The 54,860-nt window shown below is 64.5% G+C and carries 61 protein-coding genes and 1 tRNA gene (2 of these 62 running past the window's edge); 33 read left to right on the forward strand and 29 right to left on the reverse strand.

Annotation, left to right across the window (positions count from 1 at the left end; translation table 11 throughout):
- Nucleotides 1-174: the start of a VOC family protein gene (locus tag WP12_RS07205; protein WP_046193019.1), read on the reverse strand. Its footprint begins 462 nt before the window's first position; the window shows 174 of its 636 coding nt (coding positions 1-174); the start codon lies at nt 172-174; its stop codon lies beyond the left edge, outside the window.
- Between the two features lie 117 nt (nt 175-291).
- Between WP12_RS07205 and WP12_RS07210 the strand changes: the two genes are divergently transcribed.
- The 9 genes from WP12_RS07210 to WP12_RS07250 all read left to right on the forward strand — a co-directional run bounded on the left by WP12_RS07210 (nt 292) and on the right by WP12_RS07250 (nt 9,390).
- A complete protein-coding gene (locus WP12_RS07210; RefSeq protein ID WP_235399026.1) occupies nt 292-1,230 on the forward strand; it encodes a LysR family transcriptional regulator in 939 nt (312 codons plus the stop codon).
- 97 nt (nt 1,231-1,327) lie between these two features.
- Nucleotides 1,328-2,959, forward strand: coding sequence for a GMC family oxidoreductase (locus WP12_RS07215; RefSeq protein WP_046193021.1), 1,632 nt, complete (start codon nt 1,328-1,330; stop codon nt 2,957-2,959).
- Nucleotides 2,960-2,975: 16 nt separating this feature from the next.
- Entirely contained in the window at nt 2,976-4,451 is a 1,476-nt protein-coding gene (locus WP12_RS07220; RefSeq protein WP_046193022.1) for an aldehyde dehydrogenase, read from the forward strand.
- Nucleotides 4,451-5,320, forward strand: coding sequence for an FAS1-like dehydratase domain-containing protein (locus tag WP12_RS07225; protein ID WP_052730262.1), 870 nt, complete (start codon nt 4,451-4,453; stop codon nt 5,318-5,320). Before WP12_RS07220 ends, WP12_RS07225 begins: the two co-directional genes overlap by 1 nt.
- A gap of 2 nt (nt 5,321-5,322) precedes the next feature.
- Nucleotides 5,323-6,129 (forward strand): HpcH/HpaI aldolase/citrate lyase family protein, encoded by an 807-nt coding sequence (locus WP12_RS07230; RefSeq protein WP_046193098.1) that lies wholly within the window; start codon nt 5,323-5,325, stop codon nt 6,127-6,129.
- Entirely contained in the window at nt 6,126-6,614 is a 489-nt protein-coding gene (locus WP12_RS07235; RefSeq protein WP_046193023.1) for a MaoC family dehydratase, read from the forward strand. Before WP12_RS07230 ends, WP12_RS07235 begins: the two co-directional genes overlap by 4 nt.
- Nucleotides 6,611-7,900 carry a CoA transferase gene (locus WP12_RS07240; protein WP_084691015.1) on the forward strand — a complete coding sequence of 430 codons (1,290 nt, stop codon included), beginning with the start codon at nt 6,611-6,613 and terminating at the stop codon, nt 7,898-7,900. The genes WP12_RS07235 and WP12_RS07240 overlap by 4 nt, the downstream gene beginning before the upstream one ends.
- Nucleotides 7,897-8,748, forward strand: coding sequence for a fumarylacetoacetate hydrolase family protein (locus WP12_RS07245; protein ID WP_046193024.1), 852 nt, complete (start codon nt 7,897-7,899; stop codon nt 8,746-8,748). Before WP12_RS07240 ends, WP12_RS07245 begins: the two co-directional genes overlap by 4 nt.
- Nucleotides 8,749-8,802: 54 nt before the next feature.
- Nucleotides 8,803-9,390, forward strand: coding sequence for an NADPH-dependent FMN reductase (locus WP12_RS07250; protein WP_046193025.1), 588 nt, complete (start codon nt 8,803-8,805; stop codon nt 9,388-9,390).
- A 427-nt stretch (nt 9,391-9,817) separates the two neighbouring features.
- Here the strand turns inward: WP12_RS07250 and WP12_RS07255 are convergent.
- Nucleotides 9,818-9,907, reverse strand: a tRNA-Ser gene (locus WP12_RS07255).
- Nucleotides 9,908-10,051: 144 nt separating this feature from the next.
- On the opposite strand from WP12_RS07255, the gene hspQ reads away from it, so the two are divergent.
- The 8 genes from hspQ (at nt 10,052) to WP12_RS07295 (ending at nt 15,971) form a co-directional block, all read left to right on the forward strand.
- Entirely contained in the window at nt 10,052-10,423 is a 372-nt protein-coding gene (gene hspQ, locus WP12_RS07260) for a heat shock protein HspQ (RefSeq protein WP_046193100.1), read from the forward strand.
- A gap of 248 nt (nt 10,424-10,671) precedes the next feature.
- Nucleotides 10,672-11,034: a 50S ribosomal protein L21 gene (gene rplU, locus WP12_RS07265; protein WP_046193026.1), complete on the forward strand. Its 363-nt coding sequence runs from the start codon at nt 10,672-10,674 to the stop codon at nt 11,032-11,034.
- A gap of 26 nt (nt 11,035-11,060) precedes the next feature.
- Complete coding sequence (gene rpmA / locus WP12_RS07270; RefSeq protein WP_046193027.1) at nt 11,061-11,330, forward strand: 50S ribosomal protein L27; 270 nt, start codon at nt 11,061-11,063, stop codon at nt 11,328-11,330.
- Between the two features lie 178 nt (nt 11,331-11,508).
- A complete protein-coding gene (locus tag WP12_RS07275; RefSeq protein ID WP_046193028.1) occupies nt 11,509-12,081 on the forward strand; it encodes a GNAT family N-acetyltransferase in 573 nt (190 codons plus the stop codon).
- Between the two features lie 194 nt (nt 12,082-12,275).
- Entirely contained in the window at nt 12,276-12,845 is a 570-nt protein-coding gene (locus WP12_RS07280; RefSeq protein ID WP_046193029.1) for a TetR family transcriptional regulator, read from the forward strand.
- Nucleotides 12,846-12,892: 47 nt separating this feature from the next.
- A complete protein-coding gene (obgE, locus tag WP12_RS07285; RefSeq protein WP_046193030.1) occupies nt 12,893-13,939 on the forward strand; it encodes a GTPase ObgE in 1,047 nt (348 codons plus the stop codon).
- 5 nt (nt 13,940-13,944) lie between these two features.
- Complete coding sequence (proB, locus tag WP12_RS07290) at nt 13,945-15,069, forward strand: glutamate 5-kinase (RefSeq protein ID WP_200894472.1); 1,125 nt, start codon at nt 13,945-13,947, stop codon at nt 15,067-15,069.
- On the forward strand, nt 15,066-15,971 hold the full coding sequence (locus WP12_RS07295) for an NAD-dependent epimerase/dehydratase family protein (RefSeq protein WP_046193032.1): 906 nt from the start codon (nt 15,066-15,068) through the stop codon (nt 15,969-15,971). The genes proB and WP12_RS07295 overlap by 4 nt, the downstream gene beginning before the upstream one ends.
- Here the strand turns inward: WP12_RS07295 and WP12_RS07300 are convergent.
- Nucleotides 15,968-16,510 carry a Pycsar system effector family protein gene (locus WP12_RS07300; RefSeq protein WP_046193033.1) on the reverse strand — a complete coding sequence of 181 codons (543 nt, stop codon included), beginning with the start codon at nt 16,508-16,510 and terminating at the stop codon, nt 15,968-15,970. The two genes, WP12_RS07295 and WP12_RS07300, sit on opposite strands and share 4 nt — an antisense overlap.
- Nucleotides 16,511-16,645: 135 nt before the next feature.
- Here WP12_RS07300 and WP12_RS07305 point away from each other — a divergent pair, with 135 nt between their 5' ends.
- The 3 genes from WP12_RS07305 to WP12_RS07315 all read left to right on the forward strand — a co-directional run bounded on the left by WP12_RS07305 (nt 16,646) and on the right by WP12_RS07315 (nt 20,164).
- On the forward strand, nt 16,646-16,888 hold the full coding sequence (locus WP12_RS07305; protein WP_046193034.1) for an acyl carrier protein: 243 nt from the start codon (nt 16,646-16,648) through the stop codon (nt 16,886-16,888).
- A 6-nt stretch (nt 16,889-16,894) separates the two neighbouring features.
- Nucleotides 16,895-18,097, forward strand: a complete 1,203-nt coding sequence (spt, locus tag WP12_RS07310) for a serine palmitoyltransferase (protein WP_046193035.1) — start codon at nt 16,895-16,897, stop codon at nt 18,095-18,097.
- An 81-nt stretch (nt 18,098-18,178) separates the two neighbouring features.
- Entirely contained in the window at nt 18,179-20,164 is a 1,986-nt protein-coding gene (locus tag WP12_RS07315; protein WP_046193036.1) for an ATP-binding protein, read from the forward strand.
- Between the two features lie 153 nt (nt 20,165-20,317).
- Here the strand turns inward: WP12_RS07315 and WP12_RS07320 are convergent, their stop codons facing one another.
- Genes WP12_RS07320 through WP12_RS07330 form a run of 3 tightly spaced genes read right to left on the reverse strand, consistent with a single transcriptional unit; the run spans nt 20,318 to nt 22,741 of the window.
- On the reverse strand, nt 20,318-21,229 hold the full coding sequence (locus tag WP12_RS07320; RefSeq protein WP_046193101.1) for a hypothetical protein: 912 nt from the start codon (nt 21,227-21,229) through the stop codon (nt 20,318-20,320).
- 22 nt (nt 21,230-21,251) lie between these two features.
- Complete coding sequence (locus tag WP12_RS07325) at nt 21,252-22,223, reverse strand: diacylglycerol/lipid kinase family protein (RefSeq protein ID WP_046193037.1); 972 nt, start codon at nt 22,221-22,223, stop codon at nt 21,252-21,254.
- The gene (locus tag WP12_RS07330; RefSeq protein WP_046193038.1) at nt 22,223-22,741 is read right to left on the reverse strand and encodes a DUF2141 domain-containing protein; all 519 of its coding nucleotides are present in this window, start codon (nt 22,739-22,741) and stop codon (nt 22,223-22,225) included. Before WP12_RS07330 ends, WP12_RS07325 begins: the two co-directional genes overlap by 1 nt.
- A gap of 117 nt (nt 22,742-22,858) precedes the next feature.
- Between WP12_RS07330 and lptF the strand changes: the two genes are divergently transcribed.
- The 6 genes from lptF to WP12_RS07360 all read left to right on the forward strand — a co-directional run bounded on the left by lptF (nt 22,859) and on the right by WP12_RS07360 (nt 28,198).
- Nucleotides 22,859-24,061, forward strand: a complete 1,203-nt coding sequence (gene lptF, locus WP12_RS07335) for an LPS export ABC transporter permease LptF (RefSeq protein ID WP_046193039.1) — start codon at nt 22,859-22,861, stop codon at nt 24,059-24,061.
- Complete coding sequence (gene lptG / locus WP12_RS07340) at nt 24,061-25,155, forward strand: LPS export ABC transporter permease LptG (RefSeq protein WP_046193040.1); 1,095 nt, start codon at nt 24,061-24,063, stop codon at nt 25,153-25,155. Before lptF ends, lptG begins: the two co-directional genes overlap by 1 nt.
- A 222-nt stretch (nt 25,156-25,377) precedes the next feature.
- Nucleotides 25,378-26,085 (forward strand): sterol desaturase family protein, encoded by a 708-nt coding sequence (locus WP12_RS07345; protein ID WP_084691024.1) that lies wholly within the window; start codon nt 25,378-25,380, stop codon nt 26,083-26,085.
- Nucleotides 26,086-26,096: 11 nt separating this feature from the next.
- Nucleotides 26,097-27,245 carry a hypothetical protein gene (locus WP12_RS07350; RefSeq protein WP_046193042.1) on the forward strand — a complete coding sequence of 383 codons (1,149 nt, stop codon included), beginning with the start codon at nt 26,097-26,099 and terminating at the stop codon, nt 27,243-27,245.
- A gap of 12 nt (nt 27,246-27,257) precedes the next feature.
- A complete protein-coding gene (locus WP12_RS07355; protein ID WP_046193043.1) occupies nt 27,258-27,890 on the forward strand; it encodes a LysE family translocator in 633 nt (210 codons plus the stop codon).
- Between the two features lie 11 nt (nt 27,891-27,901).
- Nucleotides 27,902-28,198: a DUF1244 domain-containing protein gene (locus tag WP12_RS07360; protein ID WP_046193102.1), complete on the forward strand. Its 297-nt coding sequence runs from the start codon at nt 27,902-27,904 to the stop codon at nt 28,196-28,198.
- Nucleotides 28,199-28,219: 21 nt separating this feature from the next.
- On the opposite strand, the gene WP12_RS07365 is transcribed toward WP12_RS07360, so the two are convergent.
- The 6 genes from WP12_RS07365 to WP12_RS07390 all read right to left on the reverse strand — a co-directional run bounded on the left by WP12_RS07365 (nt 28,220) and on the right by WP12_RS07390 (nt 32,860).
- On the reverse strand, nt 28,220-28,960 hold the full coding sequence (locus tag WP12_RS07365) for a hypothetical protein (protein ID WP_152663922.1): 741 nt from the start codon (nt 28,958-28,960) through the stop codon (nt 28,220-28,222).
- 67 nt (nt 28,961-29,027) lie between these two features.
- A complete protein-coding gene (xth, locus tag WP12_RS07370; RefSeq protein ID WP_046193045.1) occupies nt 29,028-29,804 on the reverse strand; it encodes an exodeoxyribonuclease III in 777 nt (258 codons plus the stop codon).
- Between the two features lie 51 nt (nt 29,805-29,855).
- Nucleotides 29,856-30,206 carry an iron-sulfur cluster insertion protein ErpA gene (erpA, locus tag WP12_RS07375; RefSeq protein WP_046193046.1) on the reverse strand — a complete coding sequence of 117 codons (351 nt, stop codon included), beginning with the start codon at nt 30,204-30,206 and terminating at the stop codon, nt 29,856-29,858.
- Nucleotides 30,207-30,278: 72 nt separating this feature from the next.
- The gene (locus WP12_RS07380) at nt 30,279-30,959 is read right to left on the reverse strand and encodes a M23 family metallopeptidase (protein ID WP_046193047.1); all 681 of its coding nucleotides are present in this window, start codon (nt 30,957-30,959) and stop codon (nt 30,279-30,281) included.
- 52 nt (nt 30,960-31,011) lie between these two features.
- The gene (locus tag WP12_RS07385; protein ID WP_200894473.1) at nt 31,012-31,920 is read right to left on the reverse strand and encodes a ferritin-like domain-containing protein; all 909 of its coding nucleotides are present in this window, start codon (nt 31,918-31,920) and stop codon (nt 31,012-31,014) included.
- The gene (locus WP12_RS07390; protein WP_046193048.1) at nt 31,898-32,860 is read right to left on the reverse strand and encodes a histone deacetylase family protein; all 963 of its coding nucleotides are present in this window, start codon (nt 32,858-32,860) and stop codon (nt 31,898-31,900) included. The genes WP12_RS07385 and WP12_RS07390 overlap by 23 nt, the downstream gene beginning before the upstream one ends.
- Nucleotides 32,861-32,895: 35 nt before the next feature.
- On the opposite strand from WP12_RS07390, the gene WP12_RS07395 reads away from it, so the two are divergent.
- Both WP12_RS07395 and WP12_RS07400 read left to right on the forward strand, forming a co-directional pair.
- Nucleotides 32,896-33,846 carry an alpha/beta hydrolase gene (locus WP12_RS07395; protein WP_046193049.1) on the forward strand — a complete coding sequence of 317 codons (951 nt, stop codon included), beginning with the start codon at nt 32,896-32,898 and terminating at the stop codon, nt 33,844-33,846.
- Nucleotides 33,843-34,322, forward strand: coding sequence for an RNA pyrophosphohydrolase (locus tag WP12_RS07400; RefSeq protein WP_046193050.1), 480 nt, complete (start codon nt 33,843-33,845; stop codon nt 34,320-34,322). Before WP12_RS07395 ends, WP12_RS07400 begins: the two co-directional genes overlap by 4 nt.
- Before the next feature lie 3 nt (nt 34,323-34,325).
- Here WP12_RS07400 and WP12_RS07405 read toward each other — a convergent pair whose 3' ends face one another.
- The 3 genes from WP12_RS07405 to WP12_RS07415 form a co-directional block, all read right to left on the reverse strand.
- Nucleotides 34,326-34,787: a peroxiredoxin gene (locus tag WP12_RS07405; RefSeq protein WP_046193051.1), complete on the reverse strand. Its 462-nt coding sequence runs from the start codon at nt 34,785-34,787 to the stop codon at nt 34,326-34,328.
- A gap of 50 nt (nt 34,788-34,837) precedes the next feature.
- Nucleotides 34,838-36,772: a hypothetical protein gene (locus tag WP12_RS07410; protein ID WP_046193052.1), complete on the reverse strand. Its 1,935-nt coding sequence runs from the start codon at nt 36,770-36,772 to the stop codon at nt 34,838-34,840.
- Between the two features lie 229 nt (nt 36,773-37,001).
- A complete protein-coding gene (locus tag WP12_RS07415; RefSeq protein ID WP_046193104.1) occupies nt 37,002-39,692 on the reverse strand; it encodes a bifunctional [glutamine synthetase] adenylyltransferase/[glutamine synthetase]-adenylyl-L-tyrosine phosphorylase in 2,691 nt (896 codons plus the stop codon).
- A 97-nt stretch (nt 39,693-39,789) separates the two neighbouring features.
- Between WP12_RS07415 and WP12_RS25225 the strand changes: the two genes are divergently transcribed.
- On the forward strand, nt 39,790-39,942 hold the full coding sequence (locus tag WP12_RS25225; protein WP_160299182.1) for a hypothetical protein: 153 nt from the start codon (nt 39,790-39,792) through the stop codon (nt 39,940-39,942).
- Nucleotides 39,943-40,033: 91 nt separating this feature from the next.
- On the opposite strand, the gene WP12_RS07420 is transcribed toward WP12_RS25225, so the two are convergent.
- Together WP12_RS07420 and WP12_RS07425 are read right to left on the reverse strand one after the other, a co-directional pair.
- The gene (locus tag WP12_RS07420; protein ID WP_046193053.1) at nt 40,034-40,669 is read right to left on the reverse strand and encodes a sigma-70 family RNA polymerase sigma factor; all 636 of its coding nucleotides are present in this window, start codon (nt 40,667-40,669) and stop codon (nt 40,034-40,036) included.
- 167 nt (nt 40,670-40,836) lie between these two features.
- The gene (locus tag WP12_RS07425) at nt 40,837-41,631 is read right to left on the reverse strand and encodes a response regulator (RefSeq protein WP_046193054.1); all 795 of its coding nucleotides are present in this window, start codon (nt 41,629-41,631) and stop codon (nt 40,837-40,839) included.
- A gap of 116 nt (nt 41,632-41,747) precedes the next feature.
- On the opposite strand from WP12_RS07425, the gene WP12_RS25770 reads away from it, so the two are divergent.
- The 4 genes from WP12_RS25770 (at nt 41,748) to WP12_RS07445 (ending at nt 44,436) form a co-directional block, all read left to right on the forward strand.
- Nucleotides 41,748-42,119: a NepR family anti-sigma factor gene (locus WP12_RS25770; RefSeq protein ID WP_152663924.1), complete on the forward strand. Its 372-nt coding sequence runs from the start codon at nt 41,748-41,750 to the stop codon at nt 42,117-42,119.
- Between the two features lie 40 nt (nt 42,120-42,159).
- Complete coding sequence (locus tag WP12_RS07435; protein WP_235399027.1) at nt 42,160-43,740, forward strand: sensor histidine kinase; 1,581 nt, start codon at nt 42,160-42,162, stop codon at nt 43,738-43,740.
- A 353-nt stretch (nt 43,741-44,093) separates the two neighbouring features.
- Nucleotides 44,094-44,234 carry an entericidin A/B family lipoprotein gene (locus tag WP12_RS07440; RefSeq protein WP_046193105.1) on the forward strand — a complete coding sequence of 47 codons (141 nt, stop codon included), beginning with the start codon at nt 44,094-44,096 and terminating at the stop codon, nt 44,232-44,234.
- Nucleotides 44,235-44,304: 70 nt separating this feature from the next.
- Nucleotides 44,305-44,436 (forward strand): entericidin A/B family lipoprotein, encoded by a 132-nt coding sequence (locus WP12_RS07445; protein ID WP_046193106.1) that lies wholly within the window; start codon nt 44,305-44,307, stop codon nt 44,434-44,436.
- A 52-nt stretch (nt 44,437-44,488) separates the two neighbouring features.
- Here WP12_RS07445 and tatC read toward each other — a convergent pair whose 3' ends face one another.
- The 12 genes from tatC to WP12_RS07505 form a co-directional block, all read right to left on the reverse strand.
- Entirely contained in the window at nt 44,489-45,247 is a 759-nt protein-coding gene (gene tatC, locus WP12_RS07450) for a twin-arginine translocase subunit TatC (protein ID WP_046193057.1), read from the reverse strand.
- Nucleotides 45,244-45,633, reverse strand: a complete 390-nt coding sequence (gene tatB / locus WP12_RS07455) for a Sec-independent protein translocase protein TatB (protein WP_046193058.1) — start codon at nt 45,631-45,633, stop codon at nt 45,244-45,246. The genes tatC and tatB overlap by 4 nt, the downstream gene beginning before the upstream one ends.
- 32 nt (nt 45,634-45,665) lie before the next feature.
- On the reverse strand, nt 45,666-45,920 hold the full coding sequence (locus WP12_RS07460) for a twin-arginine translocase TatA/TatE family subunit (RefSeq protein ID WP_046193107.1): 255 nt from the start codon (nt 45,918-45,920) through the stop codon (nt 45,666-45,668).
- An 80-nt stretch (nt 45,921-46,000) separates the two neighbouring features.
- Nucleotides 46,001-46,597, reverse strand: coding sequence for an SMC-Scp complex subunit ScpB (scpB, locus tag WP12_RS07465; protein WP_046193059.1), 597 nt, complete (start codon nt 46,595-46,597; stop codon nt 46,001-46,003).
- A complete protein-coding gene (locus WP12_RS07470) occupies nt 46,594-47,370 on the reverse strand; it encodes a segregation and condensation protein A (RefSeq protein WP_046193060.1) in 777 nt (258 codons plus the stop codon). Before WP12_RS07470 ends, scpB begins: the two co-directional genes overlap by 4 nt.
- Nucleotides 47,371-47,415: 45 nt before the next feature.
- Entirely contained in the window at nt 47,416-48,429 is a 1,014-nt protein-coding gene (nagZ, locus tag WP12_RS07475; RefSeq protein ID WP_046193061.1) for a beta-N-acetylhexosaminidase, read from the reverse strand.
- 99 nt (nt 48,430-48,528) lie between these two features.
- A complete protein-coding gene (locus tag WP12_RS07480; protein WP_046193062.1) occupies nt 48,529-49,287 on the reverse strand; it encodes an SPOR domain-containing protein in 759 nt (252 codons plus the stop codon).
- A complete protein-coding gene (gene argS / locus WP12_RS07485; RefSeq protein WP_046193063.1) occupies nt 49,287-51,017 on the reverse strand; it encodes an arginine--tRNA ligase in 1,731 nt (576 codons plus the stop codon). The genes WP12_RS07480 and argS overlap by 1 nt, the downstream gene beginning before the upstream one ends.
- Before the next feature lie 61 nt (nt 51,018-51,078).
- Nucleotides 51,079-52,923: a M20/M25/M40 family metallo-hydrolase gene (locus WP12_RS07490; protein WP_046193064.1), complete on the reverse strand. Its 1,845-nt coding sequence runs from the start codon at nt 52,921-52,923 to the stop codon at nt 51,079-51,081.
- Nucleotides 52,923-54,086 carry a deoxyguanosinetriphosphate triphosphohydrolase gene (locus WP12_RS07495; RefSeq protein ID WP_046193065.1) on the reverse strand — a complete coding sequence of 388 codons (1,164 nt, stop codon included), beginning with the start codon at nt 54,084-54,086 and terminating at the stop codon, nt 52,923-52,925. Before WP12_RS07495 ends, WP12_RS07490 begins: the two co-directional genes overlap by 1 nt.
- 67 nt (nt 54,087-54,153) lie before the next feature.
- Nucleotides 54,154-54,357 (reverse strand): hypothetical protein, encoded by a 204-nt coding sequence (locus tag WP12_RS07500; RefSeq protein WP_046193066.1) that lies wholly within the window; start codon nt 54,355-54,357, stop codon nt 54,154-54,156.
- 76 nt (nt 54,358-54,433) lie between these two features.
- Nucleotides 54,434-54,860, reverse strand: partial view of an SPOR domain-containing protein gene (locus WP12_RS07505; protein WP_235399029.1) — the 3' end only. 977 nt of this gene lie beyond the right edge of the window; only the last 427 of its 1,404 coding nucleotides appear in the window; the start codon falls outside the window, past its right edge — the gene reads right to left on this strand; the stop codon is at nt 54,434-54,436.

Below are 54,860 nucleotides of genomic sequence, written 5' to 3' on the forward strand. Positions count from 1 at the left end.
TCCCGCTGCGAATCCGCGATCCGTCACGGTAAATCCCAACACGCGCGTGTAGAAATCTTCCATCCGGTCCATATCGATAACGCTCAGTCCCATATGGCTGAACGCAAGATTGGGCGGCGCGAGCTCCGGCGACAAAACCTCGGTCGGTCTCGATCCGGCCTGTGTAGCGTCCATTTACGATCTCTCCCAAGCAGATATGTTCTGCGCCGGGTCTAGCCCAATGGACAGTGGCCGACAAATTGGAATAAGCAACGGATTGATCTGACCTAAGGATCAATGGAGAACAATCTCGTGCGCCCCATCATGAACGTCAACCTGAAGTTGCTGCAAGTGTTCCTGCTTGTGGCCGAGCATTGCAGCTTCAGGTCGGCAGCCAGCGCTGCCAATCGCTCCCAGTCCGCGATCAGCACGCAGATCAAGCAACTGGAGGGGCAATTGGGCGTGGCGCTGTTCCACCGCACGACACGTTCGGTCGCCCTCACCGCGGAGGGGCAGGAACTGGTCGACTGCGTTCGCCGCGCACTTTACGAGGTGGACGCGGGTTTGCGTAAGATTGCGGAATATGCCGAACTTCGCCGGGGCCATGTCTCGATCGGCTGTTCGCCGACCATCGCGGGCACAAGGCTGCCGGCGGTCCTTGTCGCGTTCGGGCGCGAATATCCGGCGGTCAAGCTGTTCGTTGAAGAGCTCACGTCGGAGGGCCTGCATGACCGGCTTCGCAAGCGCGAAGTAGACTTCGGGATAGGGCCAGTTCTGGATGAGGCCGACTTCGTCTATGATCGCATTTTGAAGGAAGAACTTTATGCATTGGTGCCCCGGCGTCTTTTCCAGACGATCGGATCGACGATCGGTTTCCGCGAACTGCTCGAAATGCCCGTGCTCCTTCTCAACCCGGCGTCAGCGCTCCGCGCGATCATTGAAGACGCGGTTGTGCAGCACGGCCTGAAACTATCGACCAACTATCAATTCGCGCAGACACAGTCGTTGATTTCTGCAAGCGCGGCGGGCCTGGGCGCCGCCATCCTTCCGAAAATCGCCATCCCGGAAACGCTCCACCCGGATCTACAGGCGCTGCGCATCATCGATCCGGTGATAACGCGCGAAATCGCCATCATCATGCCGCGCGGACATAATCTCTCGCCTGCGGCAGCGCGTCTGGCCGAACTGCTTGCAGTCATGATGTCAGACGAACATCGCGCGCGGTCTCCGCGCCGAAAGGTGCGTGATTGATCGGAAAATATTAGTAATTCTCAGTATAATTGAATTTGTTGGTGCCGTCTCCTCGGGTCTAAACCGTTATCCATCATAAACTCTTTGGGCGACATCCTTGGATTACGACTACATCATCATCGGTGGGGGATCCGCGGGCTGCGTGCTGGCCAACAGGCTAAGCGTCGATCCCGCCGCGAAGGTGCTCCTGCTCGAGGCGGGTGGCGTCAGCCGCAGCCCTTGGATGACGATTCCGGCCGGGACCGCCCAACTCTACGCGAATCCGCACGTCAATTGGTGCTTTCGGACCGACCCCGAGCCAAGCCTGAACAATCGCAGCATCTACTGCCCGCGCGGTAAGACCCTGGGCGGCAGCAGCGCCATTAACGGCTTTGTCTATATGCGCGGTGTGCCAGCCGATTATGAAGGCTGGCGTTCGCTCGGCAATGCGGGTTGGGCGTGGGAGGACGTTCTTCCCTATTTCAAGATGAGCGAAGACCAGGCCCGCGGTCCCGATGCTTATCATGGCGTCGGCGGTGAGTTGCACATCAGCGACCTGACGGCGCCCCATCCCGCGTCGCGCGCTTTCGTCAGGTCGGCTGAGGCCGTAGGATTTCCCTTCAATCCTGACTTCAACGGCGCGACGCAGGAAGGCGCTGGCTATGTCCAATATACGATCAAGCGCGGCGCGCGACACTCGGCCGCTGCGGCCTTCCTCGATCCGATCAGATCGCGCCCTAATCTGTCGATAATAACCGCAGCGCATGTGACGCGGATATGTATCGCGAACGGTCGCGCGACATCGGTCGACTATCTTCGCGACGGCGTCGCGCAGACCGCCCATGCGCGGGAGATCATCCTGTCAGCCGGTACCATAAACTCTCCGCAGATCCTGATGCTGTCCGGCATCGGCCCCGCCGCCGCGTTGCAAGAGCTCGGCATCGCGGTGGTGAAGAACTTGCCCGGGGTCGGCCGCAACCTGCAGGACCATGTTTATGCGCACTATCTGTCGAATGTCGTCCCCAGCTTCTCCATCAACAAACTGATCCTCAATGCAGCCAGCCCGCTGACGGCATGGCGTCTCCTGCCTCACGTTCTGCAATATGCCTGGCGCCGCACCGGCCTGCTGACGACGGCGGCGGCGCAGGTCGCCGCCTTCGTGAAGTCCACCGCGGCAGAAGGCACGCCCGATCTCCAGATCCAGTTTCGCCCCTTCAGCATGATCATTGCGTCCGACGGCCGCTTCGTCGCGGAGGGTCATCCGGCCGTCACCGCATCCTGCACCTATATCCGGCCCCATTCACGCGGAGCCGTGAGCCTGCGCTCGCCGGACCCGTTCGCGGCGCCCGCGATAGTTTTCAATTATTTGCAGGACGAACGTGACCAGCGCGCGATGATCGAGGGGATCCGCATCATACGGCGTATATTCGCCGCCTCGCCGATGCAGGAGCATGTAGTGGCGGAGGCCTCGCCTGGCGCGACATGTGAATCCGACGGGCAGATATTGGCCTATCTGCGGGAAAATGCCCAAGCCATGTATCACCCGGTCGGTAGCTGCCGGATGGGCCGTGACGCAATGGCGGTCGTGGACGATCGCCTGCGCGTCCACGGTATCGCCGGGCTGCGGGTCATCGACGCTTCGATAATGCCCACGATCGTGTCGGGCAACACCAACGCGCCGGCCATCATGATCGCTGAAAAGGGTGCCGACATGGTTCGCGCCGACGTCGCCAAGTCATTGGCGGCCTGATCCCACGGGGAAAGTCATGCAAGAATATCAGATGCTGATCGGCGGCGAATGGTTGCCGGCCGAGGCCGGTGAAACCTTCGAGACGGTGGATCCTTTTTCCGGAGAGCCGTGGGCGCGCTTGCCGCGCGGACGCGCCGCAGATGCGGAGCGGGCGGTGACCGCCGCGCTTCGCGCCGGCGCCGGCGATTGGGCGTCGATGACGGCCACGCGGCGCGGGCATCTCCTGCGGCGGTTCGGCGACCTCATTGCCGACAATGCCGACCGGCTCGCCCGGATCGAGGTGCGCGATAATGGCAAGCTCTATGCGGAGATGAAGCGGCAGGTCGAATATATACCCCAATATTTCCACTATCAGGCGGGTCTTGCGGACAAGATCGAAGGGGCGGTGATTCCGATAGACAAAGCCGATGCGTTCAACTTCACCCGCCTTGAGCCGCTGGGGGTTTGCGTTGCGATAACGGCTTGGAATTCGCCGCTCCTGCTGGCGGCGAACAAATTGGCACCGGGATTGGCGGCTGGTAATAGCTTCGTGTTGAAGCCGTCAGAATTTACCTCGGCCTCGGCGCTTGAACTGGGCCGACTGGCCGAAGAAGCAGGCCTTCCACCCGGCGTGCTGAACGTCGTCACTGGCTTTGGCGCGGAGATCGGCGAGCCGCTGGTGCGTCATCCCGGCGTCGCCAAGATTGCCTTCACCGGGAGCGAGACGGGCGGGCAGCGCATCTACGAGACCGCGGCACGCGACTTCAAGCATGTGACGCTGGAATTGGGCGGCAAGTCTCCGAATATCGTATTCGCCGATGCCAATCTCGACAACGCCGCGAAAGGCGTCATCGCTGGCTTCTTATCGGCAACCGGACAAACTTGCGTCGCCGGATCACGGCTTCTTGTCGAACGCCGCATCCATGATGAATTCGTCGCGCGCCTGGTCGAGCTCGCGGGCGAAGCCATCATCGGCGATCCGATGGACGGTGGCACTCACATCGGTCCAATCACGACCCGACCGCAATATGACAAGATTCTCGACTATATCGAGATCGCGAAGGCCGAGGGTTGCACCTGTGCCTTCGGCGGACGTCCCTGGCAGCATCCCTCCAGTCCCAAGGGTTTGTTTGTGGAGCCGACAATCTTCACCGGCGTGCGCAACGATATGAGGATCGCACAGGAGGAGGTGTTCGGCCCGGTTCTGGCCTGTATTCCTTTCGATAGCGAGGAGCATGCGATCGCGATCGCGAACGATAGCGCCTATGGTCTTGCCGCGGGCATCTGGACGCAAAATACGGCGCGAATGCTGCGCATGAGCCAGCGCATCAAGTCCGGCATCGTCTGGATCAACATGTATCGTGCGGTCAGCTACATGTCGCCCTTCGGCGGATTCAAGCGATCGGGCCTCGGCCATGAAAATGGCAGTGGCGCGATCTATGACTATCTCCAGACCAAGAGCGTCTGGATCAACATGTCGGACGAAACGCCCGATCCCTTCGTGCTCGGCTGATGATGGCGCGGGACGAAATTGCGGGCGCTTGGGACGCCGCCGCCGTGCAGGCGGCCGTCGGACGCGAGGCGCGCGCCACCGATAGGCTGAATCGGCGCACGGCGTCTCTTCTGCTCGACACGCTTGGCCATCCTATGGCTCGGCCGGTTTGCGAGGGTGATGAGGCACCGCTTGGTGCCCATTGGTGCTTGGCGCCACCCGAGGCTCCCACAGCCGATCTGCGCGAGGACGGTCACCCCGGCGGCGCCCATGGCATGCTGCCTGAGCTTCCCCGATCACGCCGGATGTGGGCGGGAGGCGAAGTACGCTGGCATGGATCGTTCAAGATCGGCGACGATGTATTGCGCCAATCGCGCATCGAGCAGGCCTCGCTCAAGCACGGCCGATCCGGTGCGTTATGCTTTGTTACGCTTGCCCATGAATATTCGATCGCGGGAACGCGGGTCATCTCCGAACGCCAGGACATCGTTTACCGGGCGGAGAACAGCGTCGGCGGATCATCCATCGAACCAGCGCCGATGGGAAAGATACTCCAACGCCTGCCGATAAACTCGGTCCGCCTGTTCCGTTTCTCCGCCTTGACGGGCAACGCGCATCGCATTCATTACGACCTGCCCTACGCGACCGCCGCCGAGGGATATCCGGCGCTGGTGATCCACGGTCCTCTTCAGGCGGCGTTTCTGATGCAGATCGCCGCCAGGTCGACGGACCGCCCGCTTCGCCGCTTCAGCTATCGCGCATCGCGGCCGCTATTTTCCGGTGCGGATCTGTTGGGAGTCCGTGATCCCTCCGGGGATCCCGCTATTTTCCTCACTTATGTCGAGGGCATCGGCGTGGGTATGCGCGCCGAAGCGGAATGGGGCTTTTGACGATGACGCCGCTGCTGAAGCCGCCGATCGCGCCACTCTTCGTGCCCGGCAATCGCCCTGAGCGGTTCGCGAAAGCGGCCGCGAGCGGAGCGGACGCCGTGATCATCGACTTGGAGGACGCCGTCTCACCAGAGGACAAAGATCAGGCGCGTCGCAATGCGGCCGCGCATGCCATTACCGGGGTGCCAGTCATCATCCGGATCAACGGGGCCGATACGCCCTGGTTTGAGCAGGATGTTGCAATGCTTGCCAGCCGCCCCCCCGCTTGCGTCATGGTCGCTAAAGCGGCGGTCGGCGCGATCGACACGGTCGTCAAGCATAGTGCTCCGGCCTGGGTCTTGCCCCTTGTAGAGTCCGCCGAGGGCATGGCTACGCTCGACCAGTTTCTCGGCCACTCGCGGGTGATTTGCGCCGCCTTCGGCGCCCTGGACTGCGCGCTCGATCTCGGCTGCGCGCCCGACTGGGAGCCGCTGCTCGCCTGCCGTAGCGAGCTCGTGCTGCGATCGCGGCTCGCCGATATTGCCCCGCCGATCGAAGGCGTCACAACCGCGATTGACGATATAGATGCGCTCGTGGACGACTGCCGACGCGCGCGCGCCTTGGGTTTTGGTGGCAAATTGGCCATCCACCCAACTCAGATCGCCGCCATCCAAACCGGCTTTGCCTTCACCGATGAAGAACATGCCTGGGCGCGAGCAGTCATGAAAGCGCATATGGGCGCCGGGGCGGTGGCCGCCGCCGGCTCCATGATCGACAAGCCCGTGCTCGAACGAGCGCAGCGCATCATCGCTGGAGGCGTACGAGGATGAAAATCGACACAGACCACCCGCGTCCCGGCCGGTTCCTGGAAGATTTCGCCGTCGGCCAGCAGTTCGCGCATTGGCCGGGGCGGACAATCACGGAAGCAGACAACATCCAGTTCAGCCTGCTTACCATGAATCGGCATCCGATGCATTGCGACAGCCATTTTGCTGCCTCCTCGGAGTTCGGCCGTCCGCTCGTCAACAGCGGGCTGACGCTCGCCATCGTGCTGGGAATGACGGTCGACGATGTGAGCCTTAACGCTATCGCCAATCTAGGCTGGGAACAGATCATCTTGAGCGCGCCGGTCTTTCCGGGCGACACGGTCTATGCACGGTCGGAAGTGGTCGAAGTGCGGCCCAGCCGGTCCCGTCCCGATCAGGGCATCGTCACGGTTCACACCGAGGCGACCAAGCAGTGTGGAACCGTGTTCATGAGCTTCCGCCGGTCCTGCCTCGTTCCGGCACGTCGCGCCGGGGCCCCGACGGCATGACATCCGGCGCACTGACCGGCGTTCGCGTGGTCGAGAGCTCGGCGTTCATCGCGGCGCCGCTCTGCGGCCTGACTCTGGCGCAGCAGGGCGCGGACGTCATTCGGATCGATATGATCGGCGGGGGCATCGATTATCGCCGGATGCCGGTCATGCCGGGGGGGCGAAGCATTTACTGGACGAGCCTGAACAAGGAAAAGCGCTCGATAGCGGTCGATATCCGCAATCCGGCAGGCCGCGAAGTCGTACAGGCGCTCGTCACGACCCCCGGACCTGAGGGCGGCATCCTCCTCACGAACGTCGCGAGCGACTTTCTGGCCTATGATGTGCTCACTGCACGTCGGCCGGATATCATCAGCTGTACGATCGAGGGCAATCACGACGGCACGACGGCCGTCGATTATACGGTCAACTGCGCTACCGGCTATCCGATGATAACCGGCAACGGCTCGCCTGAACGGCCGGTCAATCACAGCCTACCCATATGGGATGTCGCAACGGCCTATCAGGCGGCTTTCGCGCTCGTCACCGCGATCGCTGACCGCCGGACCACCGGCCGTGGGCAGGCCCTGCGCATTGCCTTATCCGATGTAGCGTTCGCGACAATGTCCCATCTCGGCGTACTCACCGAAGCCGCTGTCGGACTGTCCGAGCGTGAGTCGCTTGGTAATGACATCTATGGCGCCTTCGGTCGGGATTTCGCCACAGCCGACCGGCGGCGGGTCATGGTCGCCGCCATCTCAACTCGGCAATGGCAGGCGTTGGTGATGGCGTGTGGCCTGCGGGATGTGATCGCAGTCATAGAGGAGCAGCTGGGCCTGCGGTTCGATCGGGAAGCCGACCGATTTGCGGCCCGCGACATCATAGGCGGCCTGGTAAGGCGCTGGATAGAGGCTCGGACCTTCGCGGAGGTTGCAGCGGCATTCGACTCGGCGAACGTCTGCTGGGGACCTTATCAATCCGTCGCCGAACTGGTGCGCAACGATCCCCGCGTGTCGATCTCCAATCCGCTCTTCGCCGAAATAGACACGCCGGGCGTTGGCCGGCACATCGCCGCGGGTAGCGTCGTACGGTCTGCGGAAGTCACGACTGGCCGGCCCCTTCCTGCTCCGTTGCTGGGCCAGCACACCGATGAGATTCTGGCGGATGTGCTGGGCTTGTCGGGGGGCGAGATCGGCAGGCTCCACGACCAGGGCGTGGTGGCCGGCCCCGACAAGGATCCCCTCACGCCGGCGACAACCCTGTCACGATCTTTCGACCAACAATCGCAGGGGCATGCAAGATCATGAGACTACTTCGCTACGATGCCGGAGAAGGCCCGCGGTTAGGCGCGTTGAGGGGTGACGGCGTCGTGCCGCTCGAAGCCGCCGGCTTTCCGACGATGCTCTCGATCATCGGCGCCGGCGAGGCCGCTCTGGACCGGATCAACGATCTCATGACGCACACAAGCGCAGAGTTCGCGCTCAAGGATATTCGCCTGCTCGCTCCTATCGAACGACCCGGTAAGTTCCTGGGTATAGGCATGAACTATGGTGCGCATGCGGCGGAAGCCAAGTCGCTCGGAATAGACACGCCCCAACATCAACTCTGGTTCAACAAACAGACCACCTGTGTTTCCGGTCCGTACGACCCGATCGATCCGGGCGTCACCGAGAAACTGGATTACGAGGCGGAACTTGCGGTTGTTATAGGTATGGCTGCCAAGTCGGTTTCAACGGCGGAGGCGGAAAGCCATGTGTTCGGCTACTGCATTGCCAACGACGTATCTGCGCGCGACTGGCAGTTTCATTCACAGACATTCACGATGGGCAAGTCTTTCGACACCCATGGGCCGATAGGGCCGTGGATCGTCACCCGCGACGAAATACCCGATCCGCATACGCTTGACATCCGCTGCCTCGTCAACGGCTCCGTGCGGCAGGACAGCAACACCCGCTATCTCATCCATAATATTTGGGCTCAGATATCGTACCTCTCGACCGCCTTTACGCTGGAACCGGGCGATATCCTCGCGACAGGAACGCCGGAGGGTGTGGGCATCGCGATGGACCCGCCGTGCTTCCTGCAGCCGGGCGATGTGGTCCGCTGCGAGATCGACGGGATCGGTTTTATCGAAAACGAGGTTGCCGGTCGATGACAGGACGGATTGCGGTTGCGCGCGGCCAAGCTGGGCAGGCGAAGATGATAAAGCATGGTTGAGTTGCTCGGCATATCGGGAAGTCTGCGCGCAGAGTCCTATTGCACTGCGATCCTGAAGACATTGGCCGACTCGCCTGGAGACATGACCAACATCCGTTTGTTCCCGCTGCACGATCTCCCGCTGTACAACGAGGATCTGGAGTCGCTGTTGCCGCCTGCCGTAACGGTCCTGCGAAACGCGATAGCGGCCGCCGATGGCATAGTCATAGTCTCCCCAGAATATAATCACGGCATGCCTGGCGTTCTCAAAAATGCGCTGGATTGGGCCTCGCGGCCATTCGGCCGCGCCGCCATTAGCGGCAGACCGGTGCTCGCGATCACCGCCTCGGTCGCTTTCACCGGCGGGGTGCGAGCGCATGCACAGTTGAACGAGACGCTGATAGCCATGGCATGCCAGCTGGTCGTGCGTCCCCAATCTGTCGTCGGCGGCGTCCACGACAAGGTGACCGGGGGCAGGCTGACGGATCAGCCAACATTGTATTTCCTGCGCGCCGGTATCGGAGATCTTGTGCAGCTAGTCATTGCATCGGGGGCGGGGCAGCGCGCCGAGGCCTCGCGACGAACTCATCGGGGGGATTAAGTCGATGACCACGACTCTATATACTAAGCGTGAGGCTCGACGTGATGGAGAAGCTCGTCCGCCCTCAAATTATATGAAGCTTTTGGTTTCCTCGATTTTGACGACTTAGCGCTCAACGATCGCACCGATGGATTAAAGGCAACCTGCGGCCAGGCGCGGGCCGATGCCGAACGGCGTCGGCATTGCTGCTGAGTGCGTCCCGACAGGCCATGACGCCAGCGATGCTGCGCAAGTTCGTCTCCACCGCGCCGACGGATCCGCTTGGAGGATGGAGGATGCCGCCGCGATCATCTGCGCGCGCTCGCGCAACGGGTGGAAGTCGACAAGGCGGTAGCCCGCATCATGGGCTCAAAGAGCAAACAGCTGCGTGTGATACCGCTAACGGCGTAGGAACGGCGGTGGGCGGGGTGCCCACTGTTGTTCCAAGTGGCGGAGAGGGTGGGATTCGAACCCACGGTACCCTTGCGGGCACAACGGTTTTCGAGACCGCCCCGATCGACCACTCCGGCACCTCTCCGCAGAGGAGCAGCAAGAGGCCGTGGGGCCGCTCGCCAGTCGATAGGGGCGGGGCATTAGACCAAGGATCGACGCTTGCCAAGCGCCTGCTTGCAAGTCGGCGATACTTCCCTACATTGGCGATGTGATCGAGAAGAATGTTTCCATTCCCGCCGTTATCGGCGCCCCCCATCAGGGGATAATCTCCCCGCCCGTCACCCATGCCCGCTTCGCCATCGGCGACGTCGTCCGGCATCGGTTGTTCGAGTTTCGGGGGGTGATCTTCGACGTCGATCCGGTCTTCGCCAACAGCGAGGAATGGTATGAGGCGATCCCCGAGGACATCCGCCCGGCGAAGGACCAGCCTTTCTATCATCTTTTCGCCGAGAACAGCGAAAGCAACTATATCGCCTATGTCAGCCAGCAGAACCTGATGCAGGACGACAGTGACGAGATGATCGACCACCCAGCTATTGCCGGCCTGTTCGACAGCTATGCCGATGGCCGCTATCGCCTGCGCCGCGAGCATCGCCACTAAAGGCGAATCATCGCTGGACAGTCATCCCGGCAAAGGCTGAGATACCGGGCGGCAGGGACGGATTGTCGGTTGCGGGACTATCCCGAGATCCCGGCTTTCGCGGGAATGACGGATTTGTTGCCGTTTCCCTGCCCCATGATGGTTGACTTCGCGGCGGTCTCCCTTTAGCGGACCGCTTTCCCGCGCGGGGGCTAATGGCCGTATGCCATTGCGTTTGCGCTAACAGATTTGAAGAAGTGATGAGGGCCATGTTCGCTATCGTGCGCACGGGCGGCAAGCAGTATCGCGTTGCCGCAGGAGACAAGATCGTCGTCGAGAAGATCGAGGGCGATGCGGGTGCAACCGTGTCGCTGGGCGATGTCCTGCTGGCCGGTGAAGGCGCCGACCTTCAGGACGTCAAGGGCCTGACGGTCTCGGCCGAAATAATCGCGCAGGCGAAGGGCGATAAGGTCATCGTCTTCAAGAAGCGCCGCCGCCACAATTATCGTCGCCGTAACGGCCACCGCCAGCAGCACACGATCCTGAAGATCCTGTCGATCGGCGGCGAAGCCAAGGCGAAGAAGGCCCCGGCAAAGGCCAAGGCGGAAGCGCCTGTGGCCGCCGAAGCCTGATCGAAGAGCCAACGGAGTAGTTTGAGATGGCACATAAGAAAGCAGGCGGCTCTTCGCGCAACGGTCGCGATTCGGCCGGTCGTCGCCTCGGCGTCAAGAAGTTCGGTGGCGAGAATGTCATCGGCGGCAACATCATCATCCGTCAGCGCGGCACCCGGGTCTATCCTGGCCGCAATGTCGGCATCGGCAAGGATCACACCTTGTTCGCGCTCGTCGAGGGCAAGGTCGCTTTCCATAGCGGCAAACTCGGCCGTAAATATGTGAGCGTCGATGCCATGGCCGAAGCGGCCGAGTAACCGGCGATCCGATAATCGGGTCGTCCAGAGGGCGACCCGAAGATCCGCCAAGGCGGACTGAAGGGGGAGGGGCTTATGCTACCTCCCTTTTTCGTGTCTCCCTCAAAAAATTGTCGCAGCCCTGTAACCTTTTGCGTTTAAAGGCGTTTTCGGGGCGGCGGAGAGGGAGTTTCTACCGATGTTCGCACGTACCCCGCGGCTGTTGCTGCGTCCCGGCTGGAAGGAAGATGCGCCTGCCCTCGCGGCGGCGATCGGCGACTTCGCGGTTGCCGGAAAGCTTACGCGCATTCCTTTCCCGTACACGATCGACGATGCCGAGGCGTTCCTCTCGGTCGATCACGGTCCCTTGCCCAATTTTCTGATCTTCGCGCGGACCCATGGCGCGCCGCGCCTGATCGGCGGCATCGGCCTCGAATCCCGCGATGGCGGGGCCGAACTCGGCTATTGGATCGCACGTCCCTATTGGGGCCTGGGCTTCGCCACCGAAGCCGGCCGCGCCGTGATCGAGCTCGCCGATGGGGGGCTGCGTCTGCCGAAGTTGCTTGCCGGCCATTTCGTCGACAATCCCAGCTCGGCGCGGGTCCTGCACAAGCTGGGCTTCACGCCGACGGGCAATGTCAGCATGCGGGCCTGCATCGCGCGTGATTCAGTCGAATCCTGCGTCGATTATGTCCGCCTCGCAGGTGCCTCGGCCGGCCAGACGGTTGCGTCAAGTCATGGCTATGACCGTGAGGATGCGATGGCGGCCTGACCACGTCCGCGCGGGGCTGTTTTACCTAGGTGAGACAGCGCAAAGCGCGGCTTGGATCGATGACAGAAAATCCTGCGCGGGAACCTGGGCAGGCGGTGTTATCCGCCGCACCATTGATTGGGGTAGAGCCGCGACATCGGGCGTGCCTGCGGGTTTCCGGCGTCGCGCTCCACCATGTTTTTTCAGGGCCTATCATGCCGCATACACGTCCGCGCCTGTCGACCGAGGAAATGCGCCTGCTTGCTTTGGAGGCGGCGCGCACGATCCTGATCGACGAGGGCCCCCAGTCGGTGACGCTGATGGCGGTCGCCAAGCGGATCAGCCGCACTCACGCCAATGTCCTCCACCATTTCGGTTCGGCGGGGGAGTTGCGTCGCGCCATGGCCGAGATGATGGTCAAGCGCGTCATCGCCGAGATCGGCGAGGCGGTGGTGCGTCAGCGCCAGACGGAGGGCGATATCCGCGAGGTGGTCGACATCACCTTCGACGCCTTCGAGAAGCAGGGCATGGCCGCGCTGATGTCGTGGATGATCCTGTCGCGCGAGCATGAAGGGCTGACCCCGATTCTCGACGCAGTGCATAATCTCGTCGAGGAGCTGGGCGAACATCGCGGTGCACCGCTCAGGCAGATCACGCAGATGCTGGTGCTGACCGCATTGGGCGAAGGCATGATCGGTGGTCCGATCGCAAAGGCGCTCGAAGTGTCGCGCGACACCGCGCGGGCGACGATCGCGCACCAGTTGCAGTCGATGCGGGGCTGGTAAACCGGCGGGAGGGTTCTTTTCGCCGCTATTTCGTATAAAGGCGCGCGATGCATTTTCTCGATCAGGCCAAGATTTTCATTCGCTCCGGTGCGGGCGGTCCGGGGGCGGTCAGCTTCCGGCGTGAGAAATTCATCGAATATGGCGGACCCGACGGCGGCAATGGCGGCAAGGGCGGCGACATCGTGTTCGAAGCCGTGCCCGGCCTCAACACGCTCATCGACTTCCGCTACACCCAGCATTTCCGAGCGCCGCGCGGCAAGGGCGGCGCGGGCTCGAATCGTACCGGTGCGGGCGGCGACGACCTCGTCATCCGCGTGCCCGTCGGCACCCAGGTGCTGTCCGAGGACAAGGAGGAGGTGCTCGCCGACTTCACCGTCCCCGGCGTGCGGCAGGTCTTTCTGCGCGGCGGCGACGGCGGGCGCGGCAACGCCACCTACAAGACCTCGACCAATCGCGCGCCCCGCCAGCATGGCAGTGGGTGGCCCTATGAGGAGATGTGGGTCTGGCTGCGGTTGAAGCTGCTTGCCGATTGCGGGCTGGTGGGCCTCCCCAATGCCGGCAAGTCAACCTTTATCAACGCAGTCTCGAATGCCAAGGCGAAGGTCGGCGACTATCCGTTCACCACGGTGCGCCCGCAGCTGGGCGTCGCCAGCCACAAGGGCCGCGAGTTCGTCGTCGCCGACATTCCCGGCCTGATCGAGGGCGCGGCCGAAGGCGCCGGGATCGGCGACCGCTTCCTGGGGCATATCGAACGATGCCGGGTGCTCCTCCATCTCGTCGATGCCAGTGGCGAAGACCCCGCCGACGCTTATGATATCGTCTGTGGCGAGCTCGAAGCCTATGGCGCTGGCCTCGTCGGCAAGCCGCAGATCATCGCGCTCAACAAGGTCGATGCGGTCGATCCCAAGACGCTCGACAAACTGGAGAAGAAGCTCGCCAAAAAGGGCGGGATCAAGGTCATGCGCCTGTCGGGTGCGACCGGCGAGGGGCTGGAGCCGGTGCTCGATAAGATTATCGAGATACTCGGCCCTACGCCCGAGAAGGCAGCGGCGATTGCCGATGGCAGCGAGAATGAACCCTGGTCGCCCATCTGACTTCTATGCCCTCCGAACGTTTCTCTCCGGCTTCATGCCCGCGCCTGATCGTAAAGATCGGGTCGGCGCTGCTCGTCGATACTGACGGCCTGGTCCGGCGCGCATGGCTGAAAGGCGTCGTTGCGGACATCGCCGCGCGGCACCGCGCGGGGCAGAAGATCGCGGTCGTGTCGTCGGGGGCGATCGCGCTTGGCGCGCGCCGCCTCGGTCTCGCCAAGGGCGGTCGCGCCAATTTGGAGGATGCTCAGGCCGCGGCGGCGACCGGGCAGATCGCGCTGTCGCATTGCTGGGCCGAGCTGCTCGGCGAAGTGGGGCTGACGGCGGCGCAGATGCTGGTAACGCTCGATGATCTGGAAGATCGCCGCCGCTATCTCAACGCTGCCTCGACGCTCGACAGGCTGCTCAGCCTCGGCGTCGTGCCAGTCATCAACGAGAATGACTCGGTCGCGACCGAGGAAATCCGCTTTGGCGACAATGACCGGCTGGCGGCGCGGATCGGCCAGGCTGCCGATGCGCAGGGCGTTATCCTGCTGTCCGACATCGACGGCCTCTACACCGCCAACCCCCACCGCGATCCGACCGCTAAGCTGGTTCCCGAGGTTCATCGCATTGATGCAAAAATTCGAGCCATGGCGGACGCCGGATCGGCGTCGGGCATGGGATCGGGTGGCATGATCTCGAAACTGGAAGCGGCGCGAATCGCGCAGCATTCCGGCGCACATCTCGCGATCATATCGGGCAAGCGCGATAACCCGCTCGCGATGTTCGATGCCGATGGCCGGGGCACCATCTTCATTGGTGAGAAGAGTGGCAACGCGCGCAAGGCATGGCTCGCGGGCCGGCTTACCGCCAAGGGGCGCATCGCCGTCGACGCGGGCGCGGCCGGGGCGCTGGCGCAGGGCCGCAGCCTGCTCGCCGCCGGCGCGGTCTCCGTCGACGGCCGCTTCGCGCGCGGCGATGTTATCGATATCGCCGGGCCGGACGGGCATGTGCTGGCGCGGGGCCTTGCCGAATATGATGCCGCCGATGCGGCGAAGATCGTCGGCCGGCGCAGCGACGCGCTCGAGGCGATCCTCGGCTATGCGCCGCGCTCGGCTCTTGTCCATCGCGATCATATGGTGCTGCTATGATCCTCGCCGTCACCGGCGGCACCGGCTTTCTGGGCGGGCATGTCCTGCGCGAAGCGGCGGCGCGCGGGCACAGCATCAAGGCGCTCGCCCGTAGCGCCCAATTCCCGCGCGCCAATGTCGAATGGGTGAAGGGGACGCTCGACGATTTTCCGCGTCTCGCCGAACTCGTCGAAGGCGCCGATGCGGTGATCCACATCGCCGGCGCGATCAACGCGCCTGCGCTGGCGGGCTTCGTTGCGGCGAACGTCACCGGCACCGCATCGATGCTGACCGCCGCCGAGGCGGGCGGGGTGAAGCGTTTCATCCATATTTCCTCGCTGTCGGCGCGGGAGCCGGATCTGTCCGACTATGGCTGGTCGAAGGCGGCGTCGGAGGCGCTGGTCGTTCAGTCGCCGCTCGACTGGACGATCGTCCGCCCGCCCGCGATCTACGGCGCGGGCGACCGCGAGATGCTCGAACTGTTCCGAATCGCGCGGCGCAAGGGCGTCATTCCGCTACCCCCCAGTGGCCGCGTCTCGCTGATCGAAGCGGGCGACCTCGCGCGGCTGCTGCTCGACCTGATCGAAGCGAAGGCCGCGTTCGGGCAGGTTTACGAGCCCGATGACGGGACCACGGAAGGCTATACCCACCGCGAGTTCGGCAAGCTGATCGGGCAGGGCGTCGGCCGTCCCCGTACGTTGGCGCTGCCAGTGCCGGGCTTCGCGCTGCGCCTCGCCGCGACCGCCGAGCGGATGCGCCTCGGCGACCGCGCCAAGCTCACCCCCGACCGGGTGCGCTATTTCTGCCATCCCGACTGGGTGGCGCAGAAGCGCCCGCCCGCCGCGATCTGGGAGCCGAAGGTAAAGGCCGCCGAAGGACTGAAGGCGACCGCAGACTGGTATCGTTCGGAGGGCTGGCTCTAACCGATTCCTGCCGCGAAGTGCAGGATGAAGGCGATGAAGCTGCACACCAGCCCGACCACCAGCACCTTATAGGCGTACCCTAGCAGCCGGTACTTCTTGCGCGCGAGCACCCGACCATTTTGATAGATGTCGTGGGCGAAGGCTTCGAACACCGCGTCATGCGTCTCGACGGTCTTGAGCATCAGCGCGACGAATTCGTCCTCGGTGAGCTGGCTGAACGATCCGAAGAACAGCAGATTCGCGGGACCATCGGGCCGGGGCGGCACCTTGGTGGACGGTAGCACCGCCATCACCGCGAGCAGCGCCGACAGAAAGGCCGCCGCGCCTAGAATCAGCAGCGCGGTCGCCGGGCCGCTGCCCGACTTGGCCTGACCCACCGTGATCGTGAAGATCACGAAGGTGGTGCCCATCAGCAGGTTAGCCTTCTGATCGGCCATCTGGCTGAGCTGATACTGGATTTGCTGGGTGGTGCGGAGCAGGTGGACGAAGTCGGGCGAATAGACGCGCGGCCCGTTCTGATTCACTGGTTCGGTCGACACATGCCCCCCTATATCGACATCCGATTGTCATATACATGCACCGCGAACCCGCCGCTGCCAAGCGCCGCCGCGCCGCTGCCGTGAAGCCGCCGCAATGGCTTGTCATGCGCGGGCCAACGATCCTAAGGACAAGTGATGAGCGACAGAGACGATATCTTCACCCGCGTGGCGGAACAGATCGAGCCTTTCAACAAGAAGGGTGTCGACCTGACCGACGCGACGAGCTTCGCCGGCAATCTCGAATGGGACAGCCTGACGGTGATGGATTTCGTCGCGGCGGTCGAGGATGAGTTCGACATCATCATCACGATGAACATGCAGGCAGAGATCGAAACGGTCGGCCAGCTCGTCGATGCTGTCGCCAAATTGCAGGGCTGAACATTGGTGAAGGATCTGTTTTCGAAGTTCGATCCGCTGATCGCGGAGCGCGAAGCGCTGCTCGCTACAGGGGTGCGCGATCCGTACGGGATCGTGATGGATAAGGTGCTGTCGCCGACCGAGGCGATGATCAACGGCAAGCGGACGATCCTGCTCGGCACCTATAATTATATGGGCATGACCTTCGACGCGGACGTGATCGCCGCCGGCAAGGCTGCGCTCGATGCCTATGGCGCGGGCACGACCGGCAGCCGTGTGCTCAACGGTACCTATCAGGGCCATAAGGAGTGCGAGGACGCGCTCAAGGAATTCTACGGCACCGAGCACGCCATTGTCTTCTCGACGGGGTATCAGGCCAATCTCGGGATGATCTCGACGATCGCGGGCAAGGGCGATTACATCATCCTTGACGCCGACAGCCATGCGTCGATCTACGACGGCTGCGCGCTCGGCAATGCCGAGGTCGTCCGCTTCCGTCACAATTCGGTCGAGGATCTCGACAAGCGGCTGGGCCGTCTGCCGCCGGAGGCGGGCAAGCTCGTCGTGCTGGAGGGCGTCTATTCGATGATGGGCGACATCGCCCCGCTCAAGGAAATGGTCGCCGTCTCGAAGAAGCATGGTGCTATGATCCTGTGCGACGAGGCCCATGGCATGGGCTTCTTCGGCGAGCATGGCCGCGGCGTGTTCGAGGAAGCCGGCGTCGCCGACGACATCGACTTCGTCGTTGGCACCTTTTCCAAATCGGTCGGCACGGTCGGCGGCTTCTGCGTCTCCAATCATCCGAAGTTCGAGGTGCTGCGCCTCGTCTGCCGTCCCTATGTCTTCACCGCGTCGCTGCCGCCTTCGGTGGTCGCGACCGCGGCGGCCTCGATCCGCAAGCTGATGCACGCGGGCGAGAAGCGCGCCCATCTCTGGAAGAATTCGAAGCGGCTCCATCAGGGCCTGCGCGACATGGGCTATAAGCTCGGCACCGAGACCGCCCAGTCGGCGATCATCGCGGTGATCCTGACCGACATGGCCCAGGCCGTGGGGCTATGGCAGGGGCTGCTCGAAGCTGGCCTGTACGTGAACACCGCCCGACCGCCGGCGACGCCCGCAGGCATGTTCCTGCTGCGCTGCTCGCTATGCGCCGAGCATAGTGACGAACAAGTCGACGAGATTTTGGGTATGTTCGAGCGTGCCGGCCGCGCCATGGGCGTCATCCCCTGAGACAGGACCGACCGTAAAGGCGAACGGTTCGTCGCATTGATGGCTTTGCCCGTCGCTCCGGCTGCGGTACAATGCGTATCGATGGCAACATTCTCTCCCGAGACCTTGAAGCGGGGGTTGTCTCCTGCCTCGGGGCGGGTGGTGGCGGCCAGCCTGCTGGCGTTGGCGGCGCTCGCGCTGTTGCTGCTGGTGGTGATGATGGTCGCGCGGACCAATGCGGCGCGCGATGCAGCGCTGGTCCAGGAGCAGCGCAGCTACGACATCATGATGCTTACGCGCTCGCTCGATGCGTCGCTGGCGCGCTCGGAAGCCGCGCTCGGGCGCTATGTCGTCAATTCCGACCGTCGCACCGGCACGATCTATTATGACGAGTGGCGGCGGGCCGCGAGCCATTTGCGCGAGTTGGACAAGCTGGTAGCCCGGCGCGCGGTGCAGGGCCCCCTTTTGGTCGAGCTGCGCGGCCTGCTCGACGCACGCGAAAAGGAGCTGGCGGCGGCGGCCGCCTTCGCCAATGTCGGCAAGGGCTGGTACGCGATCGGCATGTACAACCGCGCCGGGGAATCGCCCAATGTCGCGGCGATCGACAAGACTCTCGAAAAGATCAGCGCCAATGAGCGCGAACGGCTGGGCCGGCGCACCGAGGCCACGATGTTGTCGGCCGAACGCGCACAGAGCTTCACCACCTTGCTGTCCGTGCTGGGTGTCGTGCTCACCGGCCTTGCGATCCTGCTCGGCTGGCTGGCCGCCTCTGCCGCGACACAACGCGCGAGCGCCGATCGCATGGCCGAGGAGGAGGGTGATCGCGCCGCGCAACTCGAGGCGGCGGTCGCCGAGCGCACCGGCGAGCTCAGCCGCGCCAACGAAAAGCTGCGCGAGGAGACCGAGACCCGCGCCCGTGCCGAGGCGCAGCTTGCCCAGGCCCAGAAGATGGAGGCGGTCGGCAAACTCACCGGCGGCATCGCGCACGACTTCAACAATATGCTCGCAGTCGTGGTCGGCGGGCTCGATCTGGCGCGGCGCAAGCTGGCGCAGCGATCGGGTGACGTCAGCACCTATCTCGATGGCGCGATGGAAGGCGCCGACCGCGCCGCCGCGCTGACCCGGCGGCTTCTCTCCTTCGCGCGGGCGGAGCCGCTGCTGCCCGATGCGGTGCAGCCGTCGAAGCTCGTCACCGGCATGAACGTGCTGCTCGACCGGACGCTGGGTGAGCGTATCACCGTGCGGGTCGACGTGGCCAAGGCGCGCTGGCCGATCTGGGCCGATGCGCACCAGCTTGAAAATGCCATCCTCAATCTCGCGGTCAATGCCCGTGACGCGATGGATGGCGCGGGCCGCCTCGACATCGCGGCGGAGGACGTGACCATCGCGACGGACGATGTCGGCGGCCTCGTCGCCGGGGATTATGTCCGTATAAATGTAACCGACACCGGCTGCGGCATGCCGCCCCAGGTTCTCGAACGCGCCTTCGAGCCCTTCTTCACCACCAAGCCGGTCGGCAAGGGCACCGGCCTCGGTCTCAGCCAGATTTTCGGTTTCGTCCGGCAATCGCATGGCGATGTTCGCGTCGAATCGGCGGTCGGTAAGGGCACGACGATCTCGCTTTACCTGCCGCGCTATCATGGTGTTGCCGGCGAACGGACCGCGCAGGAAGGCGTGAAGATCGTCAATTCGCAGCTTGGGGCGCTGTCGATCCTGCTGGTCGAGGACGATCCACGCGTCCAGGCCTCGACGCGCGCTGGCCTGATCGAGCTCGGCCACAGCGTGCGCGCCTGCTCCTCGGGCGACGAGGCGCTGGAGATATTGGCGACCGGTTCGGGCTTCGACCTGATGCTGACCGATGTGATGATGCCGGGGATGACCGGGCCCGAACTGGTCAGCCGGATCAGCCGCGATTATCCGCATATCGTCGTGCTGTTCGTCACCGGCTATGTCGGCGAAGCCGGCCAGAGCGACGACTTCGCCGGCTATGAGGTGCTGCGCAAGCCCTTCACCATCGCCGGCCTCGGCAATGCGATCGCCCAGGCGATGGACCGGCGAGGCAAACCGGCTTCGTCGCAGGCGGCCTAGCTTCCTCCTATGTGATCTCCAGCGCAGGGCGGGGGCCAGGTCTGGTACACAGATGCGGCCGCAGGCCGGAAGAGACATGGATGCCCGCCTGCGCTGGCACGGCGTCTATCGTTCGAAAAGCGGTCGCCTGTTCGGACCCCAACGCCACCGGAGTTAGCGCACTGATCCCTTGAGGATCAGCCGCGGGAGCAGGCTGATCGCGCCAAGGATCGGCCAGCGACGCTGCCAGGGGTGGATTTCGATCGCGGCGCCGGCATGGCGGTTGATCTTCCAGGCGAGATAATCGATGCCGCCGGCATAGGTAGTGCTCGCTTTCGCGAGCCGGGCAATGGTCAGCGCCTTGCCCTCCAGGCGGCGGCGTTTCCATTGTGCCGCGCCCGCGCGGCGGTCGGCGAGGCTCAGCGCCTCCTCAAAGGCGATATGGTCGCCTTTGATCGTCGCGCTCAGGCCGGCGGCGGCGAGCGCTGGGGCGGTGAAGCGGCGGTAGCGGCCGGGATCGGCCGAGACGACCGATGTTGCCCGGCCCTTGCGTTCGGCGCGCAGTTCGGCGGCATAGGTCAGATCGAAAGCCTGTCCCCACAGCTCATCGAGCGTGACGGTGTCGGGGAGCATCGGCCGCGCTGCGGCCAATAGCGCCGGGGCGGCGCGCGTCACGGCCGAAACCGCATGTGCGCGAGCGCTTTCGTCTGCTGTCCAGACGAGCCGCGACGGCTGGGCGAAGCGCGCCCATACCGAGACGTTGCGAGTCGCTGGGGAAGCGAGGCGGGTGAAGTCGGCTTCGCTCAGCACCGCATATTTGGCGATCAGCCCGTCATGCTCGAACGGGAAGACATTGGGCGGGATCAGCCGATTGGCGAAGGCCAGCCAGCCCTTGCCAAATGCTTCGCGGTAATCCGATACGATCAGGTAGAAATCGAGCATCAGCCCGTCGAGATTGGCTTCGCGCAGGCAGGAGCCGTAGAACAATACCGAACGCGACGCCGCGCTGTAACGGCCTGCGAGCGCCGCTGCCATGGCGGTAACGCGTGGATCGACGGGCTCGGCCAGTTCGGCCGCGACCAGCATGTCGAGCGTCACGAAACCGCCCTTATGCGGCGAGGCGCAGGAACGGGACCGGCGGGGTGGTCTTGAGGATGATCGGCCGGCCGGGATCGGCCTGGAAAATCTCGCCGTCGAGCACGACACTCGACCGGTCGCCCTCGATCCGGATTTCGTCGCCGCGTTCGAAATGGACGCCATCCATCTGGTTGCGTCCAACCCGCCCGAAAATCCCGGCGAAAATCGCGCGCAGCAGCGGAATGGGCCGCTGTTCGACCACCATGAGCTGCAGCGCGCCCGCGGTTGCGGAGCCCGCGGTGCTGCTGCCGAGCAGCAGCTTGTGGAGAGTCGTGACGATCAGCAGCGAGAAGCGGCCATGGAGTTGCCCCTGGCGCATCATCGATACCTTCAGCGGGGTCGCAGCGGGAGGCAGGAAGGCGGTGCGAATGCCGAGGATCAGCGTCGCCATCACCGCGATCGCGGTCAGGATGTGGCTGATCCCGTTGGGCAGGCCCAGCGGATAGATCTTGTTGCGGCAATAGAGGATCGTGTCGGCGAGCCCTGCGCCGCCGAGAAACATCCCCAGCACGGGGCGGGCGCCATCGGTGCCGTCGGACAGCGCGATCAATTCGCGCACCACGACATGCTCCTCGATGCCGTTGCGGGCGATCTCGATCACCCGGGCGAGCGCCGCGATCGGGTCACCCACCGCGCCCAGATCGAGCGCGATCAGATTGGTCTTGCCATTGGGCAGCACCGCGACCGGTGGCGGTGAGCCGTCGAAATGATTGCCGAGATAGAGTTCTGTCAGCGCCGCCTGAACGGTGCCGTCGCCGCCATTGACGACCAGCACCTTGGGATTGACCCGGGCGATGGTGCGCAATGCCTCGCCGATCTGCTCGATCGATTCGACCTCATAATGGAAGACGTCGCTATGCGCCGCGCAATAGCTCCGCATCCGCGGCAGCATCGACAGATTGCCGGTCGAGCGCGGATTGGAGAGGAGCGCGACGGAGGCCATCAGCGCGCCGCCATCGCGATAGGGCCGAACGAGCTGCCCTGAACATAATTCATCGTCACGGGGATGCGGGCCACGCCACGCACCGATACCTTGACCCGCTCGGGGCTGGGCTTGCGCTTGAATATCACGTCGAACAGCGAAAGCTTCGGATTGCCCGACATTCCGCCGCCGTCGTTCATTCCGGTCTTGCCCGACGCATCGACATCGTGGCGGACCGAGACCGCATAAGTGCCCTCGGCAGGAACCGGAACGCAGATATCGACCGGGCCGGACGCCGGAACGGCGACATCGACGCGGCGCAAATAGGCGCCTTTCTCGAAATAACGATTGGGATTTCCGCCATAGGACTGGACACGCAGCATGCCGTTACGCTTCTTCAAACCCTCGATATGGACCAGCATTGCCGGGCCAACACCGGTACAGGCCGCCGCATCCGGGCCGAGCACGGCGGCGCGCGCGTCGGCGGGCATCGCCGCGACGAGCATCAATCCAGCCAACCCTACCACAAGTTTCGACATGACCTCATTACTCCTGGAAGCTATAGCCATGCGCGAACCCATGGCCGGTACACTGCCCCATGAGTCGGAAATTGGGCTGCGATTGCGGCCAGAACATGGTCACGGGGCGTCGAAAAGTTGAGATTTGGCACGCTAACCGACCGATATGTCGCCAAATTGATCGCCACGCCGCTGATTGGCACGCTGGTGATCGCGGCGATGCTGCTGACGCTCGACAAGATGCTGCGGCTGTTCGACTTCGTCGTTTCGGAGGGCGGACCGGTCAGCGTCGTATGGCGGATGCTTGCCAATCTGATCCCGGAATATATGTCGCTCGGCATCCCGATCGGACTGATGCTCGGCTGTCTGCTCGCCTTTCGGAAATTGGCGCTGTCATCCGAACTCGACGTGTTTCGGGCGGTCGGCCTCAGCTATGGGCGGCTGCTGCGCGTTCCCTATTATTATGCGATCGGGCTGGCGCTGCTCAATCTCGCAATCGTCGGCTTCATCCAGCCTTATTCGCGCTATGCCTATGAAGGACTGCGCTTCGAACTGCGCTCGGGCGCGCTTGGCGCATCGATCAAGGTCGGTGAATTCACCCGGCTGGGCAAGCGGATGACGATTCGGGTCGAGACCAGCCGCGACGGCGGACGTGAGCTTTCGGGCATTTTCGTGATGACCGAGACGAGCGAGGGCAAGAGCCTCGCCGTCACCGCCGAACATGGCCAGTTCCTCGCCACCGACGATCCCGATACGATCATCCTGCGGCTGCGCAACGGCGTACTCGTCCACGACGCGCCCCGCTTCAAGGAGCCGCGCGTGCTCCAGTTCGTCGGGCACGACCTGCCGATCGACCTTCCCAAGATGGAAGCATTTCGACAGCGCGGTGGCCGCGATCTTGAAATGACGATGCCGGAGCTGGCGATCGTCGCGCACAAGGCGGGCACTTCCGAAAAGCTGCGATCCGAGCTGCGTGCCGAATTTCATTTCCGGCTCGTCGAGGTCGCGACGATGCTGCTGTTGCCGATGCTCGCGCTCGCGCTGGCGATACCACCGAAGCGATCCTCGTCGGCGCTCGGCGTGTTCCTGTCGATCGTGATGATCGTCACCCAGCACAAGATCAACGAATATGCCGCGTCGGTCGCTGCGCTTGGCCGGGTCGAGCCGATTATCGCCTTGTGGATTCCCTTCCTGGCATTCGCGGCGCTGGTCTGGTGGATGTATCGCACTATCGCGCATGTTCCCGGTGGCCAGCCGATCGGCGCGCTCGAACGCGGCGCCGACAAGGCGGTCAAGACGGTGGTCCGCTGGGTCAAATTCCGCCGGAAGGAGGCCAATTGATGAATATCTCCTTCTTCGCCTCGCGGACGATTACCTTTTACATGGCGCGTATCTTCCTGGTCCGCTTTGTCGCCGTGCTGGCGGCGCTGGTGATCGTGCTGATGGCGCTCGACCTACTCGGCGAATCGGGGGACATCCTCGCCTATCCGGGTAACGGTAATGCCCAGCTCTGGCTTTATGTGACACTGCGGACCCCGCAGATCATCGCGCGTTTCCTGCCCTTCGCGGCGCTGCTGGCAACGCTGATCACCTTCGTGACGCTCAACCAGAACAGCGAGATCATCTCGATGAAGGCGGCGGGAATATCCGCGCACCAGATATTGGCGCCGCTGGTCGTCGCCAGCATCGGCATCGCGCTGGGGTCGCTGATCTTCAACGAGCGCGTCGTTGCGCGGTCGACCGCGACGCTGAGTGCCTGGACCAATGCCGATTATGGGCCGATTCCGCGCGACCGCGGCATCGCCAACAACGTCTGGGTCCGCGACGGCGACGACCTGATCCACGCCGCCAGCGCGCGGGGGCGGGGCACCCGGACCGAGCTTGATCGCGTCACCATCTATGACCGCAATGGCGGCCGGCTGATCTCGATCATCAAAGGCATGCGCGCGCGGCAGGCCGAGGGCGGCTGGCGGCTCAACAATGCCGCGCGGTTCGATGTCGAGCGTGGCGTGACCACCACGCTGCCGGTGTACGACTTCGCGCGCGGCGTTACCGCCGACCGCTTCACCCTCTCCAGCGTCGATCCCGCCTCGCGCTCGATCCTGCAGCTGCGGACGGCGATTGCCGATCTCGACGCCGCGGGCCGGCCTACCGGGCCGCTTCAGGCGGGGCTGTGGCACAAGCTGTCGGGCCCGCTCTCGGCGGTGCTGATGCCGTTGCTGGCGGCGGTGGCGGCCTTCGGGCTTGCCCGGTCCGGCCATTTGTTCGTGCGCGCGGTGATCGGCATGGGGCTGGGGTTCGCCTATTTCGTCGCCGATAATTTCGCGCTCGCGATGGGCAATCTCGGAGCTTATCCGCCGACACTCGCCGCCTGGGCGCCCTTCTTGCTGTTCCTGCTGATCGGTGAGGCGGTGCTGATCCGCACCGAGGAATAGAGTATCGGCCCGGTAGCGGTTGCGCGACAATCTGTTAAGCGCCACGCAAGCCAAAGGAAAATAGAGCACGGCCATGAGGCTGTCGCAAAAGCGCCGCATTGCAACGCCAGACGCGATAGCCATATTAGGCCCACATAGGCCGGCATCGATTTTTCGAGGATTTGCGTGAAGCTTACCGCCATCAAGCCGGCCTTTTGGGCCAAGGAACACCATCTCGACCGCATGACCCTGCGGGAGCTGGTGATCGCCTATTTCCAATATCCCGCCATCATGGGCTATCTGGCCAGCGCGTTCGTGGCGATCGGGCTCTTTTTTCTTTATCCCGCGCCGCTCATGCCGACGCTTGCGGCAATCGGTGTCTCGCTGATGGTCTACCCGCTGGTCTGGTACTGCCTGCACCGCTGGGTGCTGCACAGCCGCTGGATGTTCAAGGTGCCGCTGCTCGCCGCGACCTGGAAGCGCATCCATTATGATCACCACCAGGATCCGAATCGACTCGAGATCCTTTTCGGCGCGCTCCACACCACCTTGCCGACGATCGCGATCGCAACCGCGCCGCTCGGCTATTGGTTCGGTGGCGTCGGCGGCGCGCTGGCGGCCTTCGCCACCGGCCTGCTGACGACCTGCTTTTATGAGTTCTGCCATTGCATCCAGCATCTGGCCTACAAGCCGAAGAACAAGATGCTCGTCGAGATGAAGGCGCGGCACATGGCGCATCATTTCCATGATGAGCGCGGCAATTTCGGCATCACCAACTATTTCTGGGATCGGCTGTTCGGCACCTATTACGAGCGGATCGAGAAGGACAAGAAGAGCGAGACGGTATTCAACCTGGGCTATACGCCCGAGGTCGCCGAGCGTTATCCGCAGGTGGCGCGCCTGTCGGGCGGTGTCGCCACTGGTCACCCCAGCCAGCGTATCCCGCACTAAGGCGGGCCCGGATGCCCGTCACGATCCGTCCCGTCACCGGCAAGGCGGAGCGGAAGCGCTTCGTCGAGCTGGCCTATAAGCTCAATGCCGGCGATCCCAACTGGGTACCGCCGCTGCGTATCGAAGCGCTCGAGCTCGTCACACCGGGTAAGAACCCCTTCTACGAACATGCCGACCAGCAGCTGTTTCTCGCCGAACGCGACGGCACGCTGGTCGGGCGGATATCGGCGCATATCGATCACCTCTGGCTGGCGATGCCCGCCGAGCAAGGCGGGGGGCCCGGCATCGGCAATTGGGGCCTGCTCGAAGCGGTCGATCAGGAGGTCGCCTCCGCGTTGATCGCCGCCGCCGAGGACTGGCTGCGCGCCAGGGGCATGACCAGCGCAATGGCGCCGCTCAGCTGCTCGATCTGGGAGGAGCCCGGCCTGCTCGTGCAGGGGCATGATCATCCGCCGACGATCATGATGGGGCATGCCAGTGCCGCCTATCAGGGCTGGGTCGAAGCGCTGGGCTATGGCGGGATCAAGGACCTGCTCTGCTACGAGCTCGATATCACCCAGAATTTCCCGCCACTGCTGCAGCGGATCATAGCCTCGGGTGAGCGCAACCCGCGCATCACAATCCGCAAGGTCGACAAGAGTCGCTTCGACGAGGAGGCCTCGCTTCTCTTGTCAATTCTCAACGATGCCTGGTCGGACAATTGGGGCTTCGTCCCGATCACGCCGAATGAGATCGCCTATACCGCGAAGAAGCTGAAGACGGTGGTGTTCGAGGATCTGGTCCGCATCGCCGAGGTGGAAGGCGAGCCGGTCGCATTCATGCTGACCTTGCCCGACCTCAACGAGACCATCGCGGATCTCGACGGACGGCTCTTTCCGTTCGGCTGGGCGAAGCTGCTGTGGCGCCTCCGGCGGCCGCAAGTGCGCACGATGCGCGTGCCGCTGATGGGCGTCGCGCGGAAGCTTCAGGCGACCCGCCTGGCCAGCCAGCTCGCTTTCATGATGATCGAATATATCCGCCGCGATTCGGTCGCCGACTATGGCGCGACCCGGGCCGAGATCGGCTGGATCCTGGAGAATAATCAAGGCATGCGGTCGATCGCCGAGGCGGTGAACGGCAAGGTGAACAAGGTCTACCGGATCTATTCCAAGGCTCTTTGACGGGAAACGGCCGTGTCGCTGCAAAGCTGGTGGATATTCGTCTGCGCGACCTTCCTGATCTCGGCGATGCCGGGGCCGAACATGCTGCACGTCATGAGCCAGGGGATGCGCCATGGGCTTCCCCGCGCATCGTTCACCATGGCGGGCTGCATGCTCGCATTACTCTCCCTGTTCGGCCTTTCGGCGATGGGGATGAGCGCGCTGCTCTCGGCACTGCCGCAACTGCTTACCGCGATAAAGATCGCGGGGGCGCTCTACCTGATCTGGATAGGGATCAAGGCGTGGCGCGACGACAGCCCGCCGATCGACATCGATAGCGGTGACATCGAACCTGCGCGGAAGACCCGGGCCGAGCTGTTTCGCGCGGGCTTCCTGATCAGCGTCAGCAACCCCAAGGCGGTGATCTTCGCGGCCGCCTTCTTCCCGCAATTCGTCAGCCCGGCTTTGCCGAAGGCTCCGCAATTCGCGATCCTGCTCATCACTTTTGTGGTGATCGAGATGAGCTGGTACCTGACCTATGCGACCGGCGGGCGCACCCTTGCCCGTTTCATGCGAGAGGCGCGCTGGCAGCGGCTGTTCAATCGCGCCACCGGCGGGCTTTTCATCATATTCGGCCTGTCGCTGCTCGCGTGGCGCCAGAAATGAAGGAGAGACCGATGACGATCGACGATATCGACGACAGGATCGCCGCCGCCGCCTTTCGCCGGCTGGTCCGCCACCTCCAGCATCGCGATGATGCGCAGAATGTCGACCTGATGGGCCTCGCGGGCTTCTGCCGCAATTGCCTGTCGGACTGGGTCGGCGATGCGGCGGCGGGCAGCCTCGACAAGGAGGCGGCGCGCGAGGCGGTCTATGGGATGCCCTATTCCGAATGGAAGGCGCAGCAGCCGCCCGCTACGCCGGAACAGCTCGCGAAGATGGACGCGAGCGTGGCGAAGAACCGCCAGCAGTAATCTTGGCGGCGTGCTGCTCCGCTAAGAAACGAAACTCACCGACCAGCGGGCGAAGGCGAGCCAGGTTTCGGTCTGCCAGGTCGCCAGCCGGAAGATCTGCGAAGCGATCATGATGCCGCCGCCGATCGCTGTCGCGCGGTGAATGCGGCCCTTCTGCTTATAATCCCAGGCGATCAGCGCGACGAGGAACAGGTCGCTGAAACCGAACAGTACCACCGGCCCGGGGATGAAAGCGGGCAAGGGCATGCGTCCGAAGCCCGGGCTGGTCATTTCCATCATCGCGATCATCATCAGCCGCTTGTGGGTCTGCGAATCGCGGCGCTTGACCAGCGCCCAGCCGATCAGCCCGGCATAGACCGGTACGGCGAGGAGCGGGATCGACAGCCAGCTGAGCGGCGGAACCATCGGCGGGCCGGAGGCGCGTATGACCTGATAGAGGCTGGCCAGTGTGCCGACCACGATCATCGCGGGCAGCATCGCGACAGCGGTCAGGCCAAGTCTCCGGTGAATGTCGGGCCGGCCGTTGGTCACCAGCAGCGTCTGGACCAGAAAGAGCAGCATCCAGGCGGTGAACAGCACGCCGTGAAGGTGCATCAGCGGGGTTATCGATGGCAGCGGAAAAGCAGCTGGGACGACGCCGCGCATATAATAGCTCGGCGCGAAGCCGGCCACGATCGACAGGACCATCGTGATCGCCATCGCGGCGTAGAATTTTCGTTCGGACGATACCGCCCTGGTTCGCCCCTGAACCTTTGTCGCCATGGTTCACTCTCCGCCGTTTCGCGCAACGCTCCCTATTACAAGGGGGTAACACGGAGCGGTTGCGCAATCACCTTAATGTGATCCAGGTCGGCGCATGGTCGCTCGCCTTTTCGAGCGCGCGCGTATCCTTGTCGACCCCGGCACCGGTCAGCCGGTCGGCGGCGGCGGGGCTCAGCATCAGATGATCGATGCGGAAGCCCGCGTCGCGTTGCCACGCTCCAGCCTGATAGTCCCAGAAGGTATAGACCGGCCCGTGCGGATGGATGGTGCGCACCGCATCGGTCCAGCCGGCGTTGCACAGGCGGCGGAAGGCCGATCGGCTCTCAGGCTGGGTCAGCGCATCGGCCGCCATCGCGCGTTCCGAAAACACGTCGTCGGTAGATGGCGTGGGAATGACATTATAGTCGCCCGCCAGCACGACCGGCATTTCGCTGGCCCAGAGGCCGGCGGCGTGATCGATCAGCTTGTCGAACCAGGCGAGCTTGTAATCGAACTTGGGCCCCGGCACCGGATTGCCGTTGGGCAGGTAGATCGATCCGACGATCACGCCGTTTATCTCGGCTTCGATATAACGGCTGAGGGTCGGATCGGGATCGTCGGGCAGGCCCTTGAGCCGCGCGACCGGCTGCGCGCCCTTGGCCAGGATGGCGACGCCGTTGAAGCCCTTCTGCCCATGCCAGATCGCGCCATAGCCCGCCGCTTCGATATCGGCGATCGGGAAGGTCTCATCGGAGGTCTTGATCTCCTGCAGGCAGGCGACGTCGGGCGCCTTCTGCTCGAGCCATTCGATCAGGCGGGGAAGACGGGCCTTGATCCCGTTGATGTTGAAGGTCGATATCTTCATGGGGCGGGGATAGCGCGCCCTACGCGCCGCGTCACCCGCTCATGACCGTGATCAGACCGAGAAGCTCGATCCGCAGCCGCAGCCCGAGGCCGCATTGGGATTGGTCACCTGAAAGGCTGCGCCGCCCAGCGACTCGACATAATCGACCGCGCCGCCGCGGACGAGGTCGAGGCTCATCGGATCGACCACCAGCGACACGCCGTCGCGGATGGTGACAACATCGTCGTCGGCCGGAGCTTCGGCGAGCTCGAACTTATACTGGAAACCCGCGCAGCCGCCGCCGTCTATCGCCAGCCGCAGGATCGCCGGCTTGCCGGTCTTCTTGGCTATTATCGCCACTCGCGCGGCGGCGGATGGGGTCAGGTCGATCTCGGCCTGCTGGATGTCTGGCTGTGCGTTCATGCCGTGAAGATAAGCTTCAAAGGGGCCGCCGACAATGCCGACGACCCCTTTCCCGTCTTTATTCGATGAATCTCAGTCCTCGGGACCGCCCAGCGCGACGTCGGCGGAGCCTTCCTTCATCGCGATCAGATAATCGGCCGACTGCAGGAAGGGCATCGGATTGACGGCGCGGCCGTCGATGCGGACTTCATAATGGAGATGGTTGCCGGTCGAACGGCCCGTCGAGCCGACATAGCCGATCAGGTCGCCGCGCTTGATGCGGTCGCCATGGCGAGCGGCAATGCGCGACATATGGCCATAACGGGTGGCGATGCCCTTGCCGTGGTCGATCTGGACCATGTTGCCATAGCCGCCGAACCACTCGGCGCGGTCGACTACGCCGTCGGCGGTCGCATAGATCGGGGTGCCGCTGCGCGACGCGAGGTCGATGCCGGCATGCATCGCGGCCGACCCGGCGAAGGGATCGGAGCGGACGCCGAATGAGCTCGACAGGGTGAAATTGGCGATCGGCAGGATCGAGGGGATCGAGATCGCACCGTTGTTCATCGCGTCCAGTTTCTTCCACGACTGGAACAGCGCATGGAACTGAGCGGCGCCGCGAGCGTTATCCGAAAGTTCCCCGCCCTGTGCCAGTGCGGGCGAGACCGACGACGCGAGCAGCAGTGCTGCAGCGAGCAGCTTCGTGCGGGTCGATGACAGCGATTTGGCGGCAAGGCGCAGCCCGGCAGAAACAACATTGGCCAGAAAGTGCATAATTCCCCCGCGACCGGAACGATCCCAACCGAAACATCCGGTCGGGCCCTGTTTAGCCGCGGTCAGGAATAGCCCCCCCTTCTGCGACAAAGTTTGTGTGAGAAAGATCACAAGGCGCGGCAACCCCGGCCATCATCTCTTTCGTCAGACCGGCTTTCGCACGGGATGAGTCGTTGAACGGCGGCTTAATGGTGCCCCGAAAATGTCGACGAACCTGTAATTGCCAGTTTTGCACGCAATCGATTCGCTCGCGGTCGCACAAGAATCTGAACCATTCGACCCCGGCTGCAACATGACCAATCTCGTCCTCGGCGATGCGGCGCAATATCCGCCCCGACCTCATATCGTCCGCTGCTTCGAAACGGCTTATCAATGAGGGGGTTACGTCCAGTCCGCGGGCTTCGAGGACCATCGGAACGACCGCCAGCCGGGCCAGCGGATCGGCCGCCGTCGTCTCCGCCGCCTCCCATAAACCGTCATGGGCAGGCAGGTCGCCATAGCGTGCGCCATATGCATTCAGCCGTCTTTCGAGCAGCGCGAAGTGCATCGCTTCCTCGGCGCCGACCTTCATCCACTGGTCGACGAATCGATGCGGAAAGGACGCGCCGAACCGCCCGATCAGATCGAAGGCGAGATCGATAGCGACATATTCGATGTGCGCCAGCGCGTGCAGCATCGCGATCCGCGCACGGGCCGAACCGGCGCGGCCGCGCCTGGGCATGCGCGACGGCGGCAGCAGCGGCGGCCGATCGCTCCGCGCCGGACGATCGGGCATCGGCGTGGTGAAGGCCCAGTCGAGTCGCCCCAGCCGCCAGTCGCGTGCAGCCTGGCGCGCAGCCTTTACCTTGGCGAGCGGATCGGCCTCGTCGAGCACCGAGCGGCAGGCGGACGAAACGTCGTCCCGGCGGAGGCCGGGGCCGCCGCCTTCCTCGGTCGGCTCAGTTGGTTGCGGCAAGGTCATCTTCGATCTCTGGCGGCCCCGGCCTCCCGGGGGCGACGGTGAAATCCCGAAACGCCCCGTCGAGCGCGAGGATCGAGCGGACATGCCGGCGCGCCACTTCGAGGCGGTCGTCGCCATAGCCACCGCCGAGCACGCTGGCGAGGGGAATGTCGCCGCCCCGCGCCTGCGCCATGACGAAACGGTCGCGGGCCCGCAGCCCATCGTCGCTGAGCGCGAGGCGGCCGAGCTTGTCGTCGCGATGCGGATCCACGCCGGCTTGGTAGAGGATGATGTCAGGCCCGAAACCAGCGATGGCGGCAGGCAGATGATCGGCGAGTGCCGCCAGATAGGCGTCGTCGCCCATCGCGTCGGCCAGGCCGAGATCGAAGCTGGAGCGCGCCTTGCGGGTCGGAAAGTTCTTCTCGGCATGGATCGAGAAGGTGAAGATATCGGCGCGGCCGCCGAGCAGCGCCGCGGTGCCGTCGCCTTGGTGCACGTCGAGATCCACGATCATAACCCGCCGCGCGTCGCCCTCGGCGATCAGCCGGTTGGCGGCGATGGCGAGATCGTTGAAGACGCAATATCCGGCTCCCGTCTCGGCCAGCGCATGGTGACTGCCGCCCGCGCTATTCGCGGCATAACCGTGCGCGAGGGCAAGCTTCGCCGCGAGCCAGGTTCCGCCGGGGGCAAGGAACGCGCGCCGCGTCACCCGCTCGGTGACGGGAAAGCCGATCCGCCGCGTCTTGTCGGGTGGCACCCGGCTCTCGGCCACCTCGGCGACATAAGCGGGATCGTGGAGCGCCTCGATCCATATTCGGGGCATCGGTTCGGGCTCGTGCAGCCGGTGCGGCGTGCCCGTTTCGGCCAGCGCAATCATCACCAGGCCATATTTGTCGAAGCTGAACGTGCTGCCCGGCTGCGCCGGAGAAACATAATAAGGATGATGCACGAGCTGGAGCATCTTGCCACGCTAGCCGCTTTTACCGATGGAAGGCCATGAGCGAAGAATTTGTCCGTCCCGATGTCCGAGCGTTTCTCGACGACCTCAACCGCCGCGAAGGCCCCAGAACCCACGAGGTCGAGCCCGCGACCGCGCGCCAGATGGCGGCCCGGCTGCGCGCGATCGCCGATGTGGACAGCCCTGACATTGCGACGCGCGAGGATCTCTACATCGCCGCGCCCGACGGCCGCTCCATCCCGGCGCGCTTCTATGATGCGCGCAAGCGGCGCGATGAGGGGCCGCTGATCGTGTTCTTCCATGGCGGCGGCTTCGTCGTCGGCGATCTCGATATCTATGATGCCGCCTGCGCCGATATCGCGATCGGGCTCGATCTGCCGCTGCTGTCGATCGATTACCGGCTCGCGCCCGAATGCCCGTGGCCCGGAGCGCCGGACGACTGCGAGGTCGCGGCGCGCTGGGTGGCGGAGCAGGGGGTTTTGTTCGGGCGCAGCTTCAATTCGATCGCCTTCGCCGGGGACAGCGCCGGCGGCACGTTGTCGATCGTCACCGCGATGGCGCTGCGCAACCATCCCGCGGCGCTCCCCGTGATCGCGCTCTGGGCGCTCTATCCGGCGGTCGACCTGCGCAAGCGTTACCCATCGACCGAACGGCTGGGCGAAGGCTATATGCTCAGCCTCGATACACTGCGCTGGTTCAACGATCATTATGCGCCGGATTTCGGGCATTGGCGGGCGTCGCCCCGGCTCGGCGACCAGCGCGGCATGCCGCCGGCGCTTGTCGTCGCGGCGACGCTCGATCCGCTGCTCGATCAGGCGCGCGCCTATGCGATGGCATGTATCGAGGCGGGGGTGCCGACCGAATATCGCGAGGCAAAGGGCAATATCCACGGCTGGCTCACGCTGCGCCGGGCGATCCCCTCGTCGCAGCAGGACCTGCGCGGCTGTCTTGGCGCCTTCCGCACGATGATCGAGGAATATCGCCCATGAAACCTCAACTCCCCTATCGCCCTGCCGCGGCGATCATGCTGCTCAACGGTGAGGACAAGGTGTTCGTCGCCCAGCGGATCGATAGCTCGCTCGAAGCGTGGCAGATGCCACAGGGCGGGCTCGACCCCGGCGAGAATCCCGAAGCCGGCGCGCTGCGCGAGCTGGAGGAAGAAACGGGCATCCCGCCGCGTCTCGTCGAGATATTGGGCCGTGCGCCCGATGTGCTGCTCTACGATCTGCCGCCCGAACTGAGGGGCAAGATCTGGGGCGGCAAATATCGGGGGCAGGCGCAGCATTGGTTCGTCGCCCGCTTCCTCGGTCGCGACGAAGATATCAATCTTGAAACCCCCGAACCCGAATTCCGCGCCTGGAAATGGGCCGATGCCGGCGAACTGGTCGACCTGATCGTCCCGTTCAAGAAAGTGCTATATGCACAGGTGGTCGAGGCGTTCGGGGAATATCTGCCGAGGAAATAGCCGTCAGAGCGCCTGCGCTGCCGCCAGCACCTCTTCGGCGTGGCCCTTGACCTTCACCTTGCGCCAGATGCGCGCGATCCTGCCGTCCTTGCCGATCAGGAAGGTCGCGCGATCGATGCCCATATAGTTGCGGCCGTAGAGGGTCTTCTCGATCCAGGTGCCATAGGCTTCGCAGATACTGTCGTCGCTGTCCGAGGCCAGGCTGACCTTCAGCCCATATTTGTCGATGAACTTCTGGTGCCTGGCCGGCTTGTCTTTCGAGACGCCGATGATCGTCGCCCCGGCCCCGGCGAATTCGCCGGCGAGCGCGGTGAAAGCCTTTGCTTCGGTGGTGCAGCCCGGCGTGTCGTCCTTGGGGTAGAAATAGAGGACGAGAATCTTGCCCGCCTGATCGGCGATGCTCGTCGCGCTGCCGTCGGGCAGCGGCAGTGTCACGTTCGGGGCCTTGTCGCCATCTTTCAGCATCGTCTGTCTCCCAGGGGTGGACGATCTTTAGGATGACCGGGCGGCGAAGTTCAACAGCCGCGCGCGGCGGGCTCGCCGATCACGCTGGTCCAGGCGTGATCGACCGTCGCCCGCGCCGCCGCATAGCCGGCAACCAGCGCGTCCCAATCATCGAAGCCGCAGGCCAGGGCGATCACCGGGCGCTGCCCGGGCGCGGGCTCGTGGCAATGATGCGACAACAGGCGCAGCACGATCAGCATCCGGCTCAGCGTCTCATGCGCCGCTATAACCGCGGCATCCATCAATCCGGCGCTGACCTGCGACCGGATCGCGGTGCGCAGGCGCGGATGGATGCCGACATGCTGGTCGAGCTGGCGGACATGAACCGCGAATTCGAGATCGACCAGTCCGCCCGGCAGCAGCTTCACGTCGAAAGGCCCGCGCGGCGGCTTATGCCTTGCAATCTCTCCGCGCATCTTCACCGCATCGCGCAGCAGCGCGTCGCGGTCGCGTGGCGCGCGCAGCCGCTGGTTGATGATGGACTTCACTTCGCGCCGGGCGTCTTCGGAGCCATAGACCGGCCGTGCGCGGGTCAGCGCCATATGCTCCCAAGTCCAGGCATTATCGCTATGATAGCGGCGGTAGGTGTCGGTCGAGCAGGCAAGCAGACCCTTCGCCCCCCAGGGCCGCAGCCGCGTGTCGATCTCATAGAGCGGGCCGAGGGTGGTCACGGTCGACATCGCGGTGGTGATCTGCTGCGCGACCCGGCTGAAATATTCATTCGCGTCGAGCGGCTTGCGGCCATCGCTGCTCGCCCGATAGTCGCCGGTGAACAGATAGATGATGTCGAGGTCCGAGACATCGGTGAGCGACCGCCCGCCGAAGCGGCCGAGCGCGAGGATCACCAACTCGGCACCGGGAACGACGCCGTGATTTTCCTTCATCCGCGCGAGCACGTCATCGGCCATGGTTCGCAGGCCGGCCTCGGCCAGATCGCAAGTGGCGATGGCGATGTCGAGCGCGTCGTCGGTGGCTTCCAGCATCTGAAGGCCGAGGCCGAAGCGATAGCCGCTGAGCGCCTGCGCGACGCGGAGATGCCCGGCCGCGCGGTCGCCGCCGCTGACGAGCAGCCGGAATTCGGCGTCGAGGTCGGCGGGCGCGGGGAGTGGCGCATAGGCGCTGCTGTCGATCAGCCGGCGGATCAGATCGGGCTGCGCGATCAGGTGACGTGACAGTGTCGGTGCTTGCCCGAGCAGGCAGAGCAGTGACTTAAGCAGTGACGGCCGCGCCCGCAGCGGGCCGAACAGCACGATGTCGGCCGGCAGGCGGCAGACGATCTCGTCGAGCGCGGCCAGCGCTGCGTCGGGATCCTCGAAGCGTTCGAGCTCGTCGATCAGCATCGGTAGCACGGCGGTCAGCGCGCGCTTTTCGGACGCACGCTGGAGCACACCGGGCATGCCACGCTGCCATTCCTGAAGCCGGCGGGCGGCTGTGATCGGGTCGGCGAAGCCAGCGTCGATCAGCCGGACCTCGATCCCGTTGCGCACCCCCGGATAGAGCAGCGCGCACAGGTCGCGCGCCAGCCGGTCGTGAAGCCGCGTGGCGTCGGCGCGGATCGGGGCGAGGGTGGCAAGCAGCTCGGCCGCCGCCGCGACCGCGCCGTCGAAGCCATTGCCGGTCAGCAGCAGGCTCGACAGCGGCGCCAGGATCGCCTCGGCCTGAACGAACGCGCTTTCCAACCCGGCATGGGCCGCGTCGAAAGCGCGCCGCATCGGGGGCTGGAGCGTTGCGGGGGCAGCGAGGCTGTCGATCAGGTCTGCGGCCAATATGGCGAATTCGTCGAGCTGCGCGAACAGCATGTCGATCCGCTCGCCGCCCGACTGGATACGCAGGGTGGCGCAGCGGCGCTCAAGCTCGGCAAGCAGCGAGGCCGGGGGAATGGGCTTATCGGCGGCACGGCGCGGACCTGCCTCGGCCAGAGCCGTAAGCATCGGATCGTGCTTCATGCCCCAATGGGCCAGAAGAGTGGGGGCGCCCCGATACGCTGGGGCGCCCTTTCGATGAATACAACCATCGATGTTTCTCACGCTACGCAACACACACTTGATGAATGCGGTGATAGCGCGAGTTCTTTAAATCGGCGTGCCTTAGACTGGTTAAAATCCCGGGAACCGTCTTTTGTCTAAAAATAGTTCCAAAGCCGGAATATTCCCGAGAAATGGGTATTTTCTGAGCCTACTGCGCCGTCGAGACGCGCTTCCACTCGGCGGCGATCAATGCGCGCGCCCTTTCATATGCCTTAACCAGCGACTCCCAGTCGGGCTGGCCACAGGTGCGCGCGACGAGCGGCTGCGACGCCGCCGGGGGCTCGGCCGAGGCGGGCGAGATGAGCCGCAGCGTTACCAGCATCCGCGTCATCAGCTCATGCGCCGGGATCGTCTCGGGATCGATGAGCCCCTGCCCGGCGAGGGCGCGCATCGCGCTACGCAGTTTCGGATCGAAGCCGATCCGGTGGCGCAACTGCAGCAGGTGGACGGTGAATTCGGCATCGATCAGCCCACCCTCGACCAGCTTGACGTCGAACGGGCCTTTGGCCGGCTTGTGCCTGGCGATGTCGCCACGCATCTTCACGACGTCGGCGGTGAGCGCCGCCGGATCGCGGTCGCGACCCAATGTCGCGGCGATGATCGCGTCGACCTCGGCGCGCGCCGCCGCCGATCCGAAGACCGTTCGCGCACGGGTCAGCGCCATATGCTCCCAGGTCCAGGCGCTCTTGCGCTGATATTGCTCGAAGCTGTCGACCGATACGGCGAGCGGACCTTGCGCGCCCGATGGGCGCAGCCGCGTGTCGACTTCATAGAGCGGCCCCGACGCGGTCGGCACCGACAATGCTCCCGATATGCGTTGGGCGAGCCGGTTGAAATAGGTGGTCGCGCCAAGCGGCTTGCGGCCGTCGGACTCTGGCATGAAATCGCCGGTGAACAGATAGATGATGTCGAGGTCGGACGCGTGGGTGAGCGCTCCGCCGCCGAGCCGCCCGAGCGCGATCACCACCAATTCGCCGCCGGGCACCCGGCCATGGGTCTGCTCGAACTCGGCGATCGTCGCCCGCGCCAGCACGTCGAAGGCGGCTTCGGCGACCCGGGCATAGCCCTGCGCCACATCGATGGGATCGGCGACGCTCTCGATCAGCTGGACGCCGAGCGCGAAGCGGCGCTCGCCGACGCGCTGGCGGACGAGGTCGAGCAGTTGCTCATAGCTGTCGCTGCGTTCTGCGATGGCGAACTCCTCGACCAGAACCTCGAAAGGCGGCGGCGGCGCGAGCGCGGTCGAATCGATCAGCCCGTCAAGCAGCGCGGGGCGGCGGCTCAGCGCCTGCGACAGGGTAGGCGCATGGCTCAGTACGTCGATCAGCGCGCGGGCGAGCGAAGGGCGAGCTTCCAGCAGGCGAAACAGATTGATCGCGCTGGGCAACCCCGCGACAAGATCATCGAAGCGATTGAGCGCGTCGTGCGGCGACGGGGCTTTGCCCAGTGCGGCGACGAGCGTGGGCAGCATCGCCTCCAGCGCGGCCTGCGCTATCGGGGTGCGCAGCGACCGGCTCTTGCCGTCGCGCATATTGTCGATGCGCTGGCGTGCCGCGGCGGCGTCGCTGAAGCCGGCATCGGCCAGCGCCGCCTCAAGTTTTTCGGTCTGGACCGGGAGCCGTTCCTCGCCGTCATGATCGAGCCCGTCATAGGCGGCGCCGACCAGTTCGATCGGCGTACGCAGCAGATCGATCAGCGCGGCGCCGTCGTCCAGACCGTGCAGCCGTGCGACATTGTCGAGTGCTTCGGATTGCTTGGGCAGCCGATGGGTCTGGTGGTCGTCGACCATCTGCAATCGGTGCTCGATCGTGCGGTAGAGGCGATAGGCGTCACTTAACTGTCCTGCGAGGCCCGCATCGATTCGTCCGGCTTCGCCCAGCGCCTTGAGCGCGTCGAGTGTTGCCGGCACGCGAAGCTGCGGCTCGCGGCCGCCATGGATGAGCTGGTGGATCTGCGCGAAGAACTCGACTTCGCGGATGCCGCCGCGTCCGCGCTTCAGGTCATAGCCGGGGCCGAGAATCTGGCCCTGCGCATAATGGTCGCGGATGCGGCGCGAAATCTGGCGGATTTCCTGGACTGCTCCGAAATCGATGGTCCGCCGCCAGACGAAAGGACGGATCGCGTCGAGGAAGCCCTGGCCGAGCGCGATGTCCCCGGCGGCGGCGCGCGCGCGGATGAAGGCGGCGCGTTCCCACGGCAGCGCCGCCGATTCATAATAGCTCAGCGCGGCGTCGATCGGCAGCGCGAGCGGCGATACCTCCGGCGACGGGCGCAGTCGCAGGTCGACGCGGAAGACATAGCCATGCTCATCACGATTCTGGAGCAGCTCGACGACCCGCCGTGCGATCCGCACCGCCGCCTCGACCGGTTCCTCGCGTGGGCGATGCGGCAGCGTCTCTGGATCGAAGATCAGGATCGGATCGATGTCCGAAGAATAGTTGAGCTCCCGGCTGCCATGCTTGCCCAGCGCGAGCGCGGCGAAACCCCTAGGTTCGGCATCGGGTGTGCGCTCGATAATCGCTGCGCGGATCGCGCGATCCAGTGCATGATCAGCGAACGCCGAGAGATGCTCGACCACTTCTTCGAGCGACGCGATGCCGGCGAGGTCGGCAAGGGCGGTCGCGAGCGATAATTTTTGCCGCTGCAGGCGCAGCGTGACGCCGGTGTCGGGCGATTCCACTGCCGCGAACCCATCCCGAATCGCGTGGGCCAGCCCCCGATCGCGGACCGCCGCGACGGTATCGGGATGGCGCTCGGCAAGGCTTGCCAGAAATGGCGAAAATGCGCCGATCCGGCGCAAAGTGTCGGAAAAGACAGCAATATTCGCGCGCGAATTCATCGCGCTCGGCATAGGCGATTCGTACGGGAGTGCAACATCGGGATACTTGCGCCGACTGCGGCGTTATAATCGCATGGAAAAGCGGAGCTCCTCTTATATGGCATCGAATGCCCGGATCGCTCAGTCGGCGACGATCAGTGCGCCTGCCCGACATGAGGGCATCGGCAATGCGTTGCGCGCCGCCTTCGACCCTGAAAATTACGGCTTGTCGGACGAGTTCAGCCGGTTGCTCAAGAAGCTCGACCGCTAACCGCTCCCGATACATGCCGGAACGCAAAAGCGCCGCGCTGAACCTGGTTCAGCGCGGCGCTTTGCTATTCGGCCGCAGGCAAGCCAGACGTCTATTCCTTGCTGAGGAATTCGACGTCGGCCATGATCTGCTGAAGGGTCGTGGTCGATGGATCGGTCTTGTGGTCGCGGCGCGAGGGCAGTTGGCCATGGTCGAGCAGCTGCTCGAGGGCGGCGCGGCCCCGGGCGACGCGGCTCTTGATCGTGCCGACCGCGCATCCGCAGATATCCGCGGCTTCCTCATAAGCGAAGCCGCCCGCGCCGACCAGGATCAGCGCCTCGCGCTGGGGTTGCGGCAAATGGAGCAGCGCTCGTTGCATGTCGGCCAGCTCGATATGGCGATCCTGTGATGCAGGGGCCGCGAGCAGTTTGTCGGCGGCATGCTGATCCCACTCGCCACGGAAGCGGGCACGCCGCATTTGCGACAGGAACAGGTTGCGCAGGATGATGAACGTCCAGGCGCGCATGTTGGTGCCGGCCTGGAAACGCTGCCGCGCCGCCCATGCCTTCATCAGCGTTTCCTGGACAAGATCATCGGCAAGGTCGCGATTGCCCGACAGCGAGCGGCCAAAGGCGCGAAGATGGGGAATGACGCGAGCGAGCTCGGTCTTGAACTCGTCATCGGACAAGGCGACCAGTTCGGCAGCCGGCGCCTCCGCACCTGCGTCGTCCCGATCATCATCGTTCATATGCTTTGTTGTCCCGCTGTGAGAATATGCCGTTGGCCGTCTTTTGGTCATTAGCATAAACTGTTCCCATCACTCTTGATGCCCCGGACTTGGGTGTCCGTTGCAGTGGTAGAACGATGGGAACCTAGACCGGTTCCAATAAAACCGGTCCCGAAACGAATCGTGGGTCAGGCCTCGACGGTTGCGGCGTTGAAGAACAGCGCCTGGCTGATCGCCGCCTTTACCGTCGACCGCTGGAACGGCTTGGTGATCAGGAAGGTCGGCTCGGGACGTTCGCCGGTCAGCAGCCGCTCGGGGAAGGCGGTGATGAAGATGACCGGCACGCTGAACTCCGACAATATGTCCTTCACCGCGTCGATGCCCGAGCTGTCGTCGGCAAGCTGGATGTCGGCGAGCACGAGGCCCGGCCGATGTGCATGCGCCTGCGCCACCGCTTCGTCGCGGGTGACGGCGACGCCGCTGACGCTGTGGCCAAGATCGCGGACGATCGTTTCAAGATCCATGGCGATGATCGGTTCGTCTTCGATGATCAGAACGTCTGTGCGGGTCTGACGATCGATTTCGGCGATCGCATCGGCCACCAGCGCCTCTACCTCTTCCGGGGAAGTCCCGATGAGATAGCCGGTGTCGGAGACGGTGAAACCTTCCATCGCGGTGAGCAGCAGCGCCTGGCGCGACAGCGGTGTGATTCCCTGGAGCCGCGCCTGGGCGATAGCCTCGCGCTCGGCGTCGACAGCTGGTGATTCGAACTCGTCATAATTGGCCGATGCCCAGATTGCCTGAAATGTCCGGTACAGCCCGACGCGGACGTCGACATCCTTCGGAAAATCGTCCGGGGCCGCGACGATCGCCTCGAGCGCGGCACGGACATAATTGTCGCCATGGCTCTGGCTTCCGGTGAGCGCCCGGGCGTAGCGCCGCAGAAAGGGCAGATGAGGGGCGAGTTTCTGGCCGAGCGACATTGGTATCAGCACTCCCTGCTGTCATGTGTAACGGATATCCGCCGCCACGTAAGGAAGGGAAATAGCAGCCCCGCCCGCGTCGCGGAAGCCACCCGCAGCTTCCGATAATCGAATGTGTGAAAAGAGACATTCGTGATGATGGAACCATCGGGAGAGTTTTTTGTTTCATCCCCGATGTGTGCATTTTATCGATTGTCGAAAAATGGTACGCATCCGGATCGATCCAAGAAGGGCGGCGCCTGCCAGGGCCGTTTTTCTGGATAGCGTTGGGCAACGACATGAAGTTCAGGGGCGTGGGCCGGTTGGCACAAAAAGATGAAATCCAGTCACCGGCGAACGATAGCGGGGGAAGCAAGCCCGCGAAGCGTAAGCGAGGTGAAGCAGCGCGTGACGCAAGCGTGGGGGCCGCGCTGCGCTCGGTCTATTCGCAAACGGTCGATGAGGCCGTCCCCAACGAATTTCTGGATTTGCTGAGCAAGCTGGACTGAGCGTCATGCGGGTGGTCATGTCTGCCTCCTGGCCGGACCGTTGGGTCGGCGTCGCCGCCGCCAGCGGATGAACCTGCCGGCAAAACTCGTCTTCGCCCGGCTTTCAACCGGCACAAAGATGCTCCTGATCCTCTCGGCCGCGATGCTGCCGCTGGGGTTTATAGCGTTGCTGACTTCGCTCGACATGGCGCGCTCGGCCTCGGCGGAACGCAAGACCGCCGCTCAGATCACCACCGCCATGTACGCCGCCAAGATCGATGCCGTGCTGGATATGGGCCTCGACGCGGTTCGTTCGCCCGTGGCGAGCAATCAAACGCCCGAATATATCTGCGCGGCCCTCGGCCGTCAGGCACGACTCAATCCCAGCGGGCGGCCGCCGACGGCGTTGTTCGACCGATCGGGAAGGAAGGTCTGCCAGTCCTGGGGGCCGGCGATCATATCGATTGCTCCAGCGGATCCCAACGCAGACCATGTCTGGCTCGATCCCGAGCGCCGGCTGTTCCATTTCACCTCCGCCAGGCCCGACGGCAGCCTGCTCGTAGAAGCCAATATTTCCATCGCGGGAATAAGTCTGGGCGATCAGCGCAATGAGGGGCTGCCGCTGACCCGGCTTTCGCTACGGCAGGGCGGGTCAGAAGTGACGCTGATCGATCGACGGCAAGCCAATGGCGCCGATGCAGGCAACAATCTGCTGCACTTGTCGCAGCCGCTTGCCGATGGCCGGCTGGCGATTGTCGCCGAATATCGCCTCGCGCCCGCGCGGGCGCGCACCATATTGCTGATAACGCTGCCGATCCTGATGTGGGCGGCCGCGGCATTCACCGGCTGGTTGATCGTCAACCGGCTGTTGCTGCTCCCGCTGGGCCAGCTCAAACAGTCGATCGATACCTGGCAAGGAACAAGCGAACCGCTCCATTTGCCGCGCATGTCGACGCCCAGCCATGAGATCCGGGATCTTGCCGACAGTTTCGCTGCCGTCTCGGCGCGCATCCTTGATCATGAGCGCGAGCTGGAGGACGGCCTTGCGCGCCAGACGAAGCTTACCCGCGAGGTCCATCATCGCGTGAAGAATAATCTTCAGGTCGTCTCCAGCCTGATCAATCTCCACGCCCGGGGGGCGGAGGGCGCGGTCGCCGCCGCCTATGGAGCGATCCAGCGCCGGGTCGATGCGCTCGCGGTCGTCCATCGCAATCATTATGCCGAACTGGAGGAGAATCGCGGCGTTTCCATGCGTGCGCTCGCGGGCGAGCTGGCGGCGTCCTTGCGCGCCTCGGCCCCGCAGGGGGCGGCGGGCATGCCGATCGCGCTCAACATGATTGACGTCCACGTGACGCAGGATGTGGCCGTGCCGGCATCCTTCCTCATCACCGAGGTGGTCGAACTGCTGATGCACTGCAATCCGCAAGGGTCGGTGCTGATCTCGCTAGAGGCTACAGACCAGCCCGATCGCGCGACCTTGAGGATCGAGACGGTTGGCATCGTGGGCGGCACGCTTGACGACTATCCGGGCATTACCCGCTTCGATCGCGTCGTAACCGGCATCGCGCGGCAGTTCCGCTCCGCCCTGACCCAGGATCTTCAGGCCGGGCGCTTCGAAATTCAGATCAGCATATTGCCCTGAAGCGCTGGTTTCGGCGGCGCTGAAATATGCGGCGGCCCGGCCCTGAGCCTCGGCCCGAGCGGATCGAGTACCACTCGAAAAAATTTCACGACAGGCGGAACCGCACGCACGATAGGCCGTTCTCACATTCGGATAGCGATGCTTTGCCCCCCCCCGCTCCCGCTATCCAATATAAAAAGGGCCCGTACGCATCATCCCCCCCGTAGATGCGTCCGGGCCCAATTTATTTGGCAAAGCATTGTATCTGAAAACTAAACTCCGCTGCTCCATTACAGATGGGGAACAAAGTCGTTGCGGGCGCATTGATCGTCGAGCTTCCCTGTGGAAGCCCAGTTCAATCGAGAGGGTTCATCATGTTCAAGCGCACCATCGCCATCGCTTTCGTCAGCGTCAGCCTGCTGGCAGTTTCCGCGTGCAACACCGTCGAAGGTGCGGGCAGGGACGTGTCCTCGGCCGGCAAGGCCGTCGCGAACGCGGCTGACGAAGCCAAGTAAAAATCATCTGGCCCGAAAAGGCATGATGTGGTCTGTTCCCGAAACGACCACATCGTGCCTGGAGGGTAGAATGATCAAACGTGCCATCGCTATCACGCTCGTTAGCGTTGGTTTGCTGGCGGTCACGGGTTGCAACACCATCGAGGGCGTCGGCAAGGACGTGTCCTCGGCTGGCAGGACGGTGGCAGACACCGCCAAATAGCTGGTATAACACTATTTCCGTTCGCTGAGCGGAAACATGGCGCCCGGACGGCTCAGGCCGTTTCGGGCGCCTCGTTTTTGCGGCGTCGTTCGGTGAACCAGATACATATCAGCGCGAGCTCGTAAAGCAGGATAAGTGGGACCGCGAGCAGGATCTGCGATCCGATATCGGGCGGGGTCAGCACCGCCGCAATAGCCACCGCGCCGACGATCGCATAGCGCCGCGCGGCGACTAGCTGCTTGCGTGTCACAATCCCGGCGCGTTCGAGCAGCATCAGCAGTACTGGCAACAGGAAGGATAGTCCGAAGCCAAACAGGAATTGCATGATAAACGAAAGATAGTTGCCGACGCCCGGCAACGCTTCCTGCTGTACGCCGCCGAGATTGCCCTGGAAGCTTAGCAGGAAATGCAACGCGACGGGGATCGCGACATAATAAGCGAGTGCGGCACCGCTTAGGAATAGCACCGGGGTGGCGAGGATGAACGGCAGCAGCGCACGCTTTTCGTTGCGGTAGAGGCCGGGTGCTACGAACTGCCAGATCTGGTTTGCAATGATCGGAAAGGCCAGCATCATCGCCGCGAAGAAGGCGACTTTGATCTCAACGAAAAAGGCTTCGAAAATCTGGGTGTAGATCAGCTTGCCCTGTCCGGCGCGGAGCAGCGGCTGGACGAGAAAGGCGAAGATCGGTCGGGCGAAATAGAAGCATACGCCGAAGCACAGAGCGAGGGCGGCGAGCGACATCAGCAGGCGGCGGCGCAGCTCCAGCAGGTGATCGAGCAGCGGCGCGCGGCTCTCGTCAAGATCGTTCATGGCAGCGGTCTGGACTGCGGTTCCGCGGGAGCTTGGTCGAACAGATCGGCGGAGGCCGGAGTGGCAGCCGGCGTTTCGGGTGGCGCGGGCGCTGTGCTTTCCGACGGTGCGGCCAGCGGCAGCATCTCGCCCTCGATCAGCGCAGACTGGGGAGGATGCTCGTGCATGATTCGATCATTCTCGGCGGCCCATTTCTTTTCCATTTCCTCCAGCTCGGCCTGGCGAATCATCTCGTCCATGCCCGATCGGAAATGGCGCGCCACCCCGCGCGCCTTCGCGACCCACTGGCCGACGAAGCGCATCGCGCGCGGCAAATCCTTGGGGCCGATCACCAGCAGGGCGACCACGGCCACCAGCAGCAATTCTGTCGGAGCGACGTCGAACATCGCGCGGCTTCAGCAGTACGCCCGGTTGCCGATCAGCTCTGCGGCCGATCATCCTGCATCGGCTGCAGAGCGGGATCGGGATTGGGCGTGACGGGTGGCTGTTGCTGCAGGCGCGCGGCAGGCGGCGGGGCCGGCTGCGCGGGCTCGTCTTCCTCGGCCATGCCCTTCTTGAAGCTCTTGATGCCTTTGGCAACGTCACCCATCAGGTCCGAAAAACGGCCCTTACCGAACAACAGCATCACCACGACGCCGACGACGAGCCAGTGCCAGATGCTAAAACCACCCATCATGAATCTCCTTGGATGACGATCATCTAGGCGCTGTGCCGTGAATCCGCAACGGGCGTGCAGCGAACCGAGCGCTGGCCCTAGTTCTGGGGGGCGTCTTCGGCGGGATCGTCGCTGCTCTCCATCTGTAGTTGCTCAAAAGCCAGATCGACCGGATCGAGCAGCCCCGCGGCCTTGAGATCGGCGATGCCGGGCAGGTCCTTGCGGCTGTCCAGCCCGAAATGGGCGAGGAAAGCGGGGGTGGTGGCAAACAGCAGCGGCCGGCCGGGAGTCTCGCGCCGCCCGGCGGGGCGAATCCATCCGGCTTCGAGCAGCACGTCGAGCGTGCCCTTTGATATCTGGACCCCGCGAATCGCCTCGATTTCGGCGCGGCTGACCGGTTCGTGATAGGCGATGATCGCCAGCGTCTCGATCCCGGCGCGGCTGAGCTTGCGCGGCTCCTCGCGAGTCCGCCTCAGGATATGGGCGAGGTCGGCGGCGGTCTGGAAATGCCAGCGTCCGCCGCGCTCGACGAGCTCGATCCCGCGCCCCGCATACAATTCGGCAAGGCGCGGCAGTGCGTCGCCGAGAGTGTCGGCGCCGATGACGTTCTGAAGCTCGCTCGGGGTCATCGGCGCTTCGGCGGCGAACAGCGCTGCCTCGATCGCACGGAGAAGGTTATCGGGCTCGCTGATCATGCCGGCTCGGGGGACCGGAGCATGAGCGGCGCGAAGGCTGCATCCTGCATCAGCGCGACCCGGCCCTGCCGCGCCAGTTCTAGTGCGGCGACGAAGCTCGAGGCGAGCGCGGAGCGGCGATAGTCCCCGGTGGCGTCGGCCGGCAGGAAGGCTTCGAGGCTGGTCCATTCGATCATTGCGCCGACCATCATCGACACCCGCTCGATCGCCTGTTCGAGGGTCATAACCGGGCGGCGCTGGACGATGTGCATCGGCACGTCGGCGCGCGCGCGGACGACGCCATAGGCGGCGATCAGGTCGTAGATGCTGGCATCCCACGCTGCCTTGCGGATGAGCTTCAGCCCCTCGGGACTGCCTCGGCCGAAGACGTCGCGGCCAAGCCGGTCGCGCCCCATCAGCCGCGCGCCCGCCTCGCGCATCGCATGCAGCCGCTGGAGGCGCAGCTGGAGCCGCATCGCCAGCTCCTCGGGACTGGGATCGACCTCAGGGTCCTTGGGCAGCAGCAGGCAGGATTTGAGATAGGCCAGCCAGGCCGCCATCACGAGATAGTCGGCGGCGATCTCCAGCTTCAACGCCTTCGCATTCTCGATGAACGACAGATATTGCTCGGTCAGCGCGAGGATCGAAATCTCGCGCAGATCGACCTTCTGGACCCGCGCAAGGCTCAGCAGCAGGTCAAGTGGTCCCTCCCATCCGTCGAGTTCGAGCGTGAGCACGTCCTCGCTGGCGGCCAGCGGCAGGTCGAAATTATCGTCTTGATCATCCCCCAGCATCGCAGGGAGTAAATCAGGATTCGCCGCTTTTTGAAACCGTCATGATCAGGCGGGCAGCACCGCCAGCAGGGCGTCGCGCTTGGCGATCAGATCGTCCAGCGACGTGTTCGACCGCGCGCCCGCGACGGTCGCCATCGCCCGGTCGAGCCGCGCTTTGGCCGCGGTTCCGATCTGGCCGACCGACCCCGCGATAGCCTCCATCTCGGCCATGTCGCCCGAACAATGAAGCGCGATGTCGCAGCCCGCCGCGAGAACCCCGGCGGCGCGCTCGCCGAAATCGCCCGACAGCGCATGCATGCCGAGATCGTCGGACATCAGCAGCCCGTCGAAGCCGATCCGCCCACGGATGATCTCGCCGATCACCTTCGCCGACAGGCTGGCGCACTGATCGGCGTCCCATGCCGGATAGACGACATGCGCTGTCATCGCCATCGGTGCGCTGTTGAGCGCGATGAACGGTGCGAGATCCATCTCCAGCGCCGTCGCGTCGGCATCGACCACGGGCAGCTCGACATGGCTGTCGGCCATTGCCCGGCCATGGCCGGGAACATGTTTGACCACACCCACAGCGCCGCCCGCGCGCAGCCCTTCGATCACCGCGCGGCCCATCGCGGCGACCCGCAGCGGCTCCGTGCCGAGGGCGCGGTCGCCGATGATGTCGTGCGCGCCGGGCTGGCGGACATCGAGCAGCGGCAGGCAGTCGACGTTGATCCCTGCCTCGCCGAGCATCACCGCGATCGCCTGCGCATTGTGCCGCGCCGCCTCGATCGCAGTGACCGGCGCAATGTCATAGAGCCGGTCGAACAGTTCGGCCCTGGGGAAGGCGGGCCAGACCGGCGGTTGCATCCGGGCGACCCGCCCGCCTTCCTGGTCGATCAGGATCGGCACATCGGCGCGGCTCGACAGATCGCGCAGCGCGTCGGTCAGCGCGCGCAGCTGTGCTGCGTCGGTCACGTTGCGCTTGAACAGAATGTACCCTGCCGGATCGAGGCTCTTGAAGAAGCTGCGTTCGGCGTCGGTCAGCGCGGCGCTGGCGAGACCGAGAAAGAGTGGCGTCATTAACGATCCCCCTGCGTCGCCCCGGGAGGCCGGGCCGCCAGAGGTAAGCGCGCGACCTTATCCGAGACGGCCCCGGGCTGCGCCGGGGCGACGTGAATATTACCCGACCACCGAGCAGCTTTCGCCTGCCGTCCGCAGGCGTCCGCAGATGTCGCCGGCATTCCCGCCCGAGGCGCGCAGCCGGTACAGCGTCTTTTCGCCCGATTGGACCGGCACCACCAACTCGGTAAGCCCGGCGAGGAAGGAAAAGCGGCCCGACAGTGTCTTCCACGCCGCCTTGGCCTTCGCCTCGCTCGAAAAGGCGCCGATCTGGATCGTCGATCCGCCCGATGCGGGCGCCGCCGGCTCCGCGACTGGGGCGGACTTGGGCGCAGCGGGCTTCGCGACGGGCTTCGGTGGCGCAACGGCTGGCGTTGCGGGCTTGGTAGCGGTCGGCGCAGTTTTCGCGGCGGCAGGCGGCGGCGTGACGGCGCGCGTCTCGGCTGCCGGGCGATCGATGTTCACCGGCGTTTCCGCGGTGCCGCTGGTGTCGATCACGCTTTCGACTTCATTGCCCTTGCTGGCGCTGTAGACGATCTGGTCGTCGCCGGTGGCGGGGGCTTCCTCGCTCGGGCGTTCCTTATAATAGCTATCGGGCGCCTCGATCAGCGCGCCGTTGCCGGAGGCCGCCTTGTCGCTGCCGCGTATCCACAGGAAGCCGCCGACAATCAGCGCGAGCGCCAGCACCGCCGCGCCCAGCCACAGCATCAGCCGGCGATTGCCGCCTTCGCCATCCTCATATTCTTCCTCGACCGGCTCGAGCCAGGGCAGGCGATCCTCGTCGTCGGGACCAAGCCGGTCGCGCGAGTAATCGGTCATTACTGCATCTCCTCCGCGGCGGCGACGCCCATTACGCCAAGACCATTGCGGATAATCTGCCCGATCGCATCGCTGAGCGCCAGACGGGCGCGGGTGATTTCGGGCCTGTCGGCGAGCAAAAAGCGACGAGCTGGATCATCATTGCCGCGATTCCACAGCGCGTGGAACATCGCCGCCAGATCGTACAGGTAGAAGGCGATGCGATGCGGCTCATGCGCCGCCGCAGCGCTTTCGACGATACGCGGGAATTGTGCACCGAGCTTGACCAGCGCCAGCTCCTCGGCGTCGAGCAGCGCGAGATCGGCTGCAGGAACGAGATCGATACCGGCTTCGCCCGCACGGCGATGAAGCGAGCGGCCGCGCGCGTGCGCGTACTGGACGTAGAAGACCGGATTGTCCTTCGACGCTTCGACCACCTTGGCGAAATCGAAGTCCATCTGTGCGTCGGCCTTACGGGTCAGCATGGTGAAGCGGACGACATCCCTGCCCACCTCGCGGACGACGTCGGCGAGCGTCACGAAGCTGCCGGAGCGCTTTGACATCTTCACCGGCTCGCCGCTGCGCAGCAGCCGCACCATCTGCACCAGCTTGACGTCGAACGGCACCTTGCCGCCGGTCAGCGCCTGTACCGCCGCCTTGATCCGCTTAACGGTGCCGGCATGATCGGCGCCCCAGATATCGATCAGCATGTCGGCGCTCTCGGCCTTCTGCGCGTGATAAGCGAGGTCGGTGCCGAAATAGGTGAGGCCGCCATCCGACTTTCGGACCGGTCGATCGCTGTCGTCGCCAAAGGCGGTCGCTTTGAACAGCGTCATTTCGGTCGGTTCCCAATCGTCGGGAAGCTCGCCCTTGGGCGGTTCGAGCGTGCCTTCGTACACGAGGCCCTCGCCGCGCAGCCGGTCGAGCGCGGCATCGACCCGGCCCGCCTTCTGCACTCCGGCTTCGGAGGCGAATATGTCGTGCCGGATGCCGAGCAGGGCGAGATCGTCGCGGATCATGTCCATCATCGCCGCAACCGTCTTCTCGCGAAACAGGTCGAGCCATTCGCTTTCGGCGGCGCCGACATATTGCGAGCCGAACTCGGCCGCGAGCGCCTTGCCGATCGGGACCAGATAGTCGCCCGGATAATAGCCCTCGGGGATCTCGATGGTCTCGCCGAGCGCCTCGCGGTAGCGCAGATGCGCCGAACGAGCGAGCGTCTGCACCTGCGCGCCCGCATCGTTGACATAATATTCGCGGGTGACGGCATAGCCGGCATATTCGAGCAAGGCGGCAAGCGCATCGCCCACCACCGCGCCACGGCAATGGCCCATATGCATTGGGCCGGTGGGGTTGGCCGAGACATATTCGACGTTGACGCGGGTGCCGGTGCCGAGTTGCGAGCGGCCGTAATTCTGGCCCTCGGACAAAATGGTCGCGAGCTCGTCGCGCCAGCTCTGGTCGGTCAGCCGGACGTTGATGAAGCCAGGCCCCGCCGCCTCGGCGCTGGCGATTTCGGGCAGTTCGAGCAGCTTCGGCACGATCAGTTCGGCCAGCGCACGGGGGTTCATCCCCGCCGGCTTGGCCAGCACCATCGCGGCGTTGGTCGCCAGGTCGCCATGTGCGGCGTCGCGCGGTGGTTCGACCGCGACATTGCGTCGATCGAGCCCGGCCGGGATCGCACCCGTGGCGGCGAGGTCGTCGAGAATGGCGCCGATGCGTCCGGCGAAGCTGGCATAAAGCGTGGGCAAGTGGGTTTCCGTTTCAGCGTTTGCAAACTGTGGAAGCGCTTAGCGGATCGTTCCCCAAAGGTCAGTCCCTAGTTTTGCTCCCGCCCTCTGCCTTGCTGTAGACCGGGATCGACGGCGCGACTGGATCGAGCCGGACCCATAGCGTCAGCGCCAGCGCCGCCGAGAGCGCGACTCCGGCTATCCAGCGCGGTATGCGGTCCGGCCAGAGCGGGAGCAGCAGCGGCAGCGCCGCGAACAGCAGGACGATCGTCACGGCGGGCATTTCCGCGCCGATGCCAAGGAAGATGAAATGCGCCTGCGCGAGCAGATGACCAATGCCAACCGCGGCGCAAATCGCACTGACGGCAAGTCCGGCGGCCCCGGCTAGGGTCGCCCGCGCCCCGATCGCGATGCTTGCCAGGATCAGCGGCCATTGCAGCAGCGGCCCGGCGGTGGGCTGCCAGGCCTGGAGCAGCGTTGCGGCGCCGAGCAGCAGCAGCGCCGCGCCCATGCCCCGGTCGTCCTGCGCGGTCGGCAGGAACCAGGCGGCGATCATCGCCAGCGCCGCGAGCGCGACCAGCACGGCCAGCGGCCCGCCGGAGAGCAGGCCGGCCCACATCAGCGCCATCGCCGGCGCGACTGCAAGCAGGCGTGCCTCCTGCCGACGGAACAGCGCGAGCAGCGTCAGTAGCGCCACGACGCCCAGTGCGGCGATCGCTTCGAGCCGGGGCAGGGCGGCAAGCCGGTCATAATAGTTCGCGCCGCCGCTGCCCGACAGCGCATTGAGCGTGGTCAGCAACAGCGCGCCATGCAGCAGGAGCGCGACTACGACAATCATGCCATTGCCGATCGACCGCGGGGTGGGGCGGGTGCGCCACAGCGCTGCGCCGAGCAGCGTGGCCGTGGCAAGTAGCAAGAGCCATCCGGCCCATGCCGGATAAGCGATCGTTACCCGGCCCATCAGGTCGGCGAATGCCGCGTTGTCGGACCGCCTGGGCAGTTCCGGGGCGAAGGCGAGCGCGGAGGCGAGCGCCAGCGCCTGATCGCCCATGTCCTGCACCGATGCCGGATCGACCGCCGCCGGAACCGACATCGGCGAGTGATAGGCATAGGCGCGATCGAGTGTCGCCAGGTTGAAGCCCGGCACGCCCTTCTTCTTGGCGATCGTATAGTCGGTATAATTGGGCATGAGATCGTAGATCAGCACCGACAGCGAATTGGTCGCCGGGCGAGCCACGCGATCGGCGTAGAGGCGCATCATCGCGCCGTTGCCGGATCCGGTCTCGAACATATTGGCGCGGCCGCCCGCGCCGCGCGCCTCCATGTTGATGATCACGCCGATACGCGCCGCGAGCGGGTGGGGGCGCTTGCCGAAAAAGGCTTCGGCTCCGTTCAGGCCCAGTTCCTCGCTGTCGGTGAACAGCAGGATCAGGTCGCGCTCGGGCAGGCCCTTTGCGCGTATTGCGCGGGCGACCTCGATGGCGGCGGCGACGCCCATCGCGTCGTCGGCCGCGCCCGGCGAACCCCAGACGCTGTCGTGATGCGCCATCAGCAACACCGCCGGCCTGGTACGGTCGCGGCCCGCGATCACCCCGATCAGGTTGCGGACGGTGATATCTTTCTCCGCGCGACCGCTCCACTTGCCCAGCGCCTTCAGCGTCTTGGCATCGAGCGGCGTGCGCTGCTCCGAAACCTCGGCGCCCAGCGCATGGAGGCGTCCCAACAGATGAGCGACGCCCTGCGCATTGCCGGGCGATCCGACTGGACGGGGCCTGCCGCCCAGTGCCTCGATATCGGCGAAGGCGCGCACGGCGGAGAAGGCGGTCGCGGGGGCGTCGACGCCGCGCGCCGCGGGAGGCTGGATCGCCAAGATCGTCCAGATCAGAGCGGCGGCCAGGGCGGCGACGAGTGCGATCGTCCGATGCATCAGAAGCCTTCGATCGATATGGGGCCGATGAGGTCCCGATAGCGGGACAGGGCGTAACGATCGGTCATTCCAGCGATAAAATCACCGATGTGACGGGTAAGTCCGGGCTCTCCGGCGGGTAAGCTTGCACGCCAGTTCTCGGGCATCCGTGCTGGATCGCGCTTATAGAGCTCGGCGAGCCCGGCGACGATCACGGCCATGCGTTCGGCGGTCTCGATCTGTTGCGGATGATGGTAGAGGTTGGCGTACATGAAACGGGTCAGCGCCTTTTCGCGCGCAGCCATCGCATCGGAGAAACCGATAAGCGGGCGGCCCGCCGCCCGGACTTCCTCGACCGATCCGGGCGCGGCCTCAGCGAGGCGGCGGCGGCTTTCGGTCAGGAGGTCGTTGACCATGCAGCCGATCTGCTCGCGAACCAGTTCGCCGAGCAGGCGCGATGTGGGAACATCGGGATAGCGAGCGCGGACCTTGTCCCAGTTCGACTTCACCAACGGGTCGTCGAGCACCTGATCGAGGCTGAGCAGGCCTGCGCGCACGCCATCGTCGATGTCGTGATTGTCGTAGGCAATGTCGTCGGCGAGCGCGGCGACCTGTGCCTCGGGCCCAGCCCAGCTTTCGAGGTCGAGGGGCCATTCGGCATCGACCTCCGCCATCGCCCATGTCCGGCGCGTGACCGGGCCATTATGCTTGGCGAGCCCTTCGAGTGTTTCCCAGCTCAGATTGAGCCCATCATGCACTGGATAGGGGGAGTCGAGCCGCGTCAGCATCCGCAAAGTATGGGCGTTATGATCGAAGCCGCCGACATCGGCCATCGCCGCCTGCAACGCATCCTCGCCGGCATGGCCGAAGGGCGGATGGCCGATGTCATGCGCGAGGCAGAGCGCCTCGGTCAGGTCCTCGTTGAGGCCGAGTGCGCGGGCGATCGTGCGGCCGATCTGCGCGACTTCCAGGCTGTGGGTGAGGCGGACGCGATAATGATCGCCATCGGGGGCGACGAACACCTGCGTCTTGTGCCGCAGCCGCCGGAAACTGATCGAATGGATGATCCGGTCGCGGTCGCGCTGAAAATCGTCACGCGGGCCGCGCGTCTCGCCGCCGCCCAGATCATGGAACCGGCCGCGGCTGCGGGCGGGATCGGTGGCATAAGGGGCGAGCGTCGGCATCGGCGCCGTGATGGCCGAGCGCGATTGTGAAGTCGAGGGCGTAAAATCCTGTGCGTGGGAGCCGCTTCTACTTGCGTTCGTTCTTCGCGCTTTCCGATGCGGGCCTTTCCGCGACCGCCTCGGTGTCGAGCAGGATCACGGGCAATAGCCCGCGCCAGCTGTGGTCATCGACCGGTATTTCGGGATAGAGCCAATCGACCGGATGCGCGCTGGGCAGCGATGTCTCCACCCGTCCCGTCGAAGCCCCCGCGGGCGCCGCGAGCAGTCCCATCAATCCGATATATAATCCTGTCCGCATACCAACCCCCGCGTCGAGGCTAACATGACAAATAGATATTAATAAAGCGTCAGTTGACCCGCTCGACCTTCTGCCCGGCCGATGTCGTCACCGGGAAGCAGCTGAAGCCCGCCGCACGGGCCTCGTTGACATAATCCTGCGCCGCGTCGGCGCTCGGGAAGGGGCCGATCATCAGCCGGTTGGTCGACCTGTAGGGTGTCGTCCACGCCGTCTTTCCGGCGAGTTGCTTGCCGAAGCGCGACTTCTGCTTGTCCCACTCCTTATCGAGGTCGGGCTTGTAGGCGCCGCTGGCGATCTGCACCCAATGGCGCGACGGATTGCCCTGCTTAGCTTTGGCGTCTTCCTTGGCCTTGGCCTTCTTCTCGGCGGCTGCCTTTTCGGCGGCAGCTTTCTTCTGGGCGGCGCGGCGGTCCTCGGCGAGGCTGCGGGCATCGCTGGCGCGCTGCTCGGCCTCGCTCGTCGCGCCATCGCCGCGC

The organism is Sphingomonas sp. SRS2 (genome assembly GCF_000971055.1).
Taxonomy (GTDB): Bacteria; Pseudomonadota; Alphaproteobacteria; order Sphingomonadales; family Sphingomonadaceae; genus Rhizorhabdus.

Excerpts from the sequence above, each read along its gene's own strand:
- WP12_RS07220 (WP_046193022.1), top strand. The coding sequence starts at position 2,976 with ATGCAAGAATATCAGATGCTGATCGGCGGCGAATGGTTGCCGGCCGAG.
- WP12_RS07225 (WP_052730262.1), top strand. The coding sequence starts at position 4,451 with ATGATGGCGCGGGACGAAATTGCGGGCGCTTGGGACGCCGCCGCCGTG.
- WP12_RS07230 (WP_046193098.1), top strand. The coding sequence starts at position 5,323 with ATGACGCCGCTGCTGAAGCCGCCGATCGCGCCACTCTTCGTGCCCGGC.
- WP12_RS07235 (WP_046193023.1), top strand. The coding sequence starts at position 6,126 with ATGAAAATCGACACAGACCACCCGCGTCCCGGCCGGTTCCTGGAAGAT.
- WP12_RS07240 (WP_084691015.1), top strand. The coding sequence starts at position 6,611 with ATGACATCCGGCGCACTGACCGGCGTTCGCGTGGTCGAGAGCTCGGCG.
- WP12_RS07245 (WP_046193024.1), top strand. The coding sequence starts at position 7,897 with ATGAGACTACTTCGCTACGATGCCGGAGAAGGCCCGCGGTTAGGCGCG.
- WP12_RS07250 (WP_046193025.1), top strand. The coding sequence starts at position 8,803 with ATGGTTGAGTTGCTCGGCATATCGGGAAGTCTGCGCGCAGAGTCCTAT.
- rplU (WP_046193026.1), top strand. The coding sequence starts at position 10,672 with ATGTTCGCTATCGTGCGCACGGGCGGCAAGCAGTATCGCGTTGCCGCA.
- rpmA (WP_046193027.1), top strand. The coding sequence starts at position 11,061 with ATGGCACATAAGAAAGCAGGCGGCTCTTCGCGCAACGGTCGCGATTCG.
- WP12_RS07275 (WP_046193028.1), top strand. The coding sequence starts at position 11,509 with ATGTTCGCACGTACCCCGCGGCTGTTGCTGCGTCCCGGCTGGAAGGAA.
- WP12_RS07280 (WP_046193029.1), top strand. The coding sequence starts at position 12,276 with ATGCCGCATACACGTCCGCGCCTGTCGACCGAGGAAATGCGCCTGCTT.
- obgE (WP_046193030.1), top strand. The coding sequence starts at position 12,893 with ATGCATTTTCTCGATCAGGCCAAGATTTTCATTCGCTCCGGTGCGGGC.
- proB (WP_200894472.1), top strand. The coding sequence starts at position 13,945 with ATGCCCTCCGAACGTTTCTCTCCGGCTTCATGCCCGCGCCTGATCGTA.
- WP12_RS07295 (WP_046193032.1), top strand. The coding sequence starts at position 15,066 with ATGATCCTCGCCGTCACCGGCGGCACCGGCTTTCTGGGCGGGCATGTC.
- WP12_RS07305 (WP_046193034.1), top strand. The coding sequence starts at position 16,646 with ATGAGCGACAGAGACGATATCTTCACCCGCGTGGCGGAACAGATCGAG.
- WP12_RS07315 (WP_046193036.1), top strand. The coding sequence starts at position 18,179 with ATGGCAACATTCTCTCCCGAGACCTTGAAGCGGGGGTTGTCTCCTGCC.
- WP12_RS07320 (WP_046193101.1), bottom strand. The coding sequence starts at position 21,229 with ATGCTGGTCGCGGCCGAACTGGCCGAGCCCGTCGATCCACGCGTTACC.
- WP12_RS07325 (WP_046193037.1), bottom strand. The coding sequence starts at position 22,223 with ATGGCCTCCGTCGCGCTCCTCTCCAATCCGCGCTCGACCGGCAATCTG.
- WP12_RS07330 (WP_046193038.1), bottom strand. The coding sequence starts at position 22,741 with ATGTCGAAACTTGTGGTAGGGTTGGCTGGATTGATGCTCGTCGCGGCG.
- lptG (WP_046193040.1), top strand. The coding sequence starts at position 24,061 with ATGAATATCTCCTTCTTCGCCTCGCGGACGATTACCTTTTACATGGCG.
- WP12_RS07345 (WP_084691024.1), top strand. The coding sequence starts at position 25,378 with ATGACCCTGCGGGAGCTGGTGATCGCCTATTTCCAATATCCCGCCATC.
- WP12_RS07350 (WP_046193042.1), top strand. The coding sequence starts at position 26,097 with ATGCCCGTCACGATCCGTCCCGTCACCGGCAAGGCGGAGCGGAAGCGC.
- WP12_RS07360 (WP_046193102.1), top strand. The coding sequence starts at position 27,902 with ATGACGATCGACGATATCGACGACAGGATCGCCGCCGCCGCCTTTCGC.
- WP12_RS07365 (WP_152663922.1), bottom strand. The coding sequence starts at position 28,960 with ATGGCGACAAAGGTTCAGGGGCGAACCAGGGCGGTATCGTCCGAACGA.
- xth (WP_046193045.1), bottom strand. The coding sequence starts at position 29,804 with ATGAAGATATCGACCTTCAACATCAACGGGATCAAGGCCCGTCTTCCC.
- erpA (WP_046193046.1), bottom strand. The coding sequence starts at position 30,206 with ATGAACGCACAGCCAGACATCCAGCAGGCCGAGATCGACCTGACCCCA.
- WP12_RS07380 (WP_046193047.1), bottom strand. The coding sequence starts at position 30,959 with ATGCACTTTCTGGCCAATGTTGTTTCTGCCGGGCTGCGCCTTGCCGCC.
- WP12_RS07385 (WP_200894473.1), bottom strand. The coding sequence starts at position 31,920 with ATGACCTTGCCGCAACCAACTGAGCCGACCGAGGAAGGCGGCGGCCCC.
- WP12_RS07390 (WP_046193048.1), bottom strand. The coding sequence starts at position 32,860 with ATGCTCCAGCTCGTGCATCATCCTTATTATGTTTCTCCGGCGCAGCCG.
- WP12_RS07395 (WP_046193049.1), top strand. The coding sequence starts at position 32,896 with ATGAGCGAAGAATTTGTCCGTCCCGATGTCCGAGCGTTTCTCGACGAC.
- WP12_RS07400 (WP_046193050.1), top strand. The coding sequence starts at position 33,843 with ATGAAACCTCAACTCCCCTATCGCCCTGCCGCGGCGATCATGCTGCTC.
- WP12_RS07405 (WP_046193051.1), bottom strand. The coding sequence starts at position 34,787 with ATGCTGAAAGATGGCGACAAGGCCCCGAACGTGACACTGCCGCTGCCC.
- WP12_RS07410 (WP_046193052.1), bottom strand. The coding sequence starts at position 36,772 with ATGAAGCACGATCCGATGCTTACGGCTCTGGCCGAGGCAGGTCCGCGC.
- WP12_RS07415 (WP_046193104.1), bottom strand. The coding sequence starts at position 39,692 with ATGAATTCGCGCGCGAATATTGCTGTCTTTTCCGACACTTTGCGCCGG.
- WP12_RS25225 (WP_160299182.1), top strand. The coding sequence starts at position 39,790 with ATGGCATCGAATGCCCGGATCGCTCAGTCGGCGACGATCAGTGCGCCT.
- WP12_RS07420 (WP_046193053.1), bottom strand. The coding sequence starts at position 40,669 with ATGAACGATGATGATCGGGACGACGCAGGTGCGGAGGCGCCGGCTGCC.
- WP12_RS07425 (WP_046193054.1), bottom strand. The coding sequence starts at position 41,631 with ATGTCGCTCGGCCAGAAACTCGCCCCTCATCTGCCCTTTCTGCGGCGC.
- WP12_RS07440 (WP_046193105.1), top strand. The coding sequence starts at position 44,094 with ATGTTCAAGCGCACCATCGCCATCGCTTTCGTCAGCGTCAGCCTGCTG.
- WP12_RS07445 (WP_046193106.1), top strand. The coding sequence starts at position 44,305 with ATGATCAAACGTGCCATCGCTATCACGCTCGTTAGCGTTGGTTTGCTG.
- tatC (WP_046193057.1), bottom strand. The coding sequence starts at position 45,247 with ATGAACGATCTTGACGAGAGCCGCGCGCCGCTGCTCGATCACCTGCTG.
- tatB (WP_046193058.1), bottom strand. The coding sequence starts at position 45,633 with ATGTTCGACGTCGCTCCGACAGAATTGCTGCTGGTGGCCGTGGTCGCC.
- WP12_RS07460 (WP_046193107.1), bottom strand. The coding sequence starts at position 45,920 with ATGGGTGGTTTTAGCATCTGGCACTGGCTCGTCGTCGGCGTCGTGGTG.
- scpB (WP_046193059.1), bottom strand. The coding sequence starts at position 46,597 with ATGATCAGCGAGCCCGATAACCTTCTCCGTGCGATCGAGGCAGCGCTG.
- WP12_RS07470 (WP_046193060.1), bottom strand. The coding sequence starts at position 47,370 with ATGCTGGGGGATGATCAAGACGATAATTTCGACCTGCCGCTGGCCGCC.
- nagZ (WP_046193061.1), bottom strand. The coding sequence starts at position 48,429 with ATGACGCCACTCTTTCTCGGTCTCGCCAGCGCCGCGCTGACCGACGCC.
- WP12_RS07480 (WP_046193062.1), bottom strand. The coding sequence starts at position 49,287 with ATGACCGATTACTCGCGCGACCGGCTTGGTCCCGACGACGAGGATCGC.
- WP12_RS07490 (WP_046193064.1), bottom strand. The coding sequence starts at position 52,923 with ATGCATCGGACGATCGCACTCGTCGCCGCCCTGGCCGCCGCTCTGATC.
- WP12_RS07495 (WP_046193065.1), bottom strand. The coding sequence starts at position 54,086 with ATGCCGACGCTCGCCCCTTATGCCACCGATCCCGCCCGCAGCCGCGGC.
- WP12_RS07500 (WP_046193066.1), bottom strand. The coding sequence starts at position 54,357 with ATGGGACTGCTCGCGGCGCCCGCGGGGGCTTCGACGGGACGGGTGGAG.